The sequence below is a fragment of the Xanthobacteraceae bacterium genome, from assembly GCA_019454205.1.
GTDB lineage: Bacteria > Pseudomonadota > Alphaproteobacteria > Rhizobiales > Xanthobacteraceae.
Genome location: CP075369.1, coordinates 1,251,683 through 1,308,588, shown reverse-complemented (window position 1 = coordinate 1,308,588; position 56,906 = coordinate 1,251,683). Strand labels below are relative to the sequence as shown.

Sequence of the window (56,906 nt, the reverse complement as noted above, 5' to 3'; positions counted from 1 at the left end):
CGACCTGACGGTCAGCGGTTGTTCCAGCCCTGCAACCGCGATCTCCAGAATATCCACCTCGCCCACAAAGCGGCGGCTGATAACCCGGCCTGGAACGCCCTGCGCAGCCGTTCCAAGGCGTATTCCCTGCGGACGGATACACACCACCGCCTCTCCCGCAGCGAGACCGGATGCGGCGAAATTACCGAGCGGCGTGTCCGCCCGCCCGTCCTTAACCATGCCCGCAATCTCGTTCATCTCGCAAAAGAAGCGCGCGGCAAACAGACTTCCGGGTTGCCGATATATCAACTGCGGATCGCCGGATTCGACGACCCTCCCCCGGTTCATCAGCGCGATGCGATCGCCCATGCGCATCGCTTCTTCCGGGTCGTGGGTCACGATCAGACAGGTCGCGCGCGCCTCGCGCAGAATGGCGAGCGTCTCGGTGCGCACCGCGTCGCGCAAACGGCTGTCGAGGCCGGAAAACGGTTCGTCCATCAGGATTACGGCCGGGCGCGGTGCGATTGCGCGCGCAAGCGCGACACGTTGCTGTTCGCCGCCGGAAAGCATGTGCGGATATTGCGCCCCGCGATCGCCAAGGCCGACGCGTTCCAGCGCAACCTGCGCCTGCCGCTCCGATTCCGCGCGCGTGAAGCCGCGCAGACCGAAACGCACGTTCTCTGCGTTCGTCATATGCGGGAACAGCGCGTAGTCCTGAAACATCAGGCCGATGCCGCGTTTTTCCGGCGGAAGAAATACGGAAGGTCCGGCAATCTCCTTGCCGTCGAGCAGTACCCTGCCCGCACTCGGCTGTTCGAGACCGGCTGCAAGACGAAGCAGCGTGGTCTTTCCGCAACCCGAAGGCCCCACTAGGCTGATGACCTCGGCCGGCTCCACGGCAAGCGTCACGCCACGAACGGATTCCTTTCCGTCATAAGCATGATGCACATCGTCGAACGCGATATGCGCGGCAATGGAAACCGGCGCGGGAGAACGGGACGCTACGGATTGGGCCATGAGGCCGCAAGCTAGCAGGAAATGGCGCTTGCCGCGTCAGGCGCTCCGCGGCGTATCGCCCGGATCGAGTTCCGGCTCGTCGCCGTCTTCCAGCGGATCTTCGTCGTCGCGAAGCGCGGAAACATCGCTCGGCACCGGCACGCTGAACCCGGCGGGCAGACGGTCGTCGAGGAACCCGGCACCCTTCAGTTCGTCGAGGCCCGGCAGGTCGTCGATGCGGTCGAGGCCGAAGTGGATCAGGAACGCTTCCGTGGTGCCATAGGTGACGGGACGGCCCGGAGCCTTGCGACGGCCGCGCAGCCGCACCCAGCCGGTTTCGATCAGCACGTCGAGCGTGCCCTTCGAGATGGTCACGCCGCGGATTTCCTCGATCTCGGCGCGGGTCACCGGCTGGTGATACGCGACGATGGCGAGCGTCTCGATTGCGGCGCGCGAGAGCTTGCGCGGCGGCGGCGCATCACGCGCGATGCGGTGACCGAGATCGGTCGCGGTGCGCAGCGCCCACTTGCCCGCGACACGAACGAGATTCACGCCGCGCGGCGCGTAATGCTCTGAGAGCTTGTCGAGCGCCGCGGTAAGGTCGGTGCCTTCCGGCAGGCGCGCAGCCAACGTCTTTTCGTCCACTGGCTCGGCGGCGGAAAACAGGATCGCTTCCAGCGTACGCTGGACCTCGTCGGTTTCCGGTTCGGTGCCGACGATGGTGAACGATTTTTTGCGCAACGCCGTCACTGACTATTCTCCACTACCAACTGCGGCTTCGGCCCTTCCCGGCGTTTCAGCCAGATGGGTGCGAAAGCTTCTTTCTGTTGAATTTCGGCCGCGCCTTCTTTCACCAGTTCCAGCGACGAAGCGAAGCTGGAGGCAAAAACGGTGGCGCGCATTCCGGGTTCGACGAGGTATTCGATCAGGAAGGAGTCGAGCCGCGTCCAGTCTTGCGCCTTGCCGATGAAGCGTTCAAGCACGTCGCGCGCTTCCTTCAACGACCAGACGACACGCTGCTTCACGGTGTGATGCGAGAGCGCAGCCTTTTGGCGCTGGAGCGCATAAGCCGTGAGCAGGTCGTAGATCGTCGCCGTATATTGTTGCGGCTGCAGCGGCGCATTTTCTTCCGGCATGCCGCGCGCGAAAAACTCCTGCCCAAGCTTGTCGCGCGTCATTAGCGACGCACCGGCACGGCGAATTGCTTCGAGATGCTGCAAGCGCGCGGCGAGATCGGCCGCAAGATCGGCGGCGGAGGGTTCTTCGGGGCCAGCCGGTTCGGGCAGCAGAAGGCGCGATTTCAGATAAGCGAGCCAAGCCGCCATCACGAGATAATCGGCGGCGACTTCGATGCGCAGCTCGCGCGCCTGATGAATGAAGGCGAGATACTGCTCGGCGAGTGCGAGCACGGAAATCTTGGCGAGATCCACCTTCTGCGTGCGCGCAAGCGCGAGCAGCAGGTCGAGTGGACCTTCGAAGCCCGCGACATCGACCATCAGCGCCGGTTCATGCGAAGCGCGCTCGGCCTCGGGAAGTTCAAAATCGCCTGGTTCCACGTTCCTGATTCCGTCTCAAGCGGTTCCGATCATAGCGGAAAAGCGCTGCCAGGCATCGGCGGTATCGAAAGGTTCCAAAGGTTCTTTGATCCTGTCCAAGGCTTTCTCGGCGCGGGCTAGCGCCTTGCCCTGCAACGGCGGCGAAGACGAGGCGACATCAATCGCCTCCAGCATGTCGCCGTTGCAATGAAGCGCCATGTCGCAACCGGCCGCAAATGCAGACAACGTCCGGTCCACCATCGAGCCGCTCAGCGCCTTCATCGAAAGATCGTCGGTCATGACGAGACCGTCGAACCCGATATGGCCACGGATGACCTTGTCCATGACCGTAGGGGATAACGTCGCGGGCAACTGGCCGTCGTAGGCCTCGTAGACGACGTGTGCCGTCATCGCGAGCGGCAGATCAGAGAGCAGCCGGAACGCCTCGAAGTCGGTTTGCTCCAGTTCTCTTCGTGTAGCGGTAACGCGCGGCAACTCCAGATGGCTGTCGGCCAGCGCGCGGCCGTGGCCGGGAATGTGTTTCACCACCGGCAGCACCCCGCCCGCGATCAAGCCGTCCGCCGCCGCGCGGGCCAGCGCAGCGACTGTTTGCGGGTCGCTGCCATAGGCGCGGTCGCCGATGATGTCGTGGGCACCTGCGTGGCGAAGATCGGCTACCGGCAGGCAGTCCACGTTGATGCCGAGCTTCCTGAGGTCGTGGGCAATCAGTTTTGCTCCAAGGCCCACGCCGGTTTCCGTCGCGCCGCTCTGCGCCGTCGCGCTTACCAGTTCGGCGGCGGCTGGGTATTTCGGCCAGTGCGGTGGACCGAGACGCTGTACGCGGCCGCCTTCTTGATCGATCAGCACCGGCGCATCGGCGCGGTCGGCCAGTTCGCGGAAGCTAACTACCAATTCCGCGACCTGCGCGGGGTTTTGAATGTTTCGCTTGAAGAGAATCAATCCCCAAGGGCAACGTCTTGAAAATACGACCTTTTCCTCCTCAAGGAGAGAGGTGCCGGCGCATCCCGAAATGTAGGCGTAAGCGGTCATGCGCGCTTGTGCGCGGCACCCGCTCCAAGGTCAAGAAACGCAGGAAAGGAAGCTGTTAGTTACGGGTCTGGACGATGCAGCCCGCGCCAGCGGTCTTGAGGTTCTGGCAAAGGGCATTGGCCTGATCGCGCTGCATCGGGCCGACCATGGCGCGATAGAACGTGCCGCGGTCGCCGAGATCGACCTTGCGGATGTCGGCATTGCGGTTGCCGAAAATACCCGCGTGCTGGGTCTTGAGGGTCGCCCAAGCCGTCTGCGCCTCTTCCAGCGTCTTGTGGGAAGCGACCTGCACAACATAGTTGCCGCCGGTCGAGACGTTCGGTGTCGGGTTCACATTCGCCGTCACCAGCGGACGATTAGGGTTCGTCTGCGAGCGCGGACCGGGCGCCGGTGCGGGCTGTTCCTGCTGCTCCAGCGAATTCTGGTTCGCATTCAGCGGCAGCGGGCCGTTGTTGGCGGGCGGCTGGTTATTCTGGACGACCGAGCCATCCGGACGAACGGTGACGGTGCGCACGCGGCGCGGCTCGTTGCTCGGCGGCGTGGTCTGGGTCTGCGGAGCCGGCGGCGCTACCTGCTGCGTCGGCGGCGGCTGGAAGCCCGGAATATTACGCTTCGGCTGCTGCGCCGGAGGCTGGATCGTCTGCTGTTGCGGCTGGGTCGGCGCGAAACCAAGGGGCTGTTGGTTGTTCTGAGTCAGGTCGGCCGGAGTCTCCTCACGGGAGATGATCTGCTCAGGCTGCGTGACGATGCGATCCTGAATCGTCTTGTTGTTCGGATTGACCGTCGTCTGCTTCGTCGGATCGATCTTGTCCGGAGCATCGGTGCGGCTCACGACCGGCGGCTTAGCCGGTGCGTTGAAGATCGTGCGATAGGCAAACCAGCCGGCCACGCCGGCGACGATCATGCAGATTGTCACAATGGCGAGGAAGAGCCAAAGACCCGTACGGCGCGGACGCTCCTCGTCCGCATACACGTCGTCGGCATGCTCATCGAGATAGCCGTCGCCCGTGTATTCGGGATCGTAGTCCTGCTCGTAATCCTGTTCGTAGTTGTCGCGGCGGTCGCGATAAGCCGGAGCCTGACGGGAGCGGCCGTAGCGGGCCTCCTCGTCCATACGCTCGCTACCCCGGCGCGCCGAGCGCGGCAGTTCCTCGCCATAGCCGTCGTCGCGGGCGCGGCGGTCTGCATAAGGGTCGCGGGCATGGAAATCGTCGCGCGGAGCGTGGGCCGGCTGGCGCGGTTCCTGACGAACGTCGCGGTCGCGGCCATTCCGGGGTGCAGGAGCGTAATCGTAGTCGTCGTCTGTCGCGCGGGCGCGAGCCGCAGGACGCTGCGGCTGGGCGTACTCGTCGCGGTCGTTGCGAAGGGCGGGTTCGCGGCGGGCATCGCGATAGGCTCGATCGCCTTGCAGATCGCGGCTGTCCTGAAGGTCGCGGGTATCGCGCGCAGGCGCGCGCATTTGCGGCTGTACCGGCGGCTGAGCGCCTCGTACCGGCTGCATCGCGCGGGGGTCGTCGTTGCGCGCCTCTAGCGGGCGGCGGGGCGCAGGCACGGGTTCGCGCTGGAGATCGCGGCCATTGCTATAGCCAGTGTTCGAACCGTTGAGGCCATTGGCAGCCGCCGGACGCGCGGCAGGCTGCGGAGGCGTCATACGAGGATCACGGGCCGGAGCTGGCGACGGAGCCGCCGTCATACGGCTGTCGCGAGGCGGGGCGCTATGATGCGCGCCATTGCCGTTCGTGGCCGGTCGCCGCTGCTGCTGGCCGAATTCTGCGAATGGGTCTTCCTGGCCAATCAGCCGGGCCAGTTCGGCAAGCGGATCTTCTCCACGGCGCGCACGCGCAGCCCCAGCCGCAGGCTGCGGCGAAAGCTGCCCATAGCTCTGGGATGACCTGTACCTGGTCTCTTCCGCCATTCTCTCCCGATCACTCACAAGGGTCCGCGCAACTGCCATAGTACCACTCCGCGCGGAGGGCCGTTAACGCATTTCTTCGGCCGCTCTGACACCAAGGATGGCCAAACCGGACGCCAGAACACTCACAATCCCTTGGATCAGGCTCAGGCGGGCCACGGTCAACCTAGGGTTATCTTCGATAATGAAGCGTAAATGTGGCGCGTCTTTCCCCCTGTTCCAGTGGGAATGGAGATCGCTCGCCAGTTCGTGAAGGTAGAAGGCGACCCGGTGCGGTTCGTGGACGTCCGCAGCCGATTCCACGAGGCGCGGCCACTGGGCCAGCTTCTTCAGCAGCCCTAGTTCTCCACTGTCATCGAGGAGTTCCAGCGCGGAACTCGCCAGCCCGGCCGGAGAAAGATACTGGTCCCGAATCGCGGCCGCTCCGTTCCGGAGCACCGAGCGGCCCCGTGCGTGAGCGTATTGGACGTAGAACACCGGGTTCTCGCGCGACTGCTCGATCACCTTCGCCAGATCGAAGTCGAGCTGGGCGTCGTTTTTCCGGAACAGCATCATGAAACGGACCGGCTCGACGCCAACCTCGTTCACGACCTCGCGCAGCGTGACGAAATCGCCTGCGCGCTTCGACATTTTCACCGGCTCGCCGTCGCGCAGCAGGCGAACGAGCTGGCAAAGCTTCACGTCGAGCACGGCCCTGCCCCCGCCCAGCGCCTTTACTGCCGCGTTCATGCGCTTGACGTAGCCGCCATGGTCCGCGCCCCAGACGTCGATCAGGGTCTTGAAGCCGCGTTCGATCTTGTCGCGGTGATAGGCCATGTCAGCGGCGAAGTAGGTGTAGCTGCCATCCGATTTTTTCAGCGGACGGTCCACGTCGTCGCCGAAAGCCGTAGCGCGGAATAGCGTCTGCTCGCGATCCTCGTAGTCCTCCACCGGCGCGCCTTTCGGCGGCGGGAGACGTCCTTCATAGATGTGGCCTGCCTTGCGCAGCGTTTCGATGGTTTCCGCGACCTTGTCGGTGCCGGAGGTCAGCGATCGCTCGGAGAAAAAATACTCGTGGCGGATTTCGATGGCCGCAAGGTCTTCGCGGATCATGTCCATCATGCCGTCGATGGCGGTCTGGCGGACAAGCGGCAGCCATTCGCTTTCCAGCTTCTGCAAAAGTGCGCGGCCATGCTTCTCGGCCAGCGCCCTGCCCACCGGGATCAGGTAATCGCCGGGATATATCCCTTCCGGAATCTCGCCAATGTCTTCACCGAGCGCCTCGCGATAGCGCAGGAACGCGGAGCGCGCGAGCACATCGACCTGCGCGCCCGCATCGTTGATGTAATACTCGCGCGTGACCGAGTAGCCCGCGAAAGCCAGCAGGTTCGCGAGCGCATCGCCGAATACCGCGCCGCGGCCGTGGCCTACATGCATCGGCCCGGTGGGGTTCGCGGAAACGTATTCGACGTTGACCTTCTCGCCCTTGCCCAGTTCGCTACGGCCGAATTTCTCGCCGCCGCGCAGTGCCGCGCGAAGCACGTCGAACCAGGCCGCATTGTCGAGCGCGAGGTTGATGAAACCCGGACCGGCCACATCGGCTTTCACCACGCCTTGGGTCGTACGCAGCTTCGCCACCAGCGCATCCGCCAGTTCGCGGGGCTTTTTGCCTGCGTCCTTGGCAAGCACCATCGCGGCATTGGTCGCGAGGTCGCCGTGGGAAGGGTCTTTCGGCGGCTCGACGACCACGCGGCCGTAGTCGAGGCCGGGGTTGAGCGCGCCATCCTTCACTAGCGCGTCGAGCGCCGCATGGACATGGCCGAGATAGATCGAAAAAACGTTCATCGTGAAGCGCTTGGGAGAAAGTATCGAAGGCCGCGGGAGCTAACGCAGTTCCGGAGTCGAGTCAAAATAGCGGGCATGTTCTTCCAGCGCGAAGCGGTCGGTCATGCCTGCGATGAAATCGGCGATGGCGCGGGCGCGCACCGTCTCGCTCATTCCCGACTGCGGCAGCCAGCCGTCCGGCAGATCGCCCGGCGACTTCCAGTAATGGGCAAACAGCGTGCGCACGATGGCCTCGGCGTCGGTCATGATCTTCATGACCCGTTCCTCGCGATACATGCGCGGCGTGAGGAACGCCTTGATCGCGCGGTCGGCCTCCGCGCCCCGCGCGGAAAATGCCACCATGGCTTCGCGCGCATTGCGGATATCCTCAACCGAATGAGGCTTGAGGCGGTCTATGCGCGCTTGCGTTTCTACGATGACGTCGTCGATCAGCGCGGCAATCAGGCGGCGGATGACCTCGCCCGCCTGCCGCTCGCTTCCCGCTTCCGGATAGCGCCGGATTACTTCCTCGTACTTCTCGCCGACCAGCGGTAGCCGCGCGAGATCGCCGAGCGTGAACAGTTCCGCGCGCAGCGCATCGTCGAGATCGTGGGCGTCATAGGCAATGTCGTCGGCAATCGCCGCGACCTGCGCTTCGGCGCTCGCAAACGTCCAGTATTCCAAATCCCACTCAGCACGCTGTTCGGCGAAGGCCGCAGGCAGGCCATCTTCCGAATAACGGCCGATGCCGGCGCCGTCTTCGTCGCTGAGCGGCCCGTTGTGTTTTGCGATGCCTTCCAGCGTTTCCCACGTCAGGTTCAGGCCGTCGAACGACGCATACCGGCGCTCCAGCTTCGTCACCACGCGCAGGCTCTGCGCATTGTGGTCGAAGCCGCCGAAGTCTTTCAGGCAGGCATCGAGCGCCCGCTCGCCCGCATGGCCGAATGGCGGATGGCCGAGATCGTGGGACAGCGCCAACGCTTCCGCGAGGTCCTCGTCCAGCGCGAGCGTGCGCGCCAGCGCGCGGGCGATCTGGCTCACCTCCAGCGTATGCGTAAGGCGGGTGCGGAAATGGTCACCCTCGTGGGAGACGAAGACCTGGGTCTTGTGCTTGAGGCGCCGGAAGGCAGTGGAATGGATCAGCCGGTCGCAGTCGCGGCGAAAGTCGCTGCGGGCGGGACTCGGCTCTTCCGGGAACAGCCGCCCGCGCGAGCGCGCAGGGTCCGCCGCCCAGGGCGCGCGGGGTGTAAGTGCCGCTACCGTCACGATGTTTTGCCCCGAATTGACTTCGCCGCCGGCTCGCCTACCTATAGAGCCTAACGCCTTGGTATATCGCGAAAAACGAGCGCGGACAGCCATGAATGCCATTCCGGTCGAAGTGACAGAGAGCGCCGTGAAGAAAATCGCCAGCATACTCGGCGGCGAGGCGCAGCCGTCGGTACTGCGCGTCAGTGTCGAAGGCGGCGGCTGCTCCGGCTTTCAATACAAGTTCGACATCCAGCGCGCGGCCGAAGCCGAAGACCTCGTCATTGCCCGCGATGGCGCGACCGTGGTGATCGATCCCGTATCGCTGCAATATCTCAGCGGCTCGCGGATCGACTATGCCGACGAATTGATCGGCGCCGCGTTCAAGATCGACAATCCGAACGCGACCGCGTCCTGCGGCTGCGGCACCAGCTTCGCTCTCTGACTTTTCTTAAAGGCGCGCAATGCTCATCGCGACGTGGAACGTCAATTCCGTCCGCTCGCGGGTAGGTGCCCTCACCGCATGGCTCAAAGAACGCGATCCGGATGTCGTCTGCCTACAGGAACTGAAGTGTCAGGACGACCAGTTTCCACGCGAGGAAGTCGAAGCGCTCGGTTACAACGTCGCGGTTCACGGACAGAAAACCTATAACGGCGTTGCAATCCTCTCGAAGCACCCGATTGACGAAGCGAAGCCGAGACTTCCCGGCGACGACAAGGACGACCACTCCCGCTACATCGAAGCCGTGATCTCCACCAAGGACGGCGTGGTGCGCGTCGCCTCGATCTATCTGCCGAACGGCAATCCAGCCGGCACCGAAAAGTTCGCTTACAAGCTGGTGTGGATGGATCGCCTCACCCGCCATGCGCGCGAATTGCTCGCGCTGGAAGAGCCACTGGTGCTGGCTGGCGACTTCAACATCATTCCCACCACCGCCGACGCCGAGTTTCCGGAGAAATGGACCGGAGATGCATTGTTCCAGCCGGAGTCGCGCGGCAAATTCCGCGAACTGCTCTCGCTCGGTTTCACGGACGCCTTGCGCGCAACGACCGACGCGAAAGACCACTACACTTTCTGGGATTATCAGGCAGGTGCGTTCCAGAAGAACAACGGTATCCGCATCGATCACCTGCTGCTCTCGCCGCGCGCAGCCGACCGCCTCGCCTCCGTCGGCATCGACAAGAAAGTCCGCGCCGCGGACAAGCCTTCCGATCACGTACCAATCTATGCCGATCTTCGCATCGCAATACGATAACCTCTACCGCACAGCGAAACCGGCGATTTAATTCTTGTAGAGCCAATCGCACGCCCACAAGATGCACCCACGCGGCCGCCAGAAGCCGCAACGGGAGCAGAGGGTGATGGAGCGCAAAAGTGCGGGTGAGCCGCACGCAGGCAGCGCTGCGCCGGCCATGATGCCGGACGAAATTGCAGGACGTGAAACAACGGGCCTTGCGCGATACATCCTGATCGCGGCATCGCTCATTGCACCGCTGCTCGCGATGAACCAGTTACTGAACATCAAGTTTGGCGCGCAGTTACTCAACCAGTATTTCGGTCTCCATATTCCAGAAATAACGCTGATCGACAGCCGTTATCTTTTCTTGCTCGCTGCTTCGCTGTTTCCATTTGTTTTCATCGTGATCCCGATGCGTCCGCAAGCCGTGAAGGGCAACGTGCCCTGGTACGACTGGCTTATCGCACTGGCTTCCCTTGCAATTCTGCTCTGGTTTGCGTGGAACGCGGAACGGGGACTGAGCGAAGGCTGGGAATATAACTCCCCGCTCATCGCGAAAGTCCTCGCCGCGATCCTCTGCGTGATGGCACTCGAAGCACTGCGGCGCACCAGCGGCTTGCCGATGACCCTCATTGTCGGCGTACTCGCGCTCTATCCGGTATTTGCGCAGCTTGCACCAAGTCCGTTCAAGGGTATCGCACACCCGCTCACGGACACCCTCGCCTTTCATGTCGTGAGTTCGGAATCGCTGTTCGGGATTCCCATGAAAGCCTTTGCCGAGATCGTCGTCGGCTTCATCGTGTTCGGACTCGCGCTGAACTACACGGGCGGCGGAAAATTCTTCAACGATCTTGCTTTCGCGCTCGTCGGCCGCATGCGCGGTGGCGCGGCGCAGGTCGGGATCATCTCGAGCGGATTGCAAGGCTCGATTTCCGGGAGCGTGATTTCAAATGTCATCAGTTCGGGTGTTGTCACCATCCCGGCGATGAAGCGTACTGGCTTCCGCGCGGATTATGCGGGTGCGGTGGAGGCCGTCGCCTCGACTGGCGCAGTGCTGATGCCGCCCGTGATGGGATCGACCGCCTTCGTGATGGCGTCGTTCCTCGGCAAGAACTACGGCGAGATCGCATTAGCCGCGACCGTACCTGCCTTGCTGTTCTACATCGCTCTGGTGGTGCAGGTGGACGCCTACTCCGCAAGGCTAGGCCTGCGCGGCATGAAATCCAGCGAACTGCCACGGCTCGGCGAAGTGATGAAGGAAGGCTGGTTCTACATTCCGGTCTTCGCGCTCCTGATATTCCTTCTCGTCTGGCTACAGGAAGAAGCGCTCGCGCCGTTCTATGCAACCGCGCTGCTTGTCCTCATCAATCAGTTGCTGCCAAAGCACCGGATGTCCTGGGCACAACTCGGAGATTTCGCCGTCGCGGTCGCGCGCGGTCTGGCAGAACTGGTCGCGATCCTGATGGCGGTCGGCTTCATCATCGGCGCGTTGTCGATGACGGGTCTCGCGGGAACGCTCGCGAACGATCTCGTCTATCTCGCCGGCGGAGCGCCGCTGATCCTGCTGATCATGGGCGCAATCACCAGCTTCATCTTCGGCATGGGGATGACCGTCACCGCCTGCTACATCTTCCTTGCGATCGTGCTTGCGCCGCCGCTGGTGAAGGCGGGCCTCGATCCGCTCGCGGTGCATCTGTTCATCATGTACTGGGGCATGGTGTCGTTCATCACGCCGCCGGTCGCGCTTGCAACCTTCGCAGCAGCACCACTTGCAGGCGTATCCGCTATGCGGATCGGGCTGCAATCCATCCGTCTCGGCACCGCGATCTATCTGGTACCGTTCTGTTTCGTTTTGAACCCTGCGTTGCTGTTCAAGGGCGACGCGCAGACGGTCACGATCTCCATCGTTGCTGCTTTTGCGGGCCTGATCGTTATGGCCGCCGCGCTGCAAGGCTATGTCGCAGGCATCGGGCTGATCCCGCGAACCGTAGCGGGCTGGCTCGCGCGCCTTTCTCTCATTGCCGGAGGTTTATTGTTCGCCGCCCCTGTGCCGTGGCTGACAGGACTGCCTTTCTCGCAGAACCTCGCCATAGCAGCCATGCTGACCGCAGCCGGACTCATCGTTCTCTACTTGATCGTCACAAGAAAAACCGAAGCAGGGAGAATAACGTCATGAAGAAAAGTACGATCTTCGCCGCAACCGCTTTGACTGCGGTGCTTCTGCTGCCCGCGGCCTCGCAAACGGGTGGCGTGAAGTTGCCCGAAACGCTGACATGGACCGCTTACGACGTCGGCTCCGGCGGCTACAATCAGGCAGTCGCCATCGGCAATGCGCTGAAAAACAAGTACGGCGTCAGCCTGCGCGTGCTTCCCGGCAAGAACGACGTCTCGCGCACTATTCCGCTGCGCGACGGCAAGGTGCCTTTCTCCGCGAACGGCGTCGGCGGCAGCTACATGGCGCAGGAAGGATTTTACGAGTTCGGTTCGAAGGACTGGGGACCGCAGCCGGTGCGCGCCATCCTGTTGAACAATTCGGACGCGCTCCTCACCATCGTCACGGCGAAGGACGCCAACATCAAAACAATGGCGGACCTCAAGGGAAAACGCGTCGCGTGGGTCGTGGGTTCGCCCTCGCTCAACCAGAACATCACCGCGCTGCTCGCCTCCGCCGGACTGACGTGGAACGACGTGAAGCGCGTCGAATTCGGTGGCTTCGGCGCGGCGATGGACGGCATTATCGCCAATCAGGTCGATGCAGCCTTCGCGTCCACTATTTCAGGGCAGGCCTTCAAGATTGCGGCTTCACCGCGCGGCATTCAATACCCGATCGTGCCGCATGGCGATAAAGCCGCGTGGGAAAGATTGAAGAAGATCGCTCCGTTCTACGTGCCGCAGTGGGGCGCGGAAGGCGCGGACCTCTCGAAAGAAAAGAGAGTCGAAGGCGCGACCTACCCCTATCCCGTGCTGATGAGCATGGCCACCGTCGATGCCGACACGGTCTACAACATGACGCGAGCGATGGTTGAAACTTTCGACGACTACAAGGACGGTGCGCCGGGTAACGTCGGCTGGGACATCAAGCGGCAGATTTTCAACTGGGCGATCCCGTTCCATGATGGCGCCATCCGCTACTTCAAGGAAGCGAAGCTCTGGACCGACGAACACCAGAAGCAGAACGATGCGCTGGTCGCGCGGCAGAAGGTGCTCTCCGATGCGTGGAAGGCCTATACCGCCAAGGCACCTTCCGATGAGAAGGAATTCGCAACCGGCTGGCAGAAAGCCCGCGCCGATGCGCTGAAGAAAGCCAATCTGGAGGTCGTGCTGGAAAGCTGGTAAGCGCGGCTTCCGCTAAGAAAAAGAAACGCGGCGTTCAAAACGCCGCGTTTTTTCTTTGCATCAGACCCGGATCAGCGCGAGGAACGGAGATACTGCTCAAGGAAATTGCGCGCGACGATCTGATCGTCTTCGCTGGTTTCCTTCAGCGCATCGCGATAGGCCTGCTCGATCCATTCGTCACTGCCCGCAGCGCCGTCGCGTGCCAGCGTCAGCCACATCAGACCGCGCGCGGCCTGCCTCGGCAACACTTCGCCTGCAATCAACATCTGACCGAGCAGCGCCTGTGCCTGGTGCTGACCCTTGTTCGCAGCCGAATAGAGCCACCGCGCCGCGACCCGCGGCTCCTTCTGTACGCCGACGCCATCGAGATACAGGCGCGCAAGATGATACTGGCCATCGGCATCGCCGTAATAGGTCGCCGCATAGCGGAAGAATTGCGCAGCACGGCGGGAGTCGCGATGCACTTCGGTATTGGCGATCCCTTCAAGATGATAATTGCCGAGCGCAACGAACGCATTGGCAACAAAGCGTGCTTCCGGAACGAACGGCGACGTATCGGACGCCTTCGACGCTACCTTGCTGAAATAGATATACGCCTTGTACGGATCGGCTTTCACGCCGTCGCCATCGGCATAGATGCGGCCGAGCTTCCACTGCGCGCCGGCATGACCGTGTTCGGCAGCGTATTGCAGAGACGTAATCGCCTTCTTGCGGTCGCCCGCAAGGTAAGCCTGCGTACCGCTACGAAACGCGTCGATGATCGACATCGGCTGCGTGCGCGGTCCCGCCTGCGGCGTCGGCTTCTCAGGGTCGAGCGCAATCGCGCTGCCCGCGCAGGCCATGACCAGCGCGGCAGCGGCAGTGATGCGTGCGGCCTCAAATATCCGCATAGGATTTATCCTCGGCCTTGCCGCCGGGATGGGTGATCGCGCCGTTGAGCGCATTGCCTACCTGCTGCGCGTACTTCCAGAGGTAGCCGGACTTCGCGGTGTTCTCGCGCGGCTTCCATGCCTTCTTGCGTTCGGCAAGTTCGGCGTCGCTCAATTTGACATTGAGCACGCCTTCTTCCGCGTCGAGTTCGATGATGTCGCCATCCTTCAGCAGACCGATGGGACCGCCCACCGCCGCTTCCGGGCCGACATGGCCGACGCAGAAACCGCGCGTCGCGCCGGAAAAGCGTCCGTCGGTGATGAGCGCAACCTTGCCGCCCATGCCCTGCCCGTAGAGCGCCGCCGTGGTCGCGAGCATCTCGCGCATGCCGGGGCCACCCTTCGGACCTTCGTAACGGATGACGAGAACGTCGCCTTCCTTGTAGGTGCGGTTCTTCACCGCGTCGAAGCAGGCTTCCTCGCCGTCGAACACCCGCGCCGGACCGGTGAACTTCAGCATGGATTTTTCCATGCCCGCGATCTTCACGATCGCGCCTTCCGGTGCGAGGTTGCCCTTCAGGCCAACGACGCCACCCGTAACGGTGATCGGCTTGTTCGCGGGGCGCACCACGTCCTGATCGGCGTTCCACTTCACGTTCTTCAGGTTTTCCGCGATGGTGCGGCCCGTGACGGTGATGCAATCGCCGTGCAGGTAGCCGTGATCTAGCATCGTCTTCATGATCAGCGGGATGCCGCCGACCTCGAACACGTCTTTCGCGACGTATTTTCCGCCCGGCTTCAGGTCGGCGATGTACGGCGTCTTCTTCATGATCTCGGCAACGTCGAACAGGTCGAACTTGATGCCGCACTCGTGCGCGATAGCGGGAAGATGCAGCGCGCCGTTGGTCGAACCGCCGGTAGCTGCGACGACGGCCGCCGCATTCTCCAGCGCCTTGCGCGTGACGATGTCACGCGGGCGGAGCCGCATCGCGAGCAGTTCCATGATCTTCTCGCCGGCGGCGGTGCAGAACTTGTCGCGGATTTCATAGGGTGCCGGGGCGCCTGCCGAGTACGGTAGCGCGAGGCCGATGGCTTCGGAAACGGTCGCCATCGTGTTCGCGGTGAACTGCGCGCCGCATGCGCCAGCGGACGGACAGGCAACCTGTTCGATCTCGTCGAGGTCGTCGTCCGACATCGCGCCGACCGAGTGCTTGCCGACCGCTTCGAACATATCCTGCACGGTGACGGTCTGGCCGCGGAAATTACCCGGCAGAATCGAACCGCCATAGATGAAGATCGACGGCACGTTGAGACGGCACATCGCCATCATCATGCCGGGCAGCGACTTGTCGCAGCCGGCCAGGCCGATCAGCGCGTCATAGGAATGGCCGCGTATGGTGAGTTCAACTGTGTCCGCGATCGCTTCGCGCGAAGGCAGCGATGCGCGCATGCCGGCATGGCCCATGGCAATGCCGTCGGTCACGGTAATGGTGCAGAATTCGCGCGGCGTACCGCCTGCGGCGGCGACGCCCTTCTTCGCGGCCTGCGCCTGACGCATCAGCGCGATGTTGCAAGGTGCGGCTTCGTTCCAGCACGAAGCGACGCCAACGAACGGCTGGTGGATCTGGTGCTTGGTCAGACCCATTGCGTAGTAATAGGAACGGTGCGGCGCGCGCTCCGGACCCTCCGTCACATAACGGCTCGGCAGCTTGGATTTATCGAACGTCTTGGCGTCCATTGACTTCTGGCCTTCGACCGCACCCCGCAGCCGGACTGGCTGCACCCCCCACGGGCGGCTCTTGATCAGACCGAAATCGGTGCCGTTTATGGCACCTTCACGGCGTGGACTGGCTCCACTGCAGCATCCGTGACGATACGATAAAGGTGTGGCCAAACAGCCACATAAGATTTGACGGCCTTCGGGCGGGAAACAGGCGAAGCGTGGGCAAAGGTAAGCCGTTAACCACCACATTCTTCTCGCGCAGCGTTCACCACGTTGCGCCGGAGTTGATAGGCGCGACTCTGCTGGTCGGCGGAATCGGCGGAAAGATCGTCGAGGTGGAGGCTTACCATCACACCGATCCGGCAGCGCATTCGTTTGGCGGCAAGACAGAGCGAAATGCGACGATGTTCGGCCCACCCGGCCACGCTTATGTCTACCTCTCCTATGGCATGCACTGGTGCCTCAACTTCGTCTGCGAGGCAGAAGGCTCGGCCAGCGGAATCCTGATCCGCGCGCTGGAGCCGACCGAAGGTTTGGCGGCCATGCGGCGCAGAAGGCACCTGAAAGACGAGCGTCTGCTATGCGCCGGACCGGGACGGCTCGGTCAGGCGCTGGGAATCTCGCGTGCCAAGCATAACGGCGCGCGCCTGGATCGCGCCCCGTTTCAAGTGCTCGCACGACAAGAGGTGCCGGAGATCGTCACCGGGCCGCGGATCGGCATTTCAAAGGCGGCGGATTTCCCGTGGCGCTACGGGATGAAGGGGTCGCGATTCCTGAGCAAGAAGTTTTAATTCTGCAGCGCGTCGCGCATCTGCGCGGTGTCGAAGTACTCATAGTATTCGATCAGCTTGCCGTTCGCGAAACGAAACGAGTTCGCGATCGGAGTCCATATCGTCTTTCCGGTCTTGCGCGCTTTCCAACTGCAACGGCCAAGACAGACGACGCGATCGCCCTGCGCTACATAATGCTCGATGCGAAATTCGATCATCTCCCAGTCACGTGCCAGACCGGAAAAATATTCGCCAAGTTTTTCCTTGCTATCGTAGACGGTCATGTAAGGCGTCGCCTTGACGCTCTGACCGATTGAACCGAACTCGAGTTCGTCCGCGCAAATCGACATCCAAGAGTCCACGCTCGCGCCTTTGGTTTCATGCCAAAGACGGTACGCTTCCTTCAGGATCGCGATATTTCGCGCTTCCTCGGACATCCCCACCTCCGAGTCGAGGAAAACCTAGCAGATGCGCTGTCACGAAACCACTTTACCGTCCGGTTTCCGACATAACTTTCGAGGGATTACGCAGCACCTTTGAGACGCTCAAGCGCTTCGAGAATTTTCGTCTTGCGCTCCTCGGCTTCGCGGCGCCGTTCTTTCTCCAGTTCGAGGATTTCCTCCGGCGCACGCGCGACGAAGTCCTTGTTTTCGAGCTTTTTGTCGACACGCTGGATGTCTGCATCGCATTTTGCGATCTCTTTTTCGAGACGCGCGCGTTCTGCGGCGAGATCGACGACACCCGCCAATGGCAGGGCAGCAACTTCACCGCGTACGAGCAACTGCACCGAACCCTTTGGCGGGGCATCCGCAAATGTGATTTCTGACAGGCGCGCGAGGCGCTTCAGCGCTTCCATCCAGCGCTCGGCGCGCGCTTTCGTTTCAGCACCGGCGACCAATTGCAACGGTATCTGCGTGCCGCCAGCGATATTCATTTCCATCCGAACAGAACGAATGGCGGTAATCAGGTCCACGACCCAGCCGATTTCGTTCTCAGCTTTTGCATCTTCAAGGCCGGAGAGGCTCGGCCATCCGGCCAGCGCCAGCATGGATTTCCGCGGTGCCCCCTCCTCGCCTTTCACACGCCAGAGTTCTTCGGTGATGAAAGGCATGAAGGGGTGCAGGAGCTTGATGATCTCGTCGAGCACGAAGGCTGCGGTCGCCTGCGTTTCGGCTTTCGCCGCGCCGTCCGCGCCGGTGAGCAACGGCTTCGAGAGTTCGACGTACCAGTCGCAGAAGATCGACCAGACGAAACGATAAGCCGCGCCGGCCGCTTCGTTGAACTTGTAGGCTTCGATGGCCTCGGTGACTTCTCGCACCGCCTTCTCGGCTTCGCCGAGAATCCACTTATTCAGCGTTTCCTTGGCGGACTTCGGATCGAACGAGTCCATGCGCTTCGCGCCATTCATCTCGGCGAAGCGCGCGGCGTTCCAGATCTTGGTTGCGAAGTTGCGATACCCCTCGACGCGCGAGGTCGCGAGCTTGATGTCACGGCCCTGCGCCGCCATCGCGGCCAGCGTGAAGCGCAGCGCATCCGCGCCGTACTGGTCGATGAGTTCGAGGGGGTCCATGACATTCCCCTTCGACTTCGACATCTTCGCGCCCTTCTCGTCGCGGACGAGCGCGTGGATGTAAACGTCCTTGAACGGCACTTCTTTCATAAAGTGCAGTCCCATCATCATCATGCGGGCGACCCAGAAGAAGATGATGTCGAAACCCGTGACGAGCACGGTGGTCGGATAGAAGCGCGAAAGTTCGGGCGTCTTATCGGGCCAGCCGAGCGTCGAGAACGGCCAGAGCGCGGACGAGAACCAGGTGTCGAGCACGTCCTCGTCGCGCGTCAACGTTTCGTCCTTGCCGTAATGCTTTTTCGCTTCGGCTTTCGCCTCATCTTCGCTCACAGCCACGAAGACTTTTCCGTCCGGTCCGTACCACGCCGGAATCTGGTGACCCCACCAGAGCTGGCGCGAGATGCACCACGGCTGGATGTTCTCCAGCCAATCGAAGTAGGTCTTTTCCCAGTTCTTCGGAACGAAAGTGGTGCGTCCGTCGCGGACCGCTCGCAGCGGCTCCTGCGCCATGGTCTTGGCGTCGACGTACCACTGATCGGTCAGATACGGCTCGATCACGACGTTCGAGCGGTCGCCGTGCGGCACCATGTGCACGTTAGGCTCAATCTTCACCATCAGTTCGCGCGCTTCCAGCATCTCGATGATGGCCTTGCGCGCCTTGAACCGATCCGCGCCGTCGAGCGCGAGCACTTCATTCAGATCCGCACCGTCCGCGCCCTGCATGAAGTCTTCGTTGCCCTTCAACGCGAGCTTCGCTTCGGTCGTGAAAATGTTGATGAGCGGCAGGTTGTGGCGCTTGCCGACCTCGAAGTCGTTGAAGTCATGTGCCGGCGTGATCTTCACCGCGCCCGAACCTTTCTCGGGATCGGAATATTCGTCGGCGACAATCGGAATCCTGCGGCCGACCAGCGGCAGGATCACGTTCTTGCCGACCAGCTTCCTGTAGCGCTCGTCATCCGGATGCACCGCGACCGCGGTATCACCGAGCATCGTCTCCGGCCGCGTCGTCGCGACCACGATGAACTCATCCGAGCCTTCGATCGGATACTTGATATGCCAGAGATTGCCCTTGACCTCGATCTGCTGCACTTCGAGATCGGAAATCGCGGTCAGCAATTTCGGGTCCCAGTTCACAAGGCGCTTGTCCTTGTAAATCAGGCCCGCGCGATAAAGCTCCACGAAAACTTTAAGAACCGCGCGCGAAAGTCCCTCATCCATCGTGAAGCGTTCGCGCCGCCAGTCGCAGCTCGCCCCGAGACGCTTCAGTTGGTTGACGATGGTGCCGCCGGACTCCGCTTTCCATTCCCAGACGCGCTTGAGAAACGCGTCGCGGCCCATCTCGCGGCGACCCGGCTGCTGGCGCTCCATGAGCTGCCGCTCGACCACCATCTGCGTCGCAATGCCCGCGTGGTCCGTACCCGGCTGCCAGAGCACGTCGCGGCCGCGCATGCGCTCGAAGCGCGCAAGAATGTCCTGCAAGGTGTTGTTCAGCGCGTGACCCATGTGGAGCGAACCGGTCACGTTCGGCGGCGGGATCACGATGGAATACGGCGCCGCATCCTTGCGCTCCGCGCGCATGCAATCGAACGCGCCGGTGTCTTCCCATGCGCGATAGATGCGGTCTTCGATTTCGGCAGGCTGGTAGGTCTTTTCCAACATGATGCTTCCGGCGCCGCCGGTTCGGGCAGTCCCGGACCGGAGATTGATCTGGCCATACCGAGACCCGGCATGGCCGACGCGCCTGACAACGCCGGCGCGGGTGCGCCTAAGAACCCAAGCGCGGCGGCAGTGTCAACGGAGCGTGAAAACGGCGCTTACGAGCGGCCGCGGGAAACCCGTTCGATTTCAGCGCGGACCATGCGCTCGACAAGACCCGGCAGGTTGTCGTCCAGCCACGCCTTCAGCATCGGGCGAAGCATCTCGCGGACCAGATCTTCAAGCGTGCGCGAATTTTCCGAGAGGATGGTCGTCGCAAGCGAGCCGAAGGCCGAGGTCACGGCTGCATTCGTTTCCGGCGACAGGAGCACTTCAGGCGGATTTTGCGGCTCAGGCGCGGCAGCCGGGTAGTTCAGCGGCGGCAAATCTTCTTCTTCCTCGCGAAACATCACATCATTCGCGGGCACTTGCCGGAAACCTGCGGGCGGTTGCGGCTGCGGCGGCGGGACCGGATCGGTGAGATCCAGCACATCGTCAGAAGCCTGATCGGCCAGCATCGCATCGATGTCCTGCTGGCTCATGCTTTGCTGTTTCGGCGGCATGGGCGGCGGAGGTGGCGGCACCTGACCCACAACGGGAGCAGGCTGCGGCGCAGGCTGTTGCTGCGCGGCGGCTTTCGCCTCCGGTGAATCGTCGGCAATGATCCGGCGGATGGAGGCAAGGATTTCCTCCATCGACGGTTCCTGCACTCTGGCACTTTGTGACATCGACTTGCCGCCGTCCCGCCGCTGTTCTTCGGGCTGCAATCCATTGACGGCGCGGAGAGAATCACCCCGGCCACCATTTGCAATATGCCACCCGGAGTCCGGGTGGCAAATGCAAACGAGGCGCTAAACCCATCTAAATGAAGGGAAAGGACTTACTTGCCGTCCGGCGTGCGGAGACCGAACCAGCTATCGCGAACCTGTTCGTAGTGAACTTCAGGCTTATAGGTCTGCGCCTGATCCGCGAGTTTGAGATGCACAAGGCTCAGCGAGCCGATCGAGGACAGGAGCGAGTAGCTCGCGACCACGCGGTCGCGCTGGGCGGTGACCAGCGCCACGCGGGCATTCACGAGTTCCGCCTGTGCGTTCAGCACGTCCAGCGTGGTGCGCTGGCCGACCTTGTATTCTTCGCGAACGCCGTTCAGCGCGATCTCAGCTGCCTGCACCTGCGCCTGTGCCGCTTCGACCTGGAAGCGGGAAGCCGCAACCAGACTCCACGACTGGATGACCGCAGCGCGCACCTGATCGCGTGCGATGTCGCTTTCCAGCCGACGCTGCCCTGCGAGTTCCTTGGCCTGACGGACGCGCGAATATTCAGCGCCGCCCTGATAGATCGGCACCGTCACACGCACCGCGCCGCTCGCATTAAACGAGCGATCGATGCCGGCGCTCGGCTCGTGGAAGTTCTGCACGCTTGCTTCGAGGTTCACGGTCGGCAGCAGCGCGCCCTCCGCAACCTTTACCTGCAACGAGGCAACGTCGACACCATGCCGTGCGGCCATGATCGCAGGGTGATCGCCGAAGCCCTGTGCAATCGCGGCATCCATCGAATTGAACTTGAACTTTTCGTAGGGCCGCGCAGGCATGAGGCTCTGCGGATCGACACCGATGTCGCGGCGGAATGCGGCGCGCGAGGCGTTTAGATTCGCGTTAGCAGCACTCAGCGCAGATTCGGCCTGGGCCACGCGCGCCTGTGACTGGGCAACGTCGGTACGGGTCAGTTCACCGGCCTGAAAACGGTCGCGGGTTGCACGCAACTGCTCGTTCAGCGCGGCGAGGTTCTGCTGTTGCAACTGAACGATCGCGGAGTCGCGCAGCACATTCATGTAGGCGGTGACTGCGTCGAGCAGCACGTTCTGTTCAGTGTTGCGCAACGTTTCGCGCGCGGACAGCACCTGGCTTTCCGCCGAGCGCGTCAGGTTGCCGGTCTGGAATCCGTTGAAAAGATTCTGGCTGACAGTCGCGCCATAGCCATAGGGATTCGTGTTGCCGGTGTTTATGCCGGTCACGCTGTTGCGTGTGCGGATGCGGTCAATGCCCCATTCGCCGTTGCCATAAATCTTAGGCCGATATCCGGAGAGCGCCTGCGGCACCTGTTCATCGACCACGCGGGTCGCGGCGCGTTGCGCATTCATGGTCGGATTGGCGAAATAAGCGTTGACCAGCGCCTGCTCCAGCGTCATCGCGCGGAGCGACGGCGTGGAAGCAGCGAAAGCGCACGCAACGCTCACCAGAAGCGCCGCGCAGCGGTGTTTGTATTGCATCAACTCGACGCCCCTTGCCGGCCGTTCGAGCGGCCGGTCATCGGTTCCATTTCTTGGGCAGGAGAATAGTGGACGGACCGGCCTTCGCAAACCGAAGAACAACGAAATCAAGGGCTTTCCCCGCGCAGTGCAGCACTGCGGCCACACAATGTGGCGAAGGTTTCCGTAGCGATTTCGCTAGAAAACGAAGGTCTTCGGGGTTTCAAAGCCCGGAAGCTGCGGCACTGCGGCATCAAACAGCCACCGGCTGCTGATGTTGTTGCCGGAGCGCACGAATAACGTGGCCTTGGCCGCCGAATCCTTGCGGACGACTGCCGCGAGGCGGCCCCCGTCTTTGAGCGAATCGAGAAGCACGGCCGGAACCTGCTCGACGCAGCCATTCAGCAGAATGGCGTCATAGGGCTGAGCCGCAGGATAGCCGGCCGCCAGCGGACCGCGCACCAGTTCGACGCCGGTACCGCGCAGCGCTCCCTTGGCAGCATCCGCGAGGGTTGCGTCTTCTTCGAGGGCGACGACCCTGCCCGCAATACGGCTGAGAACCGCGGATGAATAGCCGGTGGCAGTACCCACATCGAGTACCGTGGATTCGGGGGTGAGTTCGAGCGCCTGGAGGAGCTTGGCCAGCACCATCGGCTCCATCAGGTAACGGGCCGGACCGGCCGCCCCCGCCTCGCGAACGCATACATCGTCGTCGATATAGGCCAGCGCCTTGCGGGTTTCGGGGACGAACTTCTCGCGCGGCGTTTCCAGCATCGCGGCGATCAACGCCGCGTCGGTGACGTCATTGACGCGGACCTGCCCGTCCACCATCGCGCGGCGCGCCTGCGCAAAATCAATCACTGCCGACCTCGTCAAAAGCGTTATTTCGTCAACCTTTGTGCCAAGGTTTCACGCTTGGCAAGGCGGCATTGTTGCTGCCCCCCAGCCCCTTTGGTATCAGGTCCGGCCCCTTGCTTCGCGGCTTCGGGTCTGAGGCCACGTGGCGGAGTGGTTACGCAGCGGACTGCAAATCCGTGTACGCCGGTTCGATTCCGGCCGTGGCCTCCACTCAACTTCCGGTTCTTCATGGACATTCCCGAAGGTTTTGAACCGCTCGCCCGGAAAAGCCCGGTGACGGAGCCGTGGGAGCCGATCTACGCAAGGAAAACGCCGGATGCCGTGGTACTGGCGGTGCGGCTCGCGAAAGCGCACACCAATGCCCGCGGCTTCGCGCATGGCGGTTTCATCTCGGCGCTCGCCGACAATGCGATGGGCTACTCGCTGGTGACCCGGCTCGGACCGGAGCAAAAAAGCGCAGTCACCGTGAACCTCTCGGTCGATTTCCTCGGTTCGGCCAAGATTGGCCAGTGGGTCGAATTCACCACCACCTTCATCAAGACCGGCGCGACGCTCTGCTTCACACAGTGTTTTGTTACCGCCGACGGCGTGCCCTGCGCGCGGGCCAATGCCACCTTCCGGGTGATCGACCCGGCCCACTGACAGACTGCTTGGCAAGGCGGGGCGAAGCTGTTTATAGGGTGCCCGCGCGCCTCGCCGCGCCTGTTCCCTGGTAGCTCAGTGGTAGAGCAATCGACTGTTAATCGATCGGTCGTAGGTTCGAATCCTACCCAGGGAGCCATTTTCCTCTCCCGCACTCATTTCATAAAACAAACAGCCGGGATGCATCCGCAGCGTGGGTTGCCGCGTTATCGTGGCGCATGACCGAGCGTCCCTCCCTCGTCTGGTTCCGCAACGACCTTCGCGTTTCCGACAATCCAGCACTTCATGCCGCCGCGAAAAGCGGCGCGCCGGTCGTTGCCCTCTACGTTCTTGAGGATGCGAAAGGCCTTCGCCCGAAAGGTGCGGCATGGAAGTGGTGGCTCGCCGGTTCATTGCGTGCGCTCGCGGACAATCTGGCGAAGCACGGCGTTACGCTCACCCTTCGCCGCGGCGACCCGCGAAAGATCATCGCGGAGATCGCGAAGGAAGCGAATGTCGCCGGTGCATTCTGGAATCGCCGCTATGAAGCAGCCGAAGCAAAGCTCGATACCGAAATCGAGCAATGGCTGCTTTCGCAGAATATCCCCGTCGAAACCTTCAATGCTTCGCTCCTGAACGAACCGTGGGACATTCAAAGCAAGAGCGGCGGGCCGATCCGCGTATTCACGCCCTACTTCAAGGCGAGTACTGAGCGCGGCAACCCGCGTGAAATCATCTCCGCAATCCGCAAGCTTGAAGCTGCGCGCGCGCCGAAAAGCGAAACGCTCGACGAATGGAATCTCGAACCATCGACCCCGGATTGGGCGATAGACATGAACCGCGCGTGGACGCGCTGCGAAGACGGCGCAAAGCAGCGCCTGAAGGATTTTCTCGACGGAGGATTGAAAGGCTACGCGGAACACCGCGATCGTCCCGACATTGATGGAACGTCGCGCCTCTCGCCCTATCTCGCGCACGGCGAGATCAGCCCGCATCAGATCGCTGCCGAGCTTCCGGCACGCGGGCGCGATGTAGAGAAATATCGCGCCGAACTCGGCTGGCGCGAATTCTCGTATCATCTGCTCCATCATTTTCCTGATTTGCCGCGCCGGAATTTCCAGCGCCGCTTCGATGCGTTTCCATGGCGTGACGACCACAAGGCGCTGGCGAAATGGCAAAAGGGTCTCACCGGCTATCCGATCGTCGATGCCGGGATGCGCCAGCTCTGGCGCACCGGCTGGATGCACAACCGCGTGCGCATGGTGTGCGCATCATTTCTCGTCAAACATCTGCTGCTCGACTGGCGGCTCGGCGAAGCATGGTTCTGGGACACGCTGGTAGACGCAGACCCGGCCAACAACGCCGCAAGCTGGCAATGGGTGGCGGGATCCGGCGCGGATGCAGCGCCCTATTTCCGCATATTCAATCCTGTGTTGCAGGGCGAGAAGTTCGATCCAAACGGCGATTATGTTCGCAACTTCATTCCGGAAATCGGTGGCCTGCCCAACCATCTCATCCACAAGCCTTGGGAAGCGGCTCCGCCCGAACTCGCCGGGGCGGGAATCAAACTTGGCGGTGCTTACCCGGCACCCATCGTGGACCACCGGGAGGCGCGCGAACGTGCGCTCAAGGCATTTCAGTCCCTCAAGGACTGAGGTTGCCGCTCACACGCAGCGGGGCTACGTTGAATAAAAATCAATCCACAAATCCTCTGTGAATTATTCCCCGGACTTCAGGAACATGGATTTCCGAAAAGACGTTGTTGATGCCGTCGGCAATACGCCGCTGATCCAGCTCTGGCGCGCCTCTCAGGCGACAGGTTGCAACATTCTCGGCAAGGCCGAGTTCATGAATCCCGGCCAGTCGGTGAAGGACCGGCCCGCGAAGCAAATGATTCTGGAAGCCGAGAAACGCGGCGAGCTTCGGCCCGGCGGACTCGTCGTCGAGGCGACCGCGGGCAACACCGGCATCGGCCTCGCGCTGATCGCGAACGCACGCGGTTACCGCACCATCATCGTCATCCCGAACACGCAGAGTCAGGAAAAGAAAGACATGCTCCGGCTTTGCGGCGCGGAGCTGGTCGAAGTCCCGGCGCTGCCCTACTCCAACCCGAACAACTATCAGCATGTCGGCCGCCGCCTCGCCGACGAGATGCGCAAGCATGAACCGAATGGCGTGCTGTTCGCGGACCAGTGGAACAATCTCGATAACCGCCGCGCGCATTATCTTTCGACCGGACCTGAAATCTGGGCGCAGACCGACGGCAAGGTCGATGCGTTCATCTGCTCGGTCGGCACCGGCGGCACGCTCGCGGGCACATCGCTGTTCCTGAAAGAGAAGAACAAAAACATCCTGATCGGCTGCGCCGATCCGCATGGCGCGGCGATGTACAGCTACTTCAAGACCCGCAAGGCGGAGGCGACCAAGGGCGACTCCGTCACCGAAGGCATCGGCCTGGGACGTGAGACCGACATGATCAAGGACATCACGGTTGACCGCCCTTACGTCATTCCCGACGACGAGGCATTGCCCGCGGTATTCGACCTGCTCGAACACGAAGGCCTGTGCCTTGGCGGTTCGTCAGGCGTGAACATCGCAGGCGCGATCCGCATGGCGAAGGAAATGGGTCCGGGCCATACCATCGTGACTGTGCTCTGCGATTACGGCACCCGCTACCAGACCAAGTTGTTCAATCCGAAGTTCCTGCGCGAGAAGAACCTGCCGGTTCCCGCGTTTCTGGAACGCCGGATCGAGGTGCCGGGACCGGAAAAGCTGTTCGCCTGAACCACGAGATTGACGCTGACGGCACACTCCTCTTAGGTGCGAACCGCCAGCCAGCGGAATGACCGCGAGCAAGCCCGTCACGCAAATCCGAGGAGGCGTTCATGCTCGACACCGCAAAGCTTACCGAACTCAAGCGCAAGATGGCCGAAAATCCCGGCGCCGTGATCGAGCAGGTGGCGAAGGAAAACGGCGTCACGCCGCAAACCATCCTCGAAGCGCTTCCCGACGACATGCGCAAGTTCGCGCCCGGCGATAAATTCATTGAGGCAATGAACGATCTCGCAACGTGGGGCGACATCACCACGATTATCCATACCGACGACGGCATTTTCGAAATCGGCGGTCCGATCCCGCAGGGATCGCTCGGCCATGGCTATTTCAATCTCGGCGGCTCGCAAGGCCTGCACGGCCACCTGCGGCACGAACGCTGCGGCGCGGTCGCCTTCGTCGAGCGCACATTCAACAACAAGCTCTCGGTGTTCATCGCGTTCGTGAACGTGGATGGCGGCATCATGTACAAGTGCTTCGTCGGCCGCGACGAAAAGCGCGAATTGAAACAGGACCAGCTCGTCAAATTCCGCGCGCTCCGCGACAAGCTCTGCGCGTGAGCGTGCGCGCAGGCTTTCTTGCCGCGGGCTTCCTGCTCGCGGCAAGCGCAGCGCTGGCGCAATCCGCCGCGCTGCCAAAACTGCAGAAAGACAGCGACTACACGGGTGCGCGCAAGGCCCTGCTCTCGCAAGGCTATGAGCCTGCGCAACTTCCGAACGCGGAGAAGTGCGAGAAAAGCGATCCGCGCTGCTTTCCGGAAGTCTTTGCCTGCGCCGGTACCGGGCTTGCGGCCTGTGTTTATACGTGGCGGCGCGGCCAGACCGTGATCGAGGTGCACACCATCGGCGAGCAGCCCATCATTCAAAGTGTGCGCTGCCGCGCGAACTGCCGCTGAACGCGTCGCCACGAATGTTGCCAACTTCGCCGCGCTGACCGAAAATGCGCGCATCGAAGTGGAAGCAACATGCAATCGAAGAATTTCGTCACTGCCGAATGGCTGGAAGCCGAACGCACGAAGCCCGATCTCGTGATCGTGGACGGCTCCTGGTATCTATCGACCATGAAACGCGACGGGGCGGCGGAATATCTTGCCGCGCACATTCCCGGCGCGGTGCGCTTCGATCTCGACGAAGTGAAGGACATCAATACGACGCTGCCGCACATGCTGCCGCCGCCGGAAGTATTCGCGCTGCACATGGCGCGTCTCGGCATCTCCGATGGCCAGCGCATCGTGGTCTATGATGGCGCGGGCCTCTATTCCGCTCCGCGGGTGTGGTGGACCTTCAAAGTGTTCGGCGTGAAGGACGTCTTCATGCTCGAAGGCGGTTTCCCGGAATGGCGCGCGAAGGGTCTTCCGGTCGAAAGCGGGCCGGTCGTGCGTGCGCCTGGCAGCTTCACCCCGAAGTTTTCAAAGGAAGAGGTCGCCAATCTGGACCGCGTCGCGCAGGCATCCGCAGACGGAAGCGCTCAAATCATTGATGCACGCCCTGCTCCGCGTTTTCGCGGCGAAGCGCCGGAACCGCGCGCCGGTCTCACATCGGGTCATATTCCCGGCAGCCTCAGCGTGCCGTCCGATCAGGTGCTGAAAGACGGCAAACTCGCTTCGCTAGACCAGATCAAAAAAGTTTTCGACGACGCAGGCCTCGATCCCAACAAGCCGATCATCGCAAGTTGCGGCTCCGGCGTTTCCGCTGTGATCCTGTGGGTGGCGCTGGAAGCCATCGGCAAGAAACCATCCGCGATCTACGATGGCTCTTGGGCCGAATGGGGCAGCAATCCTGAAATGCCTGTCGAGACCGGCCCTTCCCGTGCCGCTAAGAAAGCGTGACCGGAAAGATGCCCGGCAACCCCGTCGTCACTGGATTCTTTCACGAGCCGACCTTCTCCATCGTTTATCTGGCCGAAGATCCAACGACAAAGCGTGCCGCCATCATTGACCCAGTGCTCGACTACGACGAGAAAGCGGGACGCGTTTCGTACGAGAGCGCCGATGCGCTTCTCGTCGAAATTGAAAGACGCGGTCTGACGGTCGAATGGATTCTCGACACGCATCCGCATGCGGACCATTTTTCGGCGGCCGTATACCTGAAAGACAAACTCGGTGCGCCGACCGCCATCGGCGGGCGCATCGTCGAGGTGCAGAAACTCTGGAAGAAAATCTACAACCTTCCCGATTTTCCCGCTGACGGTTCGCAATGGGACAAGCTGTTCGCCGAAGGTGAAACTTTCAGGGTTGGTTCGCTCGATGCGCGCGTGTTGCTCTCACCCGGCCACACGCTTTGTTCGATCACCTATGTGATCGGCGACGCGGCCTTCGTCCACGACACGCTGTTCCAGCCCGACTACGGCACTGCGCGCTGCGATTTTCCCGGCGGCAGCGCAGCGCGGCTCTACGATTCAATCCGGCAAATCCTCGCGCTGCCCGATGCCACGCGCCTGTTCACTGGCCACGATTACATGCCGGATGGCCGCGAACCGCGATGGGAGTCGACGGTCGCGGAGCAGAAGAAATCCAACAAGCATGTCGGCGGCGGGCGCTCGAAGGAAGATTACGTCAGGCTGCGCGAAGCGCGCGACAAGACGCTGCCGCTTCCGAAACTGATCCTGCACGCGCTACAGGTGAACATTCGCGGCGGCCGGCTGCCGCCGCCGGAAAGCGACGGGCGCTCCTACCTCAAAATCCCGATCGGCGCGCTGTAAGACGCTCAAGGCAAGATCTGCGAGAGAAACAGCTTCGTCCGCTCATGCTGCGGATTGTTGAAGAACGCTTCCGGCTCGTTCACTTCCACGATCTGCCCGTCGTCCATGAATACGATACGGTCGGCGACCTGCCGTGCGAATCCCATTTCATGCGAGACGACCAGCATGGTCATGCCGTCCTCGGCGAGATTGCGGATGGTATCGAGCACTTCCTTGATCATCTCCGGGTCAAGCGCCGAAGTCGGTTCGTCGAACAGCATGATCTTCGGGTTCATGCAGAGCGCGCGGGCAATTGCGACGCGCTGCTGCTGACCGCCCGATAGCTGCGCCGGATATTTGTTCGCCTGTTCCGGAATGCGCACGCGCTTCAGGAATTGCAGCGCGATTTCCTCCGCCTCGGCTTTCGGGCGGCGGCGCACCCAGATTTGCGCCAGCGTGCAGTTCTCCAGCACCGTAAGATGGGGGAACAGGTTGAACTGCTGGAACACCATGCCGACATCGGCGCGCACCGCGTCGATGCTGCGGAGATCAGATGTCAACTCGATCCCGTCGACCACGATGCGTCCCTGCTGATGCTCCTCGAGGCGGTTGATGCAGCGGATCAATGTGGATTTGCCGGAGCCGGACGGACCGCAAATCACGATGCGCTCGCCGCGCTTCACGGTAAGGTTGATGTCGCGCAGCACATGAAACGTGCCGAACCACTTGTTGACGGCAGCCATCTCCACCGCGACGTGATGTGCGCCCGCCTCCATGCCGCTCATCGCAACTCCGCCTCCCTGCGCAACACGCTGCTGCCAGCGCGCCGCTCCAGAAATTGCGAATAGCGCGACATGCCGAAGCAGAATACGAAGTAGATGATCCCGGCGAAAGCAAAGCCGGTATAAAGTGTAGTCGGCGACGCCCAGTTGGGGTCCGCGAACGAAGCGCGGATTTGTCCGAGCAGATCGAGGATCGCCACGATCTGCACGAGCGTCGTATCCTTGAACAGGCCGATGAAGTTGTTGACGATTCCGGGGATGACATGCGTCAGCGCCTGCGGCAGCACGACAAGGCTCATCGTCTTCCAGTATCCGAAACCGAGCGCAGCAGCGCCCTCGTATTGTTCGCGCGCGACCGCCTGCAATCCGCCGCGCACGACTTCCGCCATATACGCGCCGGAGAACAGCGCGACGCCGATCAACGCGCGCACCAGCCGTTCGATGGACGCCCCGCCCGGCAGAAACAACGGCAGCATGTAGGTCGCGAAGAACAGCACGGTAATCAGCGGCACGCCGCGCCAGAATTCGATGAAGATGATGCTGAGCCAGCGCACCAGAAACATTTCCGAGCGGCGACCAAGCGCGAGCAGGACACCTATGGGTAGCGCGGCAACAATGCCCGTGACGGCAACTACCAGCGTGACGAGAAGGCCGCCCCACTCACGCGTATCCACCCAACGCAACCCGAAATCAGCATCCAGCGGCGCGAGCAGTAACGCCAGCACAAGAAAACAAAGCGGCAGCACCTTGAAGGAAAACGAAAACGGCGTGCCGAGTATGCGTGCGACCAGCGCAATCGTGGCCGTCAGCAGCGCGGAGGAAATCGCATAATCAAGCCAGAAGTTCGCGCGAAGGCCGAACGCCGCCGGCAGCTCCGGCAATGCAACGAAGCGCCCCAGGAGAAAGCGCTGCAAGTCGATATTGCCACCAGTCAGCAGGATGAAGCCCAGCAACGGGTAGACACCGAAGAACAAAAGCGCATTCAGCCGTTTCCACGGCGCGGAGGGAACGAGCAAGGGCGCGAGCAACAGCGCACCAACGACGAATACGAGGTTCGGACGCCACCGCTCCGCGTGCGGATAAAATCCGTAGATGAACTGTCCGAACTTGGCCTGCACATAGGGCCAGCACGCGCCGTTCAGCACGTCCTTGCAAGCGTCGCGGTCCGTGCCGCTCCAGACCGCGTTGAAAACCAGAAAACGCGACAGCAGAAACAGAATGTACGCAAAAGCCGCGGCCGCGAGAATTGTCAGCGCGGCGTTGAAGATATTGCCGAACAGATGTCCCGCAACCCATTGCTGCGTCGTACTACCTTGTGGCGGAGGCAGCGGCGCAGCCGTTTGCGTGCGCACATATCCGCTCATGCGCGCGCTCCCTGTCCGGTCAGCGCAATGCGGCGGTTATAGAGGTTCATCGCAAACGACACGATCAGCGAGATCGCGAGATAGACCAGCATGGTGATCGCGATGATCTCAATGGCCTGCCCACGATTGGTCAGCGTCGTGCCCGCGAACACGCTCACCAGATCGGGATAGCCGATGGCGACTGCGAGCGAAGAGTTCTTGATGAGATTCAGATACTGGCTGGTCAGCGGCGGCACGATCACGCGCAGCGCCTGCGGCACCACGACCAGCCGCAGCGACTGCCTGCGCGAAAGACCGAGCGCCAAGGCCGCTTCGCTCTGCCCGCGCCTTACCGCAAGAATCCCCGCGCGCACGATCTCCGCGATAAACGCGGCGGTGTAGGTCGAAAGCGCGAACAACAGCGCGACGAACTCCGGGATGAGTTGCAGGCCGCCGGTGAAGTTCATGCCCTTCAACACGGGATGTTCGACGCTCACTGTCATGCCGAGCGCGAGCCATGCGGCCAGCGGGATGCCGATAAGGGCAAGCATCTGCAACGGCCAGACCGTTGCACTTCTTCCCGTCGCAACGCGCCGCCTGCGTGCGAAATATCCAGCCACCCATGCGACAAACAACGCCGCAAGAACGGCCAGCAAAAAGGTGCCGGCACCCTCGGAGAAAATCGGCTTCGGGAAGAAGAAGCCACGCCGGTTGATGAACGCTTCCCCGAATACGCTTACGCTCTCGCGAGGCGCTGGCAGCACCGCGATCATTACGAGATACCAGAACACGATCTGGAACAGCAGCGGCAGATTGCGCACCACTTCGACATAGGTGCCGCAAACTCGTGCAATGACCCAGTTGGAAGACAGCCGCCCGATGCCGACCGCGAAACCGACGGCTGTCGCGAACACCAGACCTAACGCCGAAACGAGCAGCGTGTTCAGCAGCCCGACCAGAAACGCGCGGAAGTAATTGCTTGCTTCCGAATACGGGATCAGCGCCTGGTTTATCGAGAACCCCGCCTCGACCCAGAAGAAATCGAAACCGGTCGCGATACGCTGCTGTATGATGTTCGCCCGCGTGGTCTGGTAGATGTACCACGCCGTGACGGCGAGAACCGCGAGCAGAAGTATCTGGATCAGCGCAGAGCGGATGCGCGGATGGGAGAGCATCGCTTACGTGCCGCCGCGATGCGCGCCGCTAGCGGATCGGCGGCGCGTACTGGATCCCGCCCTTGGTATAGAGGTTGTTCAGGCCGCGCTCGATCTTGAGGCGAGAGTTGGCGCCGACATTGCGATCAAAGATTTCGCCGTAGTTGCCGACGTGCTTCACGATGCGCGCGACCCAATCATTGGTCAGGCCGAGTTGCTGGCCGTAGTTGCCTTCGACGCCGAGGATGCGTTTCACGTCCGGGCGATCCGACTTCAGGCGCTGATCGAGATTCTTCTGGCTGATATCGTACTCCTCGGCATTGATGAGCGCGAACAGCGTCCACTTCACGACATCGAACCACTGGTCGTCGCCGTGGCGCACGACCGGGCCGAGCGGCTCCTTCGAAATCAGTTCCGGCAGGATGACATGGTCGTCGGGTTTCGAGAGCTTGAGACGTTCGGCATAGACCTGCGAGAGATCGGTGGTGAACACGTCGCAGCGGCCGCTCTCGTATGCCTTGATCACTTCGTCGGCGGTGTTGAACACCACCCCTTCGTACTTCATGTTGTTGGAGCGGAAGTAGTCGGCCATGTTGAGCTGGTTGGTGGTGCCGGTCTGCGTGCAGACCGTGGTGTTCGACAATTCCAATGCAGAAGAAATCTTTGCGGATTTGCGCACCATAAAGGCCTGCGCGTCGTAATAAATAACGCCCGCGAAGTTGAAGCCGAGTTGCGTATCGCGCGAGCTGGTCCAAGTGGTGTTGCGCGACAGCAGATCGACTTCGCCCGACTGCAATGCGGTAAAGCGGTCTTTCGCGGTAAGCGGAAGGAATTTCACCTTGGACGGATCGTCGAAGATCGCGGCCGCGAGCGCGCGGCAGAAATCCACGTCGAGGCCAAGCCAGTTGCCCTTGTCGTCCGGCTGCGAGAATCCGATCAGGCCGCCGCTGACGCCGCAATGAAGCACGCCGCGCGCTTTCACATCGTCCAGCGTTCCCGCTCCCGCCGCGGTTGCAGCCATGAGGGTTGCGAGCAATACCGAACCGGCAACGCCAAAACGCTTCATCGCGCTACTCCTTAAAGACCGTTAGATTTCCGGGGTTGCAAAACATGCAAGGCCCGGACCCAGATTTTGCAGCTTGTCAGAACCGTCATCACAAGCCAAAAAACAAGTCCGGTCAAGGTTTTATGGGGACAGGATGAGCAAGCAATCCCGCCGCGGCGGCTTCAAGCCGGCGACTTCTCTCGTGCTCGCAGGCCGCTCGCCCTTCGAGTATGACGGCTTCGTCAACACGCCGCTATTCCGTGGTTCTACGGTCCTCTACGAAACCTACGACGACCTGATCGCACATCGGGGACGCTACACTTACGGTCGCCGCGGTACGCCCACCACCGATGCGCTGGCGAGTTCGCTCAAGGAACTCGAAGGCGGCGAAGGCGTGGTACTGACGCCTTCCGGACTCTCCGCCATCAGCACCGCGCTCCTGTCCGTGACCAATGCAGGCGATCATGTGCTGATCACCGACAGCGCCTATAACCCGACGCGCGTTTTCAGCGACAAGGTGCTGTCACGCTACGGCGTCGAGGTGACCTATTACGACCCGATGATCGGTGGCGATATAACTTCATTGTTCAAGCCGAATACGCGCGCAGTGTTTCTCGAAGCGCCCGGCTCGCAGAGCTTCGAGATGCAGGATGTTCCCGCCATTGTCGCGGCCTGCAAGACGCGCGGCCTTGTCACGCTGATCGACAATACATGGGCGACGCAGCTTTATTTCCGACCGCATGCTTTCGGCGTCGATATTTCGATTCAAGCAGGCACCAAATATCTCGGCGGCCACTCCGACATCAATCTCGGCACGATCTCCGCGAATAAGGATTATTTCCGGAAGGTGCTCGATACGCACGGCAATCTCGGCATCAACCCCGGACCGGAAGACGTATATCTCGCATTGCGCGGCATGCGCACGATGGCGGTGCGGCTGGAACGTCATATGCAGTCCGGGCTGAAGGTCGCGCGCTGGCTACAATCGCGGCCGGAAGTGCTGCGCGTATTGCACCCCGCGCTCGAAAGCGACCCCGGTCACGCGATCTGGAAGCGCGACTTCACCGGCGCATGCGGATTGTTTTCGTTCATCCTGAAACCGCAGCCAAAAGAAAAGCTCGCCGCCTTCTTCGACGAATTGAGTCTGTTCGGCATGGGCTATAGCTGGGGCGGGTTCGAGAGCCTCATCATCCCGTTCGACTGCGCGGCATACCGCACGGCGACGAAATGGAATCCGGGCGGACACGGCGTGCGCATTCACATCGGCCTCGAAGATACGGACGACCTGATCACCGATCTGGAAGCAGGACTGGCAAAGCTCGCCTGAGTTACACGCGCAGCTTGCCCACGAAAGGATGCGTGCTGGAAAGCCCGCCATCCACCGGGATTGCCTGCCCGTTTACATACGAAGCGTCGTCGCTGGCGAGGAACAACGCCGCCTTCGCGATTTCTTCCGGCAGGCCGTGACGCTGCATCGGATTGATCTGGCCGAGCTTGCCGGTGGTGCCGCGCTGCTTTGCGTAATCGAAGATCGGCTTGGTCATGCCGGTTTCGATCAGGCCGGGGCAAATCGCATTGATGCGGACACCGCTGCCGCTCAACGTGCTCGCGGTGGTCTGCACCAGACTGATCACACCCGCCTTGCTCGCCGAATAAGGATGGCCGCCTGCATTCGCCCGCAGCGCCGCAACCGATGCCGTGCAGATGATCGAGCCGCTGCCCTGCTTCACCATCAGCGGCATTACGGTCCGTACCGCAAGGAAAGGACCGATCAGGTTCACGCGGAGAATTTCCTTCCACATGTCGACGGTCTGTTCGTGCAACGGCACCAGCCCGCCGCTGATACCCGCATTCGCGAACATCACATCGACTCCGCCGAACTCGCCGACGGCGAGATCTACGTATTTCTTAACTTCCGCTTCGTCGCCTGCGTCGGCGGCAAGCGCAATCACTTTTCCTCCCGCCTTGCTTGCGAGCGCGGCGGTTTCCTCGACGGCGTCTTTGGTCTTGTCCACCGCGAGTACGCTTGCACCTTCGGCAGCAAAAATCTGCGCAGCGGCGCGGCCAATGCCGCTGCCTGCGCCGGTCACGATCGCACGTTTGCCTTGCAGCCTGCCCTGCGCGCCCATCCGTTTCCTCCGATACTGCCGCGAATTGTCCGCGTGTTATTTTTTGAACTTCGCCGCCAGCGTGTCGGCGCCGCGCGTGAGAATACCGAGGTCCGAGCCGACCGCAACGAAGGTGTACCCCCATTCGATGTAACGGCGCGCTTCATCCTCGTTCGAGGTTAGAATACCCGCCGGCTTGCCGGCCTTCTTCAACCGCACAGCGGTATCCTGAATTGCCTGCTGCACTTCCGGGTGTTGCGGATTGCCGATGTGACCGAAGGATGCGGAGAGATCGGCGGGGCCGATGAAGATTCCATCCACGCCATCCACCGCAGCGATGGCTTCGAGATTGCCGAGCGCCTCTTTCGTTTCCGCCTGCACTAGCACGCAAATCTCGCTGTCGGCGTTCTTCAGATAATCCTTCACGCGGCCGAAGCGGCTGGCGCGGCCGCTGGTGGTGATGCCGCGAATGCCGCGTGGCGGATAGCGCGTGGCGGCCACCGCCGCTTTCGCTTCTTCCGCATTCTGCACGAAGGGCAGCAGCACCGCGGGAGCGCCCGCATCGAGATAGCGCTTGAGCAGCACCGTATCGTTCCATGCCGGGCGCACGATCGGCGTGGCAGTTCCGCGCATCACCGATTGCAGCTGCGAAACGACGTTCGGCAATTCATTCGGCGCATGCTCGGTATCGAGCAGGATCCAGTCGAAGCCGCTGTCGGCGATGACCTCGGACACGATGTTGCTGCACAGGCTGCTCCAGAGGCCAATTTGCAATTTACCGGCCTTGATGGCGTGCTTGAAGTTGTTACGCGGCATTTCCATTTGAAAACTTCACTCCCGTTTTTTTGTCGCTCAGCCCAACAGGCTGCGCACCGATTTTTTCCATCCCGCGAATTTTCGCTCGCGTGTAACCGCGTCCATGCGCGGCGTGAAGCGCCGCTCCAGCCGCCATGAATCCCCGAACTGTTCCGGCTGCGGCAACAAGCCTGCCGCAAGCCCCGCGAGGTACGCAGCACCCATTGCCGTCGTTTCCAGGATTGCCGGACGATCCACCGGCGCCGCGAGCAAATCCGCGAGCCGCTGCATGGTCCAGTCGGAAGCGACCATGCCGCCGTCTACGCGCAACACGGTCGCCGCGTTTTTTGCCTGCGGCCAGTCGGCCTGCATGGCTTCGAGCAGGTCGGCGGTCTGGTAGCAGACACTTTCCAGCGCAGCGCGCGCCAGCTCTTTCGGCCCGGTATTGCGTGTAAGGCCGAACAGCGCGCCACGTACTTCCGAATTCCAGTGCGGTGCGCCGAGACCCACGAAAGCCGGAACGAGATAGACGTCCTGTTGCGGGTCGGCCTCTTCCGCGAGCGGGCCGGTTTCAGATGCGTGTTTCACCACGCCAAGCCCGTCGCGCAACCATTGCACCGCCGCGCCGGCAATGAAGATCGAGCCTTCGAGCGCGTAGGTGCGCTTTCCGTTCAACTGATATGCGATGGTGGTGAGCAAGCGATTTTTTGAGGCGACCGGCGTCGTGCCCGTGTTCAGCAACGCGAAGCAGCCGGTGCCGTAGGTCGCCTTCATCATGCCGGGATTGAAACACGCCTGCCCGACCGTCGCGGCCTGCTGGTCGCCAGCAATGCCGCGCACCGCGATCGAACCATCGAACAGCGAAGCCGTCGTGGAGCCAAAGTCGCCGGAGGAGTCGCGCACTTCCGGCAGCACCGCGCGCGGGATGCCGAACAGTTCGAGCAGGCCATCGTCCCAATCGCCGCGATGAATGTCGAACAGCAACGTCCGCGACGCATTGGTTGCATCGGTTGCGTGCACCGCGCCGCCGGTGAGATGCCACAGGAGAAAACAATCGACGGTTCCGAACGCCAGTTCGCCGCGCTCGGCACGGGAACGTGCGCCGGGAACGTGGTCGAGAATCCAGGCGAGCTTGGTCCCCGAAAAATACGGATCGAGCAGCAGGCCGGTTTTTGCCGTTACCGCCGCCTCATGCCCCTCTTTTTTCAGCCGCTCGCAGATGTCCGCAGTGCGGCGGTCCTGCCAGACGATGGCGCGATGGATTGCGCGGCCGGTGGTGCGGTCCCAGACCAGCGTGGTTTCGCGCTGGTTGGTGATGCCGATGGCTGCGACCTCGCCCGCTTTCACGCCCGCTTTCGTCAGCGCCTCGCGGCAAACCGCGAAGGTCGAGCGCAACAGGTCTTCCGGCTCATGCTCCACCCAGCCGGATGCGGGGAAATGCTGCGCGAATTCCTGCTGCCCTATTGCGGCAACGGTCATGTCCTGCCTGAACAGAATCGCACGGGAAGAAGTGGTGCCCTGATCGATGGCAAGCAGATAATTCTTCACGCAGTTCCACCCCCGCAATTCCGCGCGCACCTTATCCCATGCACAGGAACCGCGCAGCGTTTCGTCCCGTTTACGACAAAGCCGCCTTGCTGCCTTGCAAAAATGAACATTTGTTCAAAGTTGGAGCCGATAAAACTTGAATCATCGCGCGATTTTGTCGTGACGGGAAAAGAATCCTTGCGATAATGCGACGATACGAATGACCGCGCAGCGGACACGACTGGGGAGACGGTCCGATCAGCAATCCAATGGAAAGCGTAGTTGCGCGGCGCGGCACCGTTGTCGCGCTCATCGAGTCGATGCGGCTGCATCAATGGGCGAAGAACCTCCTGATCTTCGTTCCGCTCGCGCTCGGCGGCAAGCTGACCAGCTTTGAGGCGTGGTGGCACTGCTTCATCGGCTTCGTCGCGTTCGGCGTGTTCGCTTCCGCGACCTATATCCTCAACGACCTGCGCGACCTCTCGGCGGACCGCCTGCACTGGTCGAAATGCCGCCGCCCGATTGCGCGCGGCGACCTGCACCCGGTTACGGCGCTGGCCTTTGCGACGGCGGGCCTTTTCCTCGCGCTCGCCATCGCTGCGCAGATCGACCGCGAGTCCGCATTGCTGCTGCTGGCTTACGGCCTGATCAGCGCGGCCTACTCGCTCGGCCTGAAACGGCTGCCCATCGCCGACGTACTGACGCTGGCAACGCTCGTGACCTTCCGGCTGTGGTTCGGGATCGAGCTGGCAGGCGTCACCGCCTCGCCGTGGCTGCTCGCCTTCGGCATGTTCATCTTCACGTCGCTGTCGCTGGCGAAGCGTTACGTCGAAGTGCATCGCGTCGGGATACTCGGCAAGCAGGTTGTCGAGGGACGCGGCTATTTGGCCGGCGACGCGCCGCTGTTGCTCGGCATCGGTTCGGCCGCGGCGGTCGGCGCGGTGCTGCTGATGGTGGTCTACCTGATCGAGGAAGCCTTCATCGAGGGCCTGTATTCCTCTCCGGCGCTGCTGTGGGGCATGCCGTTCATTTTCTTCCTGTGGCTGGGGCGCATCTGGCTGCTCGCCGTGCGTAACCGGCTCGACGACGACCCGATCCTGTTCGCGATCCGGGACCGCGCCAGCGTCGCGATGGGCGTTCTAACCGCCATTCTGTTTCTTGGCGCTTGGCAGCTATAGGCAGCCAAAAGAAGCATCACGCAGGAACGGGCCGCCTATTTTCTAGGCTTCCATACGCTAATTGTATGCAATTCAGCCGGATTGTATGCAGTCCCTAAATATGCCTATCGCTTTCAGTAACTCCGCTATTCCATTGATAATGCTTTGTTATTTCCGTAAACACGGTAGCCAGTTCCGGTTGGCACGTCCTTCGCAATCCCTGTCGCAACGGGTTCGGAGGGATTTCCATGAAACGACGTGACTTCCTGAAGTCGGCCGGTGCACTGGCGGCTTCGACGGCGCTGACCGCACCGGCTGTATTTTCTCCCGCCAAGGCGCAATCGCGCGCGGAAACGCTGCTCATCGTTTCCGAAGGCGGTCCCAACAATATCGACATCCACGGCGTCGGCACCAACGTGCCGGGCTACGAAGTGGCGTGGAATTGCTATAGCCGCCTCATCAGCCACGAAATGAAAAAGCTGCCGAACGGCGTCGAGTACTACGACAAGGACAAGTTCAAGCCGGAACTCGCCGAGGACATGAAGATCGGCGACATGTCGGCAACCTTCAAATTGCGCAAGGATGCCACCTTCCACGACGGCACGCCCATCACCGCGAAGGACGTGAAGTGGTCGCTGGACCGCGCAGTTTCCGTCGGCGGCTTTCCGACCTTCCAGATGCGCGCCGGTTCGCTGGAGAAGCCCGAACAGTTTGTCGTGGTCGACGACCACACTGTCCGCGTCGACTTCCTTCGCAAGGATCGCCTCACCATCCCCGATCTCGCAGTCGTGGTGCCGGTGGTTATGCACTCGGAACTCGTCAAGAAGAATGCCGACGAGAAGGATCCGTGGGGTCTCAACTACACCAAGCAGACGATCGCAGGCGGCGGCCCGTACAACGTCGCAAAATGGACTCCAGGCAGCGAAGTGATTTTCGAGCGCAACGAGAACTACAAGCTCGGACCGCTTCCCAAGACCAAGCGCATCGTGTGGCGCATCGTTCCTTCCGCCGGTAACCGCCGCGCGCTGCTGGAACGCGGCGATGCCGACATCTCCTACGAATTGCCGAACAAGGATTTCGTCGAACTGAAGGACGCGGGCAAGCTTAACATCGTGTCCACGCCGTTCTCCAACGGCGTGCAGTACCTCGGCATGAACGTGACCAAGCCGCCGTTCGACAACGTGAAGGTGCGCCAGGCCGTCGCCTATGCGGTGCCTTACGAGAAGATCGTCGATGCGGTGCTCTACAAGCTGGCAGGCAAGGTCTATGGCGCGCCAGCCAACAAGCCGACCGAAGTCGCATGGCCGCAGGCGCACAAATACAACACCGACATCGCGAAGGCGAAAAAGCTGATGGCCGAAGCCGGTTACGAAAACGGCTTTGAGACGACGCTTTCCTTCGACCTCAACTTCGCGGGCGTCAACGAGCCGACCTGCCTGCTGATTCAGGAAAGCCTTGCGCAAATCGGCATCAAGACCACGATCAACAAGGTGCCGGGCGCGAACTGGCGTACCGAACTGAACAAGAAGGTGCTGCCGCTTTACACCAACGTATTTTCGGGCTGGCTCGATTACCCGGAATACTTCTTCATCTGGTGCTACCACGGCAAGAATTCCATCTTCAACACGATGAGCTACCAGAACAAGCAGATGGATGCGTTCATCGACGGCGCAGGCGCCGCCGCCTCGAACGGCAACCAGGCCGAATACGAGAAGAACGTGAAAGGCTTCGTCGATCTCGCCTTCGCCGACGTGCCGCGTATTCCGCTGTTCCAGCCGTACTCGAACGTGGCGATGCAGAAGAATGTCAGTGGATACCAGTATTGGTTCCACCGCCGTCTCGACTATCGCAACCTCGCCAAGGCGTAACCGAAACCGGGCGGCGGTCACGCTGCCGCCCGGATTTCCCATCCGGAGCCTGTCATGCTGCTGCGCATCGCCAACCGTCTCGGCATCACGCTGTTCAGTATCGCAGCGGTGATCGTGATTTCGTTTGCGCTGACGCGCCTCCTGCCCGGCGACACGGCAGCCTATTTCGCCGGCCCTGCCGCCACCGAACAGGCGATTCAGGAAGTCCGTGTCAAACTCGGACTGGACAAATCGAAGCCCGAACAATTCGTGCGCTACCTTGCCGATCTCTCGCGCGGCGACCTCGGACAGGCACTTTCCACTGGCCAGCCGGTAACGCGCGATCTCATCACGCGCCTGCCCGCCTCAGCCGAACTCACGCTATTCGCGCTCCTGATCTCGATGTCGATTGCCATACCGCTCGGCGTATTCGCCGCAGTGAAGGAAGGCTCGTTCGTGGATCACGCGGCGCGCATTATCGCGACCGCGGGCGTCTCGCTGCCCGTGTTCTTCACCGGCCTGCTTTTGTCCTACTTCTTCTACTTCCGCTGGGGGCTTTCGCCCGCGCCGAACGGACGGCTCGACATCATCTACTCCGCTCCTGCGCACGTCACGGGTTTTTACCTGATCGACAGCCTGATCGAGCGCAACGGCGAAGTATTCATGGCGTCGCTCAAGCAATTGTTGTTGCCCGCCGCCACGCTCGCGATCTTCTCGCTCGCACCAATCACCCGTATCACCCGTGCCTCGATGCTCTCGGTGCTCTCGTCGGATTTCGTGCGTACTGCGCGGGCGAGCGGCCTCAGCAAGCGCAAGGTGATCGGCACCTATGCGTTCAGGAACGCGCTGCTCCCGGTCATCACGACGCTCGGCATGGTGTTCTCTTTCCTGCTCGGCGCGAACGTGCTGGTCGAGCGCGTGTTCGCATGGCCCGGCATCGGTTCCTACGCGGTCGATGCCTTGCTGGTTTCGGACTTCGCCCCGGTACAGGGTTTCGTACTGGTGATGGCGGTCATGTACGTTCTCCTAAACCTGCTGATCGACATTCTCTACGGCGTGATCGATCCGCGCGTGCGGGTGGCGGCATGAACTTTCACTCCCAAGTTTCCGCCGTTTCCTCCGCATCGCAGGTTCCCAGCGCCCTGCTGCTGCCGCCTGCCGCGCCGATGCAGGATGGGCCGCCAGCGGTCGGGCTTCGCGCGGCATTGAAGCATGCGCGATACGTCATTTCCGGAAACCCGATTACTGCGTTCGCGTTCCTGCTGTTTCTGATGCTCTTGGTTTGCGCGGTGTTTGGTCCGTCGCTCGCGCCTTTCGATCCCTCGGCCAGCAACACTGCGATGCGCCTGCAACCACCGTCCTGGGCGCACTGGTTCGGCACCGACCATTTGGGACGTGATATTTTCAGCCGCGTGCTGGTTGCAACGCGCCTCGACATGATGATTGCCGTGACATCGGTTGCGCTCGTCTTCGCTCTCGGCGGCATTTCCGGAATCGCAGCCGGTTATTTCGGCGGCTGGATCGATACCGTCGTTAGCCGTCTTGCCGATATGATCATGGCGTTCCCGCTGTTCGTGCTGGCAATGGGTATTGTCGCAGCTCTGGGAAATACCGTTACCAACATCGTGATCGCGACCGCGATCATCAATTATCCGCTCTATGCACGCATCGCGCGGGCCGAAGCAGCCGTGCGCCGCGAAGCTGGATTCGTACAGGCCGCCCGCCTCTCCGGAAACAGCGAATGGCGCATCCTCTTCGCCCAGATCCTGCCGAACGTCATGCCGATCATGGTGGTGCAGATGTCGCTCACCATGGGTTACGCCGTGTTGAACGCCGCCGGCCTTTCGTTCATCGGGCTGGGCGTGCGCCCACCGACGCCTGAATGGGGCATCATGATCGCGGACGGCGCGGAATACATTTACTCCGGGCAATGGTGGCCTGCAGTATTCCCCGGCCTTGCCCTTATGCTGGCCGTGTTCTGCTTCAACCTGCTCGGCGATGGCCTGCGCGATATCGTAGACCCGCAACGCCGCACCTGAGGAGAGCACGATGAGCGAAAGCAATCTCCTCGAAATCAAGGACGTCACGGTTCAGTTCGCGACCCGGCGCGGCATCGTCCGCGCAGTCGAGAACGTGAATATCTCGCTCGGCAAGGGCGAAACCCTCGGCATCGTCGGGGAATCCGGTTCAGGCAAGTCGGTCACTTCTTATGCGGTCATGCGCATTCTCGACCGCGCCGGAAAGATCGCGACCGGCTCGGTGATGTTTTCCGGCATCGACATCAAGAACGCGCGGGAAGATGTGATGCGCGACCTGCGTGGCCGCGAAATGTCCATGATCTTCCAGAACCCACGCGCTGCGCTAAACCCGATCCGCAAGGTCGGCCGCCAGATCGAGGACGTATTGCGCCAGCATGTGCGGGCCGACGGCCGCGACCTGAAGGAAAAAGCGATCGAGATGCTGAAGCAGGTGCGCATCGCCCGGCCTGAAGAACGCTATCACGCCTATCCGTTCGAACTTTCGGGCGGCATGTGCCAGCGCATCGTGATCGCGCTCGCGCTTGCTTGCCAGCCGCGCCTGCTCATCGCGGACGAGCCGACCACGGGCCTCGACGTGACCACGCAGAAATCCGTGATGGACCTCGTGGTCGAGCTGACCAAGGCGCGCGGCATGTCCACGATCCTGATCACGCACGACCTCGGCCTCGCCGCTGCCTATTGCGACCGTGTCGTCGTGATGGAGAAAGGCAAGATCGTTGAGACGGCGCTTTCCTCCGAAATCTTCAAGTCACCTTCCCACGCCTATACGAAGAAGCTGATGAAAGCGACGCCGCGTGTCGGCGGCACGCTGCGCGGATTGCTGCCAGAAGATGCCGAGCTTTCTCCTGCGGCAGCCATGCCGAAAATCGAGATCGACCGCTCCGGGCCGCCGCTGCTTTCGGTGAAGAATCTCGTGAAAGAATACCCGCGGCAAGGCGCGTCGAAGACCATCGGCGAATTGTTCGGGAAGCCCGCACACGCCGAATCCATTTTTCGCGCCGTAGACGGAATTTCGTTCGAGGTCGGCCGCGGCGAGAGTGTGGGCCTGGTCGGCGAGTCCGGTTGCGGCAAGTCGACGACCTCCACCATCGTAATGCGGCTGATCGACAAGACTTCCGGCGACATTTTCTTCGACGGCGAAGACATCGGCTCCATTCCCGCCGCGAAGTTCGCGACCCTGCCGCAACGCAAGCGTATCCAGATGGTGTTTCAGGACCCGACCGACAGCCTGAACCCGCGTTTCACCGCGATTCGGGCCATCGCCGATCCCATCATGCGCCTTGGCGGCATCAAGGGCCGCGACGCGCTGCGTGCGCGATGCGAGGAACTGGCGAAGCTCGTGGGCCTGCCCCTCAACCTGCTTGATCGCTTTCCGCACCAGCTATCCGGCGGGCAGAAAGCGCGCGTCGGCATCGCGCGCGCGATTGCGCTCAACCCCGAACTGGTCATCCTCGACGAGCCGACTGCAGCGCTCGACGTTTCCGTGCAGGCGGTCGTCCTGAATCTGCTGCAGGACCTGAAGGATACGCTCGGCATGAGCTATCTTTTCGTTTCGCACGACCTGAACGTAGTACGGCTCCTGTGCGACCGGGTGATCGTGATGCGTACCGGCAAGATCGTCGAGGAAGGAACGGCAGAAGAAGTGCTCGGCGCCCCGAAAGCCGAATACACGCGCGAACTCCTCACGGCCATTCCGCATCCGCCCATGTAAGACGGATGCAGTCCAATGACATCGAAACCGAAAGACCCGCTGCCGTCGCTTCCCTCGAACCCGGCCGAACTCGATGCTTTTATCGATGCCGGAGCGGCGTTGTGCGGCCTCGCGATCGATCCACCTTACCGCGAAGGCGTGCGCCTGCACCTTGCCGCCACCGAGAATGCCGCGAAACTCGTGCTCGCCTTTCCGGTCGAGGATGACGCCGAACCCGCTCCGGTGTTCCGTCCATGAAATACGAAACTTCCAGCGCAGCAGAGATCGCCGCCGCCGTACTCGCAAAGAAAACGAGTGCTGGCGAAGTTGTCGCGGCCGCGCTGAAGCGTATCGAGTCCATAGACAAGACCACCAACGCCTTTACCGACGTGCTGGCAGCCCGCGCGCACGAAACCGCCGCCCGCATCGACAAGCGCGTCGCGCATAGCGACAGGCTGCCGCTCGCGGGCGTTCCGTTCGCGGTGAAGAACCTTTTCGACGTGCGCGGAATCCCGACGCGCGCCGGCTCGAAGATCAACCGCGAGCGCGAACCGGCGCGACTCGACTCCCCCCTGATCGAGCGCCTTGAAGCGCAGGGCGCGGTGCTGGTCGGTGCGCTCAACATGGGCGAGTACGCCTACGATTTCACGGGCGAGAACGCGCACGACGGCGCCGCGCGCAATCCGCACAACCCCGATTACATGACCGGCGGTTCGTCGAGCGGCTCCGGCGGCGCGGTCGCGGCCGGACTGGTGCCACTGACGCTCGGCTCCGACACCAACGGCTCCATCCGCGTTCCCAGCTCCTTCTGCGGCCTGTTCGGCCTGAAGCCGACCTATGGCCGCCTGTCGCGTGCGCGTTCGTTTCCGTTCGTTGGCAGCCTCGACCATCTCGGGCCGCTGGCGCGTTCCGCGATGGACCTCGCGCTGTCCTACGACGCCATGCAGGGGCCGGACCGCGAAGACCCTGTCTGCGCGCAGCGTCCCGTAGAGCCTGCCGCTGGCGAGCTTGCGCAGGGCATCAAGGGGCTGCGCATTGCAAAGCTCGGCGGATATTTCGCGAAAATGGGCGAAGCCGACGCCTTTGCCGCCGCCGACAAGGTTGCGCAGGCGCTCTCGGCCACCGAAACGGTGGAACTGAAGGATGCCACTGTCGCGCGCGCTTCCGCCTATCTCATCACAGCGGCCGAAGGTGCGGCACTTCACCTGCCCCGCCTGCGCGAGCGGGCAGCCGACTTCGATCCCGACGTACGTGACCGGCTACTTGGCGGCGCGCTGATCCCGGCAGCGTGGACCATTCATGCGCAAAAAGTCCGCCGTCACTTTCAGGCGCAAGTGCGGGAGATGTTCGAGCGCTACGACCTGCTGATTGCCCCCGCCACGCCGACACGCGCGCCTAAGATCGGGCAGAAGAAGTTCACGCTTGATGGGCAGGAATTGCTGGTGCGTCCGAACATCGGTCTCTATACGCAGCCGATCTCGTTCGTAGGGCTGCCGGTTGCCGCAGTACCCGTCTGGCTCGATGACGGCCTGCCGATTGGCGTGCAGATCATCGCCCCGCCATGGCGCGAGGACCTCGCCCTGCGCGCCGCCTATGCGCTGGAGCGTTCCGGCGTCTGCGTCAGCAAGGTTGCAACCCCATGAAGATCAACGACGGCAACGTGCTGGCAGAAGTAACTGCGGTTTTCGAGCGCTATGAGAAGGCGCTGGTCTCCAACGATGTCGCCGTACTCGACGAACTGTTCTGGAACGACCCGCACACCATCCGCTACGGCGTGACGGAGAACCTATACGGCTATGCCGAGATCAAATCGTTCCGCGCGGGACGTTCGCCGCTCAATCTCGCGCGCAAGCTGGAGCGCACGCAGATCACGACCTATGGCAACGACTTCGCCACCGCCAACACGCTGTTCATCCGCGACGGCGGCACCAAGATCGGGCGGCAAAGCCAGACATGGATGCGAACGCCGGCAGGCTGGAAAGTCGTCGCAGCGCATGTCAGCCTGATGGATAAGCCGGTTTGAGTCGGGGCATGGTGACGGAAGCGCGAACTATTCTCGAAGGCCGCGGGGCGGATGCTCCGGTCCGGCTCACGCGCGCTGACGAGCTGCGCCAGATACTCGCCGACGAGATCGTGCGCGGCGTGATCGCACCCGGATCCTCCCTCGACGAGACTGCAATCGCACGGCGCTTCAGCGTATCGCGCACGCCGGTACGCGAAGCGATCCGCCAGCTTGCGGCCAGCGGACTGGTCGAGGCGCCACCGCACCGCGCGGCAGTCGTCGCGCGGCCGAGCCATGAAAACCTGATCGGCATGTTCGAAACGATGGCCGAGCTGGAAGGACTTTGCGCAGGCTATGCGGCCGAGCGCATGACGCGGCAGGAGCGCGCCGCCATCGAAGCCACGCACGAAGAATTGCGCCAATTGATCCAGAGCGGCGACCCGCAGCGCTATCACGAAATCAACCAGAATTTTCATGGCTCGGTTTATTCAGGCGCGCACAACGCCTATCTCGCCGAGATCACGATTGCGACCCGCATTCGCGTCTCGCCGTTCCGGCGCGCGCAGTTCCGCAATCTGGGGCGTCTCTCGAAATCACACGAGGAACACGACCGCGTCGTGACCGCGATCCTGCGCGCCAACGCCCCTGCCGCCACGAAGGCAATGCGCGAACACATCATGACGGTGTACGACGAATACGCCGCGTACCTGCGCTCGCTCTGATCGTTATTTCGCCGCGCTCGCGCCGAGCGGCAGGTTCGCGTGCTTATGGAAGCCGCGCGCGAAACCTGCGAGCTTCGCGTCGCTGCCCGCGGGCGCGAGGAAGGTCACGCCATAAGGGTAACCGTTATCCGCGAGCACGGACGGCACAGCGATGCCCGCGAGATCGAGCAGGTTCACGAAGTTGGTGTAGGTGCCGAGATTGGAGTTCAACTGCACCGGATCAGCCTGCAACTGCGCGACGGTGTAGACCGCAGGCACCGTCGGGACCATCAGGAAATCGGCCTCCGCAAAGGTCTTGCGGGTCAGCGCACGGATTTCCTGCATCCGGTAGAACGCGCGGAAGGCATCGACCGCATTCTTGCTCTTTCCGGTATCGACGATCTGCTTGGTCACGGGGAAGATTTTATCGGGATTCCTGTCGATGAAATCGCCGACCGCGGCGGTACGCTCTGCGACCCACGGACCCTCGTAAAGCAACCGAGCCGCTTCGAGCAGATGGGAGAAATCAAGGGTTACGATCTGTGCGCCGGATTTCTTCGCGAGCCTGATCGAATCCGTAAACGCCTTCTCCGAACGCTTGTCGCCGAAGAAATGGCGCTCCATCTCGCGCGGAACGCCGATGCGACGCTTGCGCGGCGATGACGGTTTGCCGAGTTCAAATTTGCGCGAATAGGCATCGAGCGGATCTTCGCCAGACATCACGCCGAGCGCGCTCCACGCATCTTCCACGGTCAACGCGAAGATCGAGACGCAATCAAGCGAACGGCACGCGGGCACTACGCCGGCCGCAGATATCAGACCGAGACTGGGCTTGATCCCGACAAGGTTGTTCAGGCCTGCCGGAACACGGCCGGAGCCTGCGGTATCGGTGCCCAGCGAAAGCGGTACGATGCCGGCCGCCACCGCAACCGCTGAACCCGAACTCGAACCGCCGGGGATCACCGCCGCATCATGCGGGTTACGCGGCACGCCGTAGGGCGAGCGCACGCCTACCAGGCCGGTCGCAAACTGGTCGAGATTAGTTTTGCCGATGACGATTGCGCCCGCTGCGCGCAATTTGGCGACCACGGTCGCATCGCGCTTCGGCATGTAAGAATAGGCCGGGCACGCGGCGGTGGTCGGCAGTCCTTCGACGTCGATGTTGTCTTTTACCGCGACCGGCACGCCCCAGAGCGGAAGCTTGCGGCCTTTCGCCTTCGTCAGCTTGCGGGCCTGCGCCAGCGCCTGCTTCTCGCCGGCCAAAGAGATGAACAGCGCCGGATCGTCGTAGGCGCGGATACGCTCGAAGGTACGCGCAATCGTCTGTTCCGGGGTGGTCTTGCCGCTGCGGTGGGCCGCGACGATTTTAGCGACGGTCTCCATTGCCTCACGCTCTCTTTATTCCCGATCTCTTTGTAGCGGATTCTACGTCTGTCCGGAAAAAAGATGCGAACGTCGTGCCAACAATCAGAAGCCGGTCCAGAGCGAGTAATTGCCAAGAGCAGCGTGACCATTGATCGCATAGGCCGTGCAAGGCGCGAACTCTGTCAGCGAGGCTTGCAGGATCTGCACGCCGTAACCGTTCAGCACTTCGCCTACCCGCTCCGTCAGCATCTTGTTGAACCCGACGCGATCAGCCTGAATGCTTTCGATCGTGCTTTCCGCGACCACCGCCAGAACCGCGCCCTGCGAGCGCTCGATGATGTCGGACGGAAGATCGGCGATCTTCACGATCGCGGAGACGACGTCATCGACATAATAGGTGACCAGCGCACCGACCGTCACGGTCTTGAGGTCCTTGGTCATGACGACCTTCGACTGGATACGTTGCGTTTGCCGCACCGTCACGATCAGCTTGTAGGTGGTCACGACCGGCCAGTAGATGTGCAGCCCCGGCTTCCATTCCTTGACCCGGTGACCGTGAACGAACGCGATGCCGCCGTGGGTCGCAGGCACGATGACGAGCCAGGGTATGACCCGCAACAGCGCCTGAAAGATTTCGCCAACCCAGCCAAATGCCTTATCCAAAGAAGCACCCCTACGTTCGTGCGCGCAAAGCCGCGTCAGTCGATTACAATATCCGTCGTGTTGGTGACCGCTGCCAGACCATAGCCTTCGATCAGCAGCGTACCATCGAAGGGCGCGCGTACCACGCGCCCTCCGGTCTTGCCATCCAGTTTTAGCACGGTGGCGCACTTTTCCAGCCCGCTGTCCCATTGCGCAGGCGAAAGCCGTAGCGGCTGGCGCGCAGTATTGACGAATACACCGCTTATCCTCTCGCCTTCGCCGGAAACGACCGCATCTACTTCAGGTCCAGCCCGGTTCTCCGGAAAACGAATGAAGTCGCCGGTCCGCACACATTGCACGAAAAGCTGCTTGGCAAAGCAGGCCGGTGTCGGCTGGCCGTCGAGCGTTATCAGCCCATAAGCGTCGTTGTGGCCTGTCGCGGTCCAGCGCATTTCAAGTTGTGCGCCACCGCGCAGCAGGTTGATGAGCGCCGAAGCGTAGTACGCCGCACCGAAAACATTCTGGTTCAGGCCGAGGGTGTAATAGTTCTCGTGATGCGAGATTGCATTCAGCTCGCCGCAGATATTCTCGACCGAACGGCCCCTGAGCAAACGGGCGACACCACGCGCGCGCGACTCGTATGCAGGCGTCTGCGCCATCAGCAAACGCTCGAACGCTTCGTAGTTCGGAGAATCCGGCGTGCCCCAGAGTTCTATATTCAAACTTTCGCTGGAGACCGCTGGCCGCCAATCGCCATAGCGGTGCCATGAAACGAAGCCGAGCGCGTCATCGCCGAAATCATCGAGCAGCCGCGAAATCCAGTCCATCCAGTATGGACGATGCGTGCCGTCGATCGAAGGGCCGCCGATTTTAGCTTGAGCCCCATTCAGATGCGGACGCAACAGCGGAAGGATCCGCGCCGAGACACGCCGGTAGATTTCCCGATACTGCTCGTAGCTGACGTCGCCGCCGATGATGAGATTGTTCGGCTCGTTCCAGATACACCAGTACCAGTCTTTAACCGCGCTGCCCCATTGTTCGATGCAGCCCCATACGATTTCCTCGCAACGCGCGACGAAGGTGTCGATGTTACGCTCGTTATCGAACGGCGGAGCGAACTTCGCGAAGGTGACCATTGGCACCGCGCCGATGTCGAGCACGCCTTGCAGTGTCGCCGCAAAGCTATGCCAGTCCTTCGCGGGTTCCGGTACCGAGGGATGAAATACGAAGACACGGACAACCTTGGTGTCCATCAACCGCAAGCGGCGCTGGATTTCCTTCGCATGCGGGCCGGACGACATATGCCACCAGCCGTCGATCTCGTTGAAGCCATAGCGAAGCTGCATCCGGCGGGATGTGCCGGATGCAACGCTCACATTCTGCTGCTGCTCGCGCATGGCGTGCATCCGCTCAGGCCTCGATAATTCCGATCAATTCTTTCAGCCGCGCTTCCGGGCTGTGGCGCACGCCGAAATCGGCGCGAATGTCGCGGACGATACCTGCATAGTGCTCCGGACGCGACAGCACGTCCGAAATTTTATCTTCAGGATGCTCCTGCGGCAGTACGAGTTCCAGCGCCGCCTCGCCGTACACTTCTCTTATGTATGCAGGCTCAAGAACGAAAACCGGGATGGTGCCGGCGGCGGGTGTCTCGTAAGTGCGGCATGTCACAAAATCGAGTTTTTCGAACAGCGGCCGGTACATCACCGGATTGAACACTGCCTTGTTCATGGTGTCCGTCACTTCACGGTACGGGATCGGCGGGAACAGCTCCACGTTCAGCTTTTTCAGATACTCTCGGTCGACTTCGTAGTCGGCCTTGATCTCGTGCCACTGGGTCCATTCGGGCGGATTGTCCCAGCCCTCGCCCACCAGGCCTATCCGCTTCACCTTGCTGCGCACCGGTTCGATCGCCCGTAATACGCGTGACATGCCGCGCCAGCGAAATTTGGTATGGCCGACATAAATCATGTCGAATTCTTTGTTCGAGAATTCGAGCGGCGACTCCCAACTCGGATCGTAGATATGAAACAGGAATGGACGCACGTTCTTGCGCTGCGGCTTGACGGTCGGCTGGCAGATCTTGTCGGCAATGCCGTCGCAGACCTCGAGCCAACGTTGGCTCGACTCTTCGCTCTTGTGATTATAGTCGCCGTGATGACGGATCGGCTCGTTATACGCGCCGTCGCAATCGATCACTACACGACGCGAACGCGGCACAGAGGCGATCAGCCGCGCCCAGTCCACCCGGTCGCCAAATTGCAGGTCGGTGGTCCACTCGACCACGAAAACCACGGCGTCGGCTTCGCGCAGATCTTTGGAGTAATTTGGCGCATAGGTCACTTCGTTCGGACCGTAGATCGTAACCTTGTGACCCATCTTCTCTGCGGCGTGCGAATAACCGCGCAGGTCGAGCATGCTGCCTGCGTTCTCGTATCCCCAATACACGAATACGATATTCATGCCGTTAGTCCGCGAACGCGGCAGCGAGTTCGCTCATCCGCCTGTCGTAAGAATAATTCGCGGCGAGATGCCGGCGCACTTCGCGAACGCGGTCGCGGTAATAATCCGGACGGCGCAACGCATCGAGCAACTTCTCGTCGATGTTGCGGTCCAGCACCAGTTCGCGCGCGGCCGGACCATAGACAGAAACCGCCAGTTCCTCGTCCAGCATCAAAAGAGGAATGGTGTCGGCATAGAAAATCTCGAAATACTTTAGCGTAAGGTGCTTCAGGTGATGCAACACGGGCCGCTGCGTAAAGATATTGATCTTTGCGCGGCTCATGGTGCGGATCACATCCGTGTAAAGAACGGAGTCAGAGGTCTTGATGCGAAGCCGCTTGAAAGCCGCGGGATCGGACTCGAACGCAGCCCGCGGCCCGGCATCCGCGCCTTCCGCCGGCGGGCCATCCCACCACAGGCCGACGAAACCTATCTCCCCGATGTCTCCCCGTACCTTTTCGATTGCGGGCAGCAATTTTCCGCCAATGTCGCGCCAGCGCCACCAGTTATGGCCGAGGTGGAGAATGTCGAAATCCTTTTCCGGCGCCTGCGCAGGATCGAGTTCGAGCGCCGGATCGTAGCCGTAGAAGATCATCGCACCTTCGTGCGGCCGCGTGGGCTTTGCCAGCATCGGCTTCATGATGCGGTCGGCGAGCGCTTCGTAGTGGATCTCCCAGCGGCGGCTTTCGGCCTCGCTCGGATGATTGAAGTCGTAGCCATCCACCTGCACGACTGGATTATACATTCCGTCCATATCGAAGATGAGGCGGCGATGCTTCGGAATTGACCCCAGCATCTTCACTTCGCGCAGCGGCTTGATGCGGTAAATCTCGGACTCGAACAGATAGGCGATACCGTCGGCGGCATTGATGTCGGTCGAGAACTTCAATTCCGGCAGGTGTTCCTGCGGCTCGCCATACAGCGCGACCGAATGTCCGTAGCGCGGCGCGACGCGGATGTAATTCGCAACCGCATGGGTATTCCCTGCGTTGCCGCGATGCTTCATCACGAACAGGATGTTCACCGCGCGGCCCCGGCGAGCGCGCGCAATTCGTCGAAACGGCGCGCATAGGAATGGTGCTGCGCGAGGTGCTCGCGTACTTTCAGGACCGCGTCCCAATACTGCTCAGGCTCTTTCCACGCGGCACGAAGATGATCCGCGACACTCACCTTCGGGATGAGTCTCGCTCCGGCCGGGCCGTAGATCGAAACCGCGAAATCTTCCGCCAGCATCAGCACAGGCATGGTGTCGGCGTAGAACGTCTCGAAGGTCCGGTTGGTGACGAGACCGAGTTCACGAAACAGCGGACGATGGATAACAGGCGCAAAGCGGCCTTCGTTCAGCTGCTTCGTCACCTCGTCGAAGCGCACGCCGTTCTTCGTCTCCACGCCGAGGGATTTCAATAACGCAGGGTCGGTATCGACGCCGGCGATACCCTTCTGCGCAGCCCATTCCGGGCGCTCCGCCCAGTCCCACCCGATCAGGCAAGCCTTGCCGACTTCATTTCGCGCAGGACCGTAGCCTTCGAGGAAAGCGCGCATCTGCGACCAGCGCTGCCAGTTGCTGCCGACGTAGACGACGCCATAGGGCTTTGCCGCTGCTTTCCAGGCAGCAGCCGCTTCGGATGCGTTCTTGTAGTTGCGCACCACCGCCGCGGGATTGAAGCCATGGAACAGAAACGGCTTCACATTGGCACGCCGCGGCTTCAACGCGGGTTGCGTAACAGTGCTGCCAGCGGCCTGCACCGCCTCTTCCCACTCCCAACCGAGATGGCCGTCGAGCTTTTCGAGATGGTTGAAGTCGTGATCGACGCGGATGGTGTCGTTGTAGTGGCCCCAGAGGTCGGCAACCACGCGGCGCTCCGGCGGAATACCGTCGAGCAACCGCGCGAGGTGCGGCATGTCCGGAAAGTCGGACGGCACCTGCAACAGGATCAAGGCGAGATCGATTCCAGAAAGGTCGCGGGTGAAACGCAGGGCCGGAAGTTCGGGGTTCGGCTCGCCATAAACCAGCACATCATGGCCGAGCGCCTTGCCGGTTTCGCTCCAGTGATGGACGGACGCAATGCTGCGCACCCATGCATTCGCGTCGGTGACGATGAGCAGTTTCATTTCCGTGCCTTCAGAGAATCCGCGCCGGGGTTGGAGGCGAACTCGGCCTTCGCCCACTTTACGGTTTCCGCGAGACCTTGCTCGAACGAATAGCGCGGCTCCCACCCGAGAACCTGCTTCGCCAGCCTGCTGTCGGCTTGCACCTTACGCTGTTCGCCGGGGCGGCCGGGCATGCGTTTGATCGGATACTCGCCCGGCTTGTAGCCGAATGCACCGGTGACGTATTCGGCAAGCTGATTGATCGAGGTTGGGCGGCCGCTGCCCAGGTTTATGATTTTATCTTTCGCGCCGGGCGTGGTGAGTGCGCGCGCCCAGCCGTCGACGATGTCGCCGATGTAAATGAAGTCGCGGGTCTGTTCACCGTCGCCATAAATGGAAATCGGTTCGCCGCGCAGCACGTTGCCGGAGAAGATGCCGAGTACGCCCTGATAGGGATTGCTGAACGATTGTCCCGGCCCGAACACGCTGAACATGCGCAGCGACGTCACCGAGAAATCGAAATCGAGATCGGGACGCCCGGCCGTCGAATGGACGTAGCGCTCCGCCGCGAACTTGGTGATGCCGTAATAGGAATCCGGCAGGCACGGCTCGCTTTCCGGCGTCGGCACGGCGGCGACATTGCCGTAGAGCGTCATCGAACTCGCATAGACCAGGCGCGGCACCTTGTGCTTCACGCACAAACTCACGACCTGCAACGTGCCTTCCGTATTCGTGCGCAGATCGCCGACCGGATTGTCGAAGGCGCGGATGATCGAAACCTGTCCGGCGATATGGCAAACCGCATCGAGCCCCTTCGCGAAGGCCGGTTCGATTTCCTCCGGCTTCGTGACATCGCCCTTGCGATACCAGACTTCTTTAGGAAGCCCGTCCGGCGAGCCGTTCGACTCGTTATCGACCACCAGCACCTCATGGCCGTCCGCGAGCAGCCGCCTCGCGAGATGCGTGCCGATAAACCCCGCGCCGCCGGTAACGAGTACCCTCATATCTTCCACGCTCCTGCGGGCACGCAAACGGCGCTCATGCCGCAAGACGCACCCGTACGATCATATTCTTTCATTGATGGGAAGCCGATTGAAGAGGTGCTTTCAGCGGGTCAGACGGTAACCGGCTCGCGCTCGCTGCGCAGCAGTTCCTCGAAGTAGGCCGCGGTTTTCACCAGCCCTTCGCGCAGCGGCACCATCGGCCGCCAGCCACCGAGCAACTCGTGGGCCTTGCTGATGTCAGGGCGGCGCTGTTTCGGATCGTCAGAGGGCAACGGCCGGTGGACGATCTTGGAGCTGGAGCCGGTGATTTCCACGACCAGTTCGGCAAGCTGACGGATCGTGAACTCGCCGGGGTTGCCGAGGTTGACCGGGCCGGTGACATGGTCGCCGCTTTCCATCAGGCGCATCAGGCCTTCGACCAGATCGTCCACATAGCAGAACGAGCGGGTCTGCCCGCCGTTGCCGTAGACGGTGATGTCCTTGTTGGTCAGCGCCTGCACGATGAAGTTGGAAACCACGCGCCCGTCGTTCGGGTGCATGTTGGGACCGTAGGTATTGAAGATGCGCGCCACCTTGATGCGCAGCTTGTGCATCCGGTGATAGTCGAAGAACAGGGTCTCGGCGGCGCGCTTGCCCTCGTCGTAGCAGGAACGTTCGCCGATCGGGTTCACGTTGCCCCAGTAATCCTCCGTCTGCGGATGGATCATCGGATCGCCGTAGATTTCCGAGGTCGAGGCTTGCAGGATTTTTGCGCCGGTGCGCTTGGCAAGGCCGAGCATGTTCAGCGCGCCGAGCACGCTGGTCTTCATGGTCTGGATCGGGTCGGACTGGTAATGCACCGGCGACGCGGGACAGGCGAGATTGTAGATCCTGTCCACTTCCGCAAAGAGCGGGTGGCAAACGTCGTGGCGGAGCAGCTCGAAGCGCTCGTTCTCAGTCAGGAAAGCGACGGTCGAACGCGAAGCGGTATAGAAGTTGTCGGCGCAAAGAACTTCGTGGCCCTGGGCCAGCAGCCTTTCGCAGAGATGAGAACCGACAAACCCGGCACCGCCGGTCACCAATACCCTGCTCTTTTCGGACTTCATCGGGACGCCTTTCGCCTCGCTTCGCAAGACACCGCAGACGTCGCGTATGCTTCTGCAGGGTGAAATGAACGGATGTTCAGCCAGTCCTTCACTTCAAGAGAAGCGTAGCCGTTTTGCCGAACGTAAGGAAGTGACACTGACGTGATGAACCAGCCCAAGAACAGCCCGGCCTAAAGAAAGTACGGCAGCCGCCGGAACACAACGCATCAGCATCGCCTCCGGTTCATCGGATTAGAAGAATATTTTATGGGCAGATTTTCCTAGAAGGCGTCGCGATTTTGGGCGACCCAATCAATCAGCGCACCGACGCCCTTAGCCGGGTCGATTTCCGGCTTCCAGTCCAGTGCCTGTGCGAGCTTCCGAACGTCGCTGATATAGACCTCCTGATCGCCGGGCCGCCAGGCATCCCAACGAAGCGGGATTTTCTTCTTCAGACGTTCCTCCAGCAGCGCGATCAGGTCGAGCAAGGACATGATGCGGTCCGGCCCGCCGCCGACATTGAACGCCTGCCCCGCAATGCGGTCCGGCGCGCGGATCGCGGCTTCATAGGCCATGACCAGATCGTCCACATGGAGGACATCGCGGACCTGTTTGCCGTCGCCATAGATCGTAATGTTACGGCCCAACAACGAGGCAATGGCGAACCAGGCGACCCAGCCCTGATCTTCCACGCCGAACTGGCGCGGCCCGTAGATGCAGGACTGCCGGAACGAAGCCGCCGGGATCTTGTAGATGCGCGCGAAGTCGAGGACGTACTGGTCAGCCGCGCCCTTGGAGCAGCCATAGGGCGACAGGAAATCGAGCGGTTCGCTCTCCCCGATGCCGTGCGGCCGATTGGTGTAGGCGTAGCGGTTGCCGCGCAGTTCGGTCGTGGCCCCTGCGATTTTGCCGTAAACCTTGTTGGTCGAGGCAAACAGGAAAACGGCCTCCGGCGAGAAGCGGCGCACGGCATCCAGCATGTTGAAGGTGCCGAGCGCATTCACAGCAAAATCCATGCGCGGCTCGATCACCGAGGTCGTTACCGCGACCTGCGCCGCCAGATGGATCACGGCATCGTAGCGGCTTTCG

General features: G+C 61.7%; 53 protein-coding genes and 2 tRNA genes (2 of these 55 running past the window's edge). 25 read left to right on the top strand and 30 right to left on the bottom strand.

The genetic code is table 11. The features are described 5' to 3' along the window. From KF794_06430 to KF794_06410, 5 genes are all read right to left on the bottom strand, one after another. Positions 1-996, bottom strand: partial view of an ABC transporter ATP-binding protein gene (locus KF794_06430; protein QYK46305.1) — the 5' portion only. Its footprint begins 90 nt before the window's first position; only the first 996 of its 1,086 coding nucleotides appear in the window; its start codon is at positions 994-996; the stop codon falls past the left edge of the window. Positions 997-1,032: 36 nt separating this feature from the next. Next, positions 1,033-1,716, bottom strand: a complete 684-nt coding sequence (gene scpB / locus KF794_06425) for an SMC-Scp complex subunit ScpB (GenBank protein ID QYK46620.1) — start codon at positions 1,714-1,716, stop codon at positions 1,033-1,035. Between the two features lie 5 nt (positions 1,717-1,721). After that, positions 1,722-2,471 (bottom strand): segregation/condensation protein A, encoded by a 750-nt coding sequence (locus KF794_06420; protein ID QYK46621.1) that lies wholly within the window; start codon positions 2,469-2,471, stop codon positions 1,722-1,724. A 75-nt stretch (positions 2,472-2,546) separates the two neighbouring features. Beyond that, entirely contained in the window at positions 2,547-3,560 is a 1,014-nt protein-coding gene (gene nagZ / locus KF794_06415) for a beta-N-acetylhexosaminidase (GenBank protein ID QYK46304.1), read from the bottom strand. Positions 3,561-3,615: 55 nt separating this feature from the next. Then, positions 3,616-5,211, bottom strand: a complete 1,596-nt coding sequence (locus tag KF794_06410; GenBank protein ID QYK46303.1) for an SPOR domain-containing protein — start codon at positions 5,209-5,211, stop codon at positions 3,616-3,618. Between the two features lie 66 nt (positions 5,212-5,277). Between KF794_06410 and KF794_06405 the strand changes: the two genes are divergently transcribed. Beyond that, positions 5,278-5,451, top strand: coding sequence for a hypothetical protein (locus KF794_06405; protein ID QYK46302.1), 174 nt, complete (start codon positions 5,278-5,280; stop codon positions 5,449-5,451). Positions 5,452-5,538: 87 nt separating this feature from the next. Here KF794_06405 and KF794_06400 read toward each other — a convergent pair whose 3' ends face one another. Both KF794_06400 and KF794_06395 read right to left on the bottom strand, forming a co-directional pair. Further along, complete coding sequence (locus tag KF794_06400; protein QYK46301.1) at positions 5,539-7,296, bottom strand: arginine--tRNA ligase; 1,758 nt, start codon at positions 7,294-7,296, stop codon at positions 5,539-5,541. A 39-nt stretch (positions 7,297-7,335) separates the two neighbouring features. Continuing rightward, complete coding sequence (locus KF794_06395) at positions 7,336-8,634, bottom strand: deoxyguanosinetriphosphate triphosphohydrolase (GenBank protein QYK46300.1); 1,299 nt, start codon at positions 8,632-8,634, stop codon at positions 7,336-7,338. Here KF794_06395 and erpA point away from each other — a divergent pair. The 4 genes from erpA (at position 8,633) to KF794_06375 (ending at position 13,094) form a co-directional block, all read left to right on the top strand. Continuing rightward, the gene (gene erpA / locus KF794_06390; GenBank protein ID QYK46299.1) at positions 8,633-8,965 is read left to right on the top strand and encodes an iron-sulfur cluster insertion protein ErpA; all 333 of its coding nucleotides are present in this window, start codon (positions 8,633-8,635) and stop codon (positions 8,963-8,965) included. The two genes, KF794_06395 and erpA, sit on opposite strands and share 2 nt — an antisense overlap. A gap of 19 nt (positions 8,966-8,984) precedes the next feature. After that, on the top strand, positions 8,985-9,776 hold the full coding sequence (gene xth / locus KF794_06385) for an exodeoxyribonuclease III (protein QYK46298.1): 792 nt from the start codon (positions 8,985-8,987) through the stop codon (positions 9,774-9,776). 106 nt (positions 9,777-9,882) lie between these two features. Beyond that, positions 9,883-11,934, top strand: coding sequence for a TRAP transporter fused permease subunit (locus KF794_06380; protein QYK46297.1), 2,052 nt, complete (start codon positions 9,883-9,885; stop codon positions 11,932-11,934). Then, the gene (locus KF794_06375) at positions 11,931-13,094 is read left to right on the top strand and encodes a TAXI family TRAP transporter solute-binding subunit (GenBank protein ID QYK46296.1); all 1,164 of its coding nucleotides are present in this window, start codon (positions 11,931-11,933) and stop codon (positions 13,092-13,094) included. The genes KF794_06380 and KF794_06375 overlap by 4 nt, the downstream gene beginning before the upstream one ends. 71 nt (positions 13,095-13,165) lie before the next feature. On the opposite strand, the gene KF794_06370 is transcribed toward KF794_06375, so the two are convergent. Both KF794_06370 and ilvD read right to left on the bottom strand, forming a co-directional pair. After that, positions 13,166-13,984, bottom strand: coding sequence for a sel1 repeat family protein (locus KF794_06370; GenBank protein QYK46295.1), 819 nt, complete (start codon positions 13,982-13,984; stop codon positions 13,166-13,168). Continuing rightward, a complete protein-coding gene (gene ilvD / locus KF794_06365) occupies positions 13,971-15,701 on the bottom strand; it encodes a dihydroxy-acid dehydratase (GenBank protein QYK46294.1) in 1,731 nt (576 codons plus the stop codon). Before ilvD ends, KF794_06370 begins: the two co-directional genes overlap by 14 nt. 164 nt (positions 15,702-15,865) lie before the next feature. Here ilvD and KF794_06360 point away from each other — a divergent pair, with 164 nt between their 5' ends. Continuing rightward, a complete protein-coding gene (locus tag KF794_06360) occupies positions 15,866-16,477 on the top strand; it encodes a DNA-3-methyladenine glycosylase (protein ID QYK46619.1) in 612 nt (203 codons plus the stop codon). On the opposite strand, the gene KF794_06355 is transcribed toward KF794_06360, so the two are convergent. The 5 genes from KF794_06355 to KF794_06335 all read right to left on the bottom strand — a co-directional run bounded on the left by KF794_06355 (position 16,474) and on the right by KF794_06335 (position 22,830). Further along, complete coding sequence (locus KF794_06355; protein ID QYK46293.1) at positions 16,474-16,893, bottom strand: nuclear transport factor 2 family protein; 420 nt, start codon at positions 16,891-16,893, stop codon at positions 16,474-16,476. The two genes, KF794_06360 and KF794_06355, sit on opposite strands and share 4 nt — an antisense overlap. 86 nt (positions 16,894-16,979) lie before the next feature. Further along, positions 16,980-19,685 carry a valine--tRNA ligase gene (locus KF794_06350; protein QYK46292.1) on the bottom strand — a complete coding sequence of 902 codons (2,706 nt, stop codon included), beginning with the start codon at positions 19,683-19,685 and terminating at the stop codon, positions 16,980-16,982. Positions 19,686-19,840: 155 nt separating this feature from the next. Then, entirely contained in the window at positions 19,841-20,449 is a 609-nt protein-coding gene (locus tag KF794_06345) for a DUF2497 domain-containing protein (GenBank protein QYK46291.1), read from the bottom strand. 152 nt (positions 20,450-20,601) lie between these two features. Continuing rightward, entirely contained in the window at positions 20,602-21,990 is a 1,389-nt protein-coding gene (locus KF794_06340) for a TolC family outer membrane protein (protein QYK46290.1), read from the bottom strand. Positions 21,991-22,167: 177 nt separating this feature from the next. After that, the gene (locus tag KF794_06335; protein ID QYK46289.1) at positions 22,168-22,830 is read right to left on the bottom strand and encodes a protein-L-isoaspartate O-methyltransferase; all 663 of its coding nucleotides are present in this window, start codon (positions 22,828-22,830) and stop codon (positions 22,168-22,170) included. Between the two features lie 133 nt (positions 22,831-22,963). On the opposite strand from KF794_06335, the gene KF794_06330 reads away from it, so the two are divergent. The 9 genes from KF794_06330 to KF794_06290 all read left to right on the top strand — a co-directional run bounded on the left by KF794_06330 (position 22,964) and on the right by KF794_06290 (position 28,980). Then, positions 22,964-23,037 (top strand) — tRNA-Cys (locus KF794_06330). Between the two features lie 18 nt (positions 23,038-23,055). Next, on the top strand, positions 23,056-23,469 hold the full coding sequence (locus tag KF794_06325; protein QYK46288.1) for a PaaI family thioesterase: 414 nt from the start codon (positions 23,056-23,058) through the stop codon (positions 23,467-23,469). A 64-nt stretch (positions 23,470-23,533) separates the two neighbouring features. Continuing rightward, positions 23,534-23,608 (top strand) — tRNA-Asn (locus KF794_06320). 79 nt (positions 23,609-23,687) lie between these two features. Then, entirely contained in the window at positions 23,688-25,103 is a 1,416-nt protein-coding gene (locus KF794_06315; GenBank protein ID QYK46287.1) for a deoxyribodipyrimidine photo-lyase, read from the top strand. Between the two features lie 85 nt (positions 25,104-25,188). Beyond that, positions 25,189-26,232, top strand: coding sequence for a cysteine synthase A (locus KF794_06310; GenBank protein QYK46286.1), 1,044 nt, complete (start codon positions 25,189-25,191; stop codon positions 26,230-26,232). A gap of 101 nt (positions 26,233-26,333) precedes the next feature. Then, complete coding sequence (gene hutX, locus KF794_06305; protein QYK46285.1) at positions 26,334-26,840, top strand: heme utilization cystosolic carrier protein HutX; 507 nt, start codon at positions 26,334-26,336, stop codon at positions 26,838-26,840. Beyond that, positions 26,837-27,175, top strand: a complete 339-nt coding sequence (locus tag KF794_06300; protein QYK46284.1) for a hypothetical protein — start codon at positions 26,837-26,839, stop codon at positions 27,173-27,175. Before hutX ends, KF794_06300 begins: the two co-directional genes overlap by 4 nt. A 69-nt stretch (positions 27,176-27,244) precedes the next feature. Beyond that, on the top strand, positions 27,245-28,108 hold the full coding sequence (gene sseA / locus KF794_06295) for a 3-mercaptopyruvate sulfurtransferase (protein QYK46283.1): 864 nt from the start codon (positions 27,245-27,247) through the stop codon (positions 28,106-28,108). A gap of 8 nt (positions 28,109-28,116) precedes the next feature. Continuing rightward, complete coding sequence (locus KF794_06290; protein QYK46618.1) at positions 28,117-28,980, top strand: MBL fold metallo-hydrolase; 864 nt, start codon at positions 28,117-28,119, stop codon at positions 28,978-28,980. Between the two features lie 5 nt (positions 28,981-28,985). Here the strand turns inward: KF794_06290 and KF794_06285 are convergent, their stop codons facing one another. From KF794_06285 to KF794_06270, 4 genes are read right to left on the bottom strand one after another with little or no spacing between them, the layout of a single operon-like run. Then, positions 28,986-29,735, bottom strand: a complete 750-nt coding sequence (locus KF794_06285) for an amino acid ABC transporter ATP-binding protein (GenBank protein ID QYK46617.1) — start codon at positions 29,733-29,735, stop codon at positions 28,986-28,988. Positions 29,736-29,740: 5 nt separating this feature from the next. Beyond that, positions 29,741-31,105: an amino acid ABC transporter permease gene (locus KF794_06280; GenBank protein ID QYK46282.1), complete on the bottom strand. Its 1,365-nt coding sequence runs from the start codon at positions 31,103-31,105 to the stop codon at positions 29,741-29,743. Next, positions 31,102-32,259, bottom strand: a complete 1,158-nt coding sequence (locus KF794_06275) for an ABC transporter permease subunit (protein QYK46281.1) — start codon at positions 32,257-32,259, stop codon at positions 31,102-31,104. Before KF794_06275 ends, KF794_06280 begins: the two co-directional genes overlap by 4 nt. A gap of 28 nt (positions 32,260-32,287) precedes the next feature. After that, positions 32,288-33,304: an amino acid ABC transporter substrate-binding protein gene (locus KF794_06270; GenBank protein QYK46280.1), complete on the bottom strand. Its 1,017-nt coding sequence runs from the start codon at positions 33,302-33,304 to the stop codon at positions 32,288-32,290. A 133-nt stretch (positions 33,305-33,437) separates the two neighbouring features. Here KF794_06270 and metC point away from each other — a divergent pair, with 133 nt between their 5' ends. Continuing rightward, a complete protein-coding gene (metC, locus tag KF794_06265) occupies positions 33,438-34,610 on the top strand; it encodes a cystathionine beta-lyase (protein QYK46279.1) in 1,173 nt (390 codons plus the stop codon). A gap of 1 nt (position 34,611) precedes the next feature. On the opposite strand, the gene KF794_06260 is transcribed toward metC, so the two are convergent. The 3 genes from KF794_06260 to glpK are packed head-to-tail and all read right to left on the bottom strand — an operon-like array spanning position 34,612 to position 37,734. Next, a complete protein-coding gene (locus tag KF794_06260; protein ID QYK46278.1) occupies positions 34,612-35,412 on the bottom strand; it encodes an SDR family oxidoreductase in 801 nt (266 codons plus the stop codon). Positions 35,413-35,448: 36 nt separating this feature from the next. Next, entirely contained in the window at positions 35,449-36,213 is a 765-nt protein-coding gene (locus KF794_06255) for an HpcH/HpaI aldolase/citrate lyase family protein (GenBank protein ID QYK46277.1), read from the bottom strand. A gap of 30 nt (positions 36,214-36,243) precedes the next feature. After that, positions 36,244-37,734 (bottom strand): glycerol kinase GlpK, encoded by a 1,491-nt coding sequence (glpK, locus tag KF794_06250; GenBank protein ID QYK46276.1) that lies wholly within the window; start codon positions 37,732-37,734, stop codon positions 36,244-36,246. A gap of 248 nt (positions 37,735-37,982) precedes the next feature. Between glpK and KF794_06245 the strand changes: the two genes are divergently transcribed. The 9 genes from KF794_06245 (at position 37,983) to KF794_06205 (ending at position 47,170) form a co-directional block, all read left to right on the top strand. Next, positions 37,983-38,891: a UbiA family prenyltransferase gene (locus tag KF794_06245; GenBank protein ID QYK46275.1), complete on the top strand. Its 909-nt coding sequence runs from the start codon at positions 37,983-37,985 to the stop codon at positions 38,889-38,891. A gap of 227 nt (positions 38,892-39,118) precedes the next feature. Then, the gene (locus KF794_06240) at positions 39,119-40,738 is read left to right on the top strand and encodes an ABC transporter substrate-binding protein (protein QYK46274.1); all 1,620 of its coding nucleotides are present in this window, start codon (positions 39,119-39,121) and stop codon (positions 40,736-40,738) included. 54 nt (positions 40,739-40,792) lie between these two features. After that, the gene (locus tag KF794_06235) at positions 40,793-41,806 is read left to right on the top strand and encodes an ABC transporter permease (GenBank protein QYK46273.1); all 1,014 of its coding nucleotides are present in this window, start codon (positions 40,793-40,795) and stop codon (positions 41,804-41,806) included. A 77-nt stretch (positions 41,807-41,883) separates the two neighbouring features. Continuing rightward, the gene (locus tag KF794_06230; GenBank protein QYK46616.1) at positions 41,884-42,756 is read left to right on the top strand and encodes an ABC transporter permease; all 873 of its coding nucleotides are present in this window, start codon (positions 41,884-41,886) and stop codon (positions 42,754-42,756) included. 10 nt (positions 42,757-42,766) lie between these two features. After that, on the top strand, positions 42,767-44,467 hold the full coding sequence (locus KF794_06225) for an ABC transporter ATP-binding protein (GenBank protein ID QYK46272.1): 1,701 nt from the start codon (positions 42,767-42,769) through the stop codon (positions 44,465-44,467). A 15-nt stretch (positions 44,468-44,482) separates the two neighbouring features. After that, entirely contained in the window at positions 44,483-44,704 is a 222-nt protein-coding gene (locus tag KF794_06220; protein QYK46271.1) for a DUF4089 domain-containing protein, read from the top strand. After that, positions 44,701-46,089, top strand: a complete 1,389-nt coding sequence (locus tag KF794_06215) for an AtzE family amidohydrolase (GenBank protein QYK46270.1) — start codon at positions 44,701-44,703, stop codon at positions 46,087-46,089. The genes KF794_06220 and KF794_06215 overlap by 4 nt, the downstream gene beginning before the upstream one ends. Then, a complete protein-coding gene (hpxZ, locus tag KF794_06210; protein QYK46269.1) occupies positions 46,086-46,469 on the top strand; it encodes an oxalurate catabolism protein HpxZ in 384 nt (127 codons plus the stop codon). Before KF794_06215 ends, hpxZ begins: the two co-directional genes overlap by 4 nt. An 8-nt stretch (positions 46,470-46,477) precedes the next feature. Beyond that, positions 46,478-47,170, top strand: coding sequence for a GntR family transcriptional regulator (locus KF794_06205; protein QYK46615.1), 693 nt, complete (start codon positions 46,478-46,480; stop codon positions 47,168-47,170). A 3-nt stretch (positions 47,171-47,173) separates the two neighbouring features. Here the strand turns inward: KF794_06205 and atzF are convergent, their stop codons facing one another. The 9 genes from atzF to KF794_06160 all read right to left on the bottom strand — a co-directional run. Continuing rightward, complete coding sequence (gene atzF, locus KF794_06200; protein ID QYK46268.1) at positions 47,174-48,532, bottom strand: allophanate hydrolase; 1,359 nt, start codon at positions 48,530-48,532, stop codon at positions 47,174-47,176. Between the two features lie 84 nt (positions 48,533-48,616). After that, a complete protein-coding gene (locus KF794_06195) occupies positions 48,617-49,177 on the bottom strand; it encodes an SPFH domain-containing protein (protein QYK46267.1) in 561 nt (186 codons plus the stop codon). Positions 49,178-49,212: 35 nt separating this feature from the next. Then, complete coding sequence (locus KF794_06190; protein QYK46266.1) at positions 49,213-50,553, bottom strand: hypothetical protein; 1,341 nt, start codon at positions 50,551-50,553, stop codon at positions 49,213-49,215. 13 nt (positions 50,554-50,566) lie between these two features. Beyond that, the gene (locus KF794_06185) at positions 50,567-51,619 is read right to left on the bottom strand and encodes a hypothetical protein (protein QYK46265.1); all 1,053 of its coding nucleotides are present in this window, start codon (positions 51,617-51,619) and stop codon (positions 50,567-50,569) included. Positions 51,620-51,623: 4 nt separating this feature from the next. Beyond that, complete coding sequence (locus KF794_06180; GenBank protein QYK46264.1) at positions 51,624-52,682, bottom strand: hypothetical protein; 1,059 nt, start codon at positions 52,680-52,682, stop codon at positions 51,624-51,626. Then, a complete protein-coding gene (locus KF794_06175) occupies positions 52,679-53,770 on the bottom strand; it encodes a hypothetical protein (GenBank protein ID QYK46263.1) in 1,092 nt (363 codons plus the stop codon). The genes KF794_06180 and KF794_06175 overlap by 4 nt, the downstream gene beginning before the upstream one ends. Then, a complete protein-coding gene (locus tag KF794_06170; protein QYK46262.1) occupies positions 53,767-54,753 on the bottom strand; it encodes an NAD-dependent epimerase/dehydratase family protein in 987 nt (328 codons plus the stop codon). Before KF794_06170 ends, KF794_06175 begins: the two co-directional genes overlap by 4 nt. A 110-nt stretch (positions 54,754-54,863) precedes the next feature. Beyond that, positions 54,864-55,838, bottom strand: a complete 975-nt coding sequence (locus tag KF794_06165) for an SDR family oxidoreductase (GenBank protein QYK46261.1) — start codon at positions 55,836-55,838, stop codon at positions 54,864-54,866. Between the two features lie 260 nt (positions 55,839-56,098). After that, positions 56,099-56,906, bottom strand: partial view of a GDP-mannose 4,6-dehydratase gene (locus KF794_06160; protein ID QYK46260.1) — the 3' portion only. It continues 215 nt past the right edge of the window; 808 of the gene's 1,023 nt are visible here — the last part of the coding sequence; its start codon lies beyond the right edge, outside the window; it ends in the stop codon at positions 56,099-56,101.

Bases quoted from the DNA above. Each gene is read 5' to 3' on its own strand.
- KF794_06230 (QYK46616.1), top strand. From the start codon at position 41,884: ATGCAGGATGGGCCGCCAGCGGTCGGGCTTCGCGCGGCATTGAAGCAT.
- KF794_06285 (QYK46617.1), bottom strand. From the start codon at position 29,735: ATGGAGGCGGGCGCACATCACGTCGCGGTGGAGATGGCTGCCGTCAAC.
- KF794_06260 (QYK46278.1), bottom strand. From the start codon at position 35,412: ATGGGCGCGCAGGGCAGGCTGCAAGGCAAACGTGCGATCGTGACCGGC.
- KF794_06420 (QYK46621.1), bottom strand. From the start codon at position 2,471: ATGGTCGATGTCGCGGGCTTCGAAGGTCCACTCGACCTGCTGCTCGCG.
- KF794_06270 (QYK46280.1), bottom strand. From the start codon at position 33,304: ATGAAGCGTTTTGGCGTTGCCGGTTCGGTATTGCTCGCAACCCTCATG.
- KF794_06175 (QYK46263.1), bottom strand. From the start codon at position 53,770: ATGAAACTGCTCATCGTCACCGACGCGAATGCATGGGTGCGCAGCATT.
- hutX (QYK46285.1), top strand. From the start codon at position 26,334: ATGCTCGACACCGCAAAGCTTACCGAACTCAAGCGCAAGATGGCCGAA.
- KF794_06310 (QYK46286.1), top strand. From the start codon at position 25,189: ATGGATTTCCGAAAAGACGTTGTTGATGCCGTCGGCAATACGCCGCTG.
- KF794_06345 (QYK46291.1), bottom strand. From the start codon at position 20,449: ATGTCACAAAGTGCCAGAGTGCAGGAACCGTCGATGGAGGAAATCCTT.
- KF794_06405 (QYK46302.1), top strand. From the start codon at position 5,278: ATGATGCGCGCCATTGCCGTTCGTGGCCGGTCGCCGCTGCTGCTGGCC.
- ilvD (QYK46294.1), bottom strand. From the start codon at position 15,701: ATGGACGCCAAGACGTTCGATAAATCCAAGCTGCCGAGCCGTTATGTG.
- KF794_06375 (QYK46296.1), top strand. From the start codon at position 11,931: ATGAAGAAAAGTACGATCTTCGCCGCAACCGCTTTGACTGCGGTGCTT.
- KF794_06190 (QYK46266.1), bottom strand. From the start codon at position 50,553: ATGCGCGAGCAGCAGCAGAATGTGAGCGTTGCATCCGGCACATCCCGC.
- erpA (QYK46299.1), top strand. From the start codon at position 8,633: ATGAATGCCATTCCGGTCGAAGTGACAGAGAGCGCCGTGAAGAAAATC.
- KF794_06325 (QYK46288.1), top strand. From the start codon at position 23,056: ATGGACATTCCCGAAGGTTTTGAACCGCTCGCCCGGAAAAGCCCGGTG.
- xth (QYK46298.1), top strand. From the start codon at position 8,985: ATGCTCATCGCGACGTGGAACGTCAATTCCGTCCGCTCGCGGGTAGGT.
- atzF (QYK46268.1), bottom strand. From the start codon at position 48,532: ATGGAGACCGTCGCTAAAATCGTCGCGGCCCACCGCAGCGGCAAGACC.
- hpxZ (QYK46269.1), top strand. From the start codon at position 46,086: ATGAAGATCAACGACGGCAACGTGCTGGCAGAAGTAACTGCGGTTTTC.
- KF794_06255 (QYK46277.1), bottom strand. From the start codon at position 36,213: ATGGAAATGCCGCGTAACAACTTCAAGCACGCCATCAAGGCCGGTAAA.
- KF794_06380 (QYK46297.1), top strand. From the start codon at position 9,883: ATGGAGCGCAAAAGTGCGGGTGAGCCGCACGCAGGCAGCGCTGCGCCG.
- KF794_06410 (QYK46303.1), bottom strand. From the start codon at position 5,211: ATGACGCCTCCGCAGCCTGCCGCGCGTCCGGCGGCTGCCAATGGCCTC.
- KF794_06220 (QYK46271.1), top strand. From the start codon at position 44,483: ATGACATCGAAACCGAAAGACCCGCTGCCGTCGCTTCCCTCGAACCCG.
- KF794_06370 (QYK46295.1), bottom strand. From the start codon at position 13,984: ATGCGGATATTTGAGGCCGCACGCATCACTGCCGCTGCCGCGCTGGTC.
- KF794_06205 (QYK46615.1), top strand. From the start codon at position 46,478: ATGGTGACGGAAGCGCGAACTATTCTCGAAGGCCGCGGGGCGGATGCT.
- KF794_06290 (QYK46618.1), top strand. From the start codon at position 28,117: ATGCCCGGCAACCCCGTCGTCACTGGATTCTTTCACGAGCCGACCTTC.
- nagZ (QYK46304.1), bottom strand. From the start codon at position 3,560: ATGACCGCTTACGCCTACATTTCGGGATGCGCCGGCACCTCTCTCCTT.
- KF794_06215 (QYK46270.1), top strand. From the start codon at position 44,701: ATGAAATACGAAACTTCCAGCGCAGCAGAGATCGCCGCCGCCGTACTC.
- KF794_06340 (QYK46290.1), bottom strand. From the start codon at position 21,990: ATGCAATACAAACACCGCTGCGCGGCGCTTCTGGTGAGCGTTGCGTGC.
- KF794_06280 (QYK46282.1), bottom strand. From the start codon at position 31,105: ATGAGCGGATATGTGCGCACGCAAACGGCTGCGCCGCTGCCTCCGCCA.
- KF794_06355 (QYK46293.1), bottom strand. From the start codon at position 16,893: ATGTCCGAGGAAGCGCGAAATATCGCGATCCTGAAGGAAGCGTACCGT.
- metC (QYK46279.1), top strand. From the start codon at position 33,438: ATGAGCAAGCAATCCCGCCGCGGCGGCTTCAAGCCGGCGACTTCTCTC.
- KF794_06275 (QYK46281.1), bottom strand. From the start codon at position 32,259: ATGCTCTCCCATCCGCGCATCCGCTCTGCGCTGATCCAGATACTTCTG.
- KF794_06350 (QYK46292.1), bottom strand. From the start codon at position 19,685: ATGTTGGAAAAGACCTACCAGCCTGCCGAAATCGAAGACCGCATCTAT.
- KF794_06395 (QYK46300.1), bottom strand. From the start codon at position 8,634: ATGGCTGTCCGCGCTCGTTTTTCGCGATATACCAAGGCGTTAGGCTCT.
- KF794_06245 (QYK46275.1), top strand. From the start codon at position 37,983: ATGGAAAGCGTAGTTGCGCGGCGCGGCACCGTTGTCGCGCTCATCGAG.
- KF794_06165 (QYK46261.1), bottom strand. From the start codon at position 55,838: ATGAAGTCCGAAAAGAGCAGGGTATTGGTGACCGGCGGTGCCGGGTTT.
- sseA (QYK46283.1), top strand. From the start codon at position 27,245: ATGCAATCGAAGAATTTCGTCACTGCCGAATGGCTGGAAGCCGAACGC.
- KF794_06240 (QYK46274.1), top strand. From the start codon at position 39,119: ATGAAACGACGTGACTTCCTGAAGTCGGCCGGTGCACTGGCGGCTTCG.
- KF794_06225 (QYK46272.1), top strand. From the start codon at position 42,767: ATGAGCGAAAGCAATCTCCTCGAAATCAAGGACGTCACGGTTCAGTTC.
- KF794_06235 (QYK46273.1), top strand. From the start codon at position 40,793: ATGCTGCTGCGCATCGCCAACCGTCTCGGCATCACGCTGTTCAGTATC.
- KF794_06185 (QYK46265.1), bottom strand. From the start codon at position 51,619: ATGAATATCGTATTCGTGTATTGGGGATACGAGAACGCAGGCAGCATG.
- KF794_06315 (QYK46287.1), top strand. From the start codon at position 23,688: ATGACCGAGCGTCCCTCCCTCGTCTGGTTCCGCAACGACCTTCGCGTT.
- KF794_06170 (QYK46262.1), bottom strand. From the start codon at position 54,753: ATGAGGGTACTCGTTACCGGCGGCGCGGGGTTTATCGGCACGCATCTC.
- KF794_06400 (QYK46301.1), bottom strand. From the start codon at position 7,296: ATGAACGTTTTTTCGATCTATCTCGGCCATGTCCATGCGGCGCTCGAC.